Origin of the sequence: Streptomyces sp. NPDC001678, assembly GCF_042892945.1 — a bacterium.
GTDB lineage: Bacteria > Actinomycetota > Actinomycetes > Streptomycetales > Streptomycetaceae > Streptomyces.
In genome coordinates this window covers 1-57,671 of record NZ_JBIAUP010000020.1, presented here as the reverse complement: position 1 = coordinate 57,671, position 57,671 = coordinate 1, and the positions used below count along the sequence as shown (strand labels likewise).

Below are 57,671 nucleotides of genomic sequence, written 5' to 3'. Positions count from 1 at the left end.
AGAACCCGGTCAGCGCATGACCGCCATCGGCACCATCGACCGCCCCTCGACGCACGACCCCAAGAAGCAGGACCCGACGATGCACCCCACCTCCGAGCCATTCGCCCCCGGCACCAGCACCACCCATGAACGCACCGGCGCGACCGCCTCGCGTCAGAACAGGAACCACGCCATGCAACTCATCCCAGAAGCCCTGGCCAGGGCCCATATGCACGACCGGCTGAGGGAGGCCGAGTCCCAACGGAGGGCCGTGCGGCTGGCCGCCGCCCGCCGGATGCAGCGCCGCGCCGAGCGCGCCTCGCTGCGGGCCCGCCGGGCCCTGGCCATGGCCGTGATGCAGTAGTGAGCCACCGCGGGGCCGGTCCTTTCGGACCGGCCCCGCACCCCGTTCGGGTGCGCCACCCACGCCGGGCCCGCTCACAGGGATATCGTCTGGGAGTGGACCGCAAGACGCATGAATCCGCGCGGCTGGACCCCGAGGCCGACAAGCCCGTAGCGTGCGCTCGCTGTGGCGCTCCGGCACCGGACGGGACACCGCCGCCGACCTGGATCTGCTCCGTCGAGAACGGCAGCCGCCACTACTTCTGTGACGACTGCGCCCGCGCCAACCTCAGAGCCATCGAAGGGCGCCTCGACTCGTCCTGGTGGTGAGACCGGGGCCGACCGGGGCGCCCCGGCTCACCCTCAGGCGGAAGTGTCCTGACTGCGCTCGTCGGTGGTGAAACCGGGCACCCACGCCTCCATTTCGTCACGCAGCCGTACCGTGGCACCCAGCTGGCAGAGCACCCCGATGGTGCTCATCGTCACCCGGTGTATCAGCAGATAGGCCGGTGGCAGATTGAGCTGCCTGGCCAGCTGGTACGCGGGGGAGCGGGGATCGGCGATCCGGGTCGCCTGCGCCCGCAGCCAGTCCCGGGTGAAGGTGAACTCCTCCACTTGCGCCGGCTCGATGATGGGCAGGAGATAGTCGAGCACCGCCCCCGGGTCCAGCTCGATCTCCGGCTTGACGAAGCCCTCGTCGCGCAGCAGTTCGTGGACCGCGTCCGCCTCGCCGTCGAGGGTCAGCCGCAGCGCCGTGCCGATTTCGACGGGCAGCCCTCTGGGCAGCCGGTCGACCGTGCCGAAGTCCAGCACTCCCAGCCGCCACTTCTCCGGCGGGCCGTCGGGCGCGTCCCCGGTCAGCAGCCGGAAGTTGCCCGGATGCGGGTCGGCGTGGAGCAGCCCGGTGCGGGCCGCGCCCGAGAAGAGGAAGCGCGCCAGCAACTGCCCGGCCCGGTCCCGCATCTCCTGGCTGCCGTCCGCTATCACCTCGGACAGCGGCACCCCGTCCAGCCACTCCGTCACCAGTACCTGATCCCCGTGGTGGACGACGTCCGGCACCGTCACATCGGGATCCCCGGCGAACTCCCGGGCGTGCGCGCCCTGGGCCCGCGCCTCCAGCCCGTAGTCCAGCTCCTCCGACACCCGGTCCCGCAGCTCGGTGATGAGCGGCTTGAGGTCCATCCCGGGCACCAGCGGCCCCAGCAGCTTGGCGAACCGGCCCAGTTGCGTCAGATCGGAGAGCAGCGCGTCACCCGCTCCCGGATACTGCACCTTGACGGCCACCTCGCGCCCGTCGTGCCAGACGGCCCGGTGTACCTGCCCGATGGACGCGGCCGCCGCCGGCTTGTCCTCGAACTCCTCGAACAGATCGCGCCAGTCCTCACCGAGCCGCTCCGCCAGCGCAGCGTGCACCGAGGCCACCGGCATCGGGGGAGCCGCCTCCTGAAGCTTGGTGAGCGCCGCCCGGTAGGGGCCGGCGATCTGCTCCGGGAGAGCCGACTCGAAGACGGACAACGCCTGACCGAGCTTCATGGCACCCCCCTTGAGCTGCCCCAACGTCGCGAAGAGCTGCTCCGCCGTGCGCTGCTGCAGCTCGGCGGCGATCATCTCCGCCGGGCGGCCGCCGATGCGCTTTCCCAGCCCGAGCGCCGTGCGCCCCGCGAACCCCAAGGGCAGCGCGGCCAACTTGACGGTACGCGTGACCGCCTTGCGGGGTAGATCAGACATGCGCCCCTCCAACTAGCTGAACAGCCACGCCTCGGACGGCGGTTACCGGGTCATTCTCCCGTGCGCCGCCTCCGCGACCCCTGGACTTCCCGTCGCCCCGGGCCGAGGCACCGCACGGACACCGCGGATGCGGTGCGACGGGCCGGGGATGCCAGAGCTGACCCGGCAGGGCCAGCTCCAGCCGGACCCCGGCGCCCGGCGTGGGCCCACCGTCGAGAAGGGCGAGCGCCCACGCCACGGTCAGCCCCGCCACGACCGTGGCCAGTGCCATGTCGCAAGACGGTACCCCCGAGACCCGCCCGGACCTCCACTGGGCGAGCATCCGGGGCCATGCCGCGTCCCGTTCGGCCCGTTCCCGCTCGATACAGCCCGCGCACGCCGACCTTTCCGGCAGCACCAGCGGACCCACCAGCCCGGTGGCCTCCAGCACCCCCGCGTACAGATGCGGCGTCCCGGCCGCGATCAGCTCCTCGGCCGCCGCCGGGTCCGGCGCGAAGGCCGCCAGACCGTCGCGCGGCGCGAACACCACGAGCCCCAGCGGCTTCTCCTCGCCCTCCTCCGCCCGTTCCCCGCCCCCGCCCCGGGAGCCGCCCGAACGGCCCCGGGGCGGGGGCACGGGCGTGGCCCGCCGCACGGCGTGCCGCGCGGCGACGTCCCGCCGCTCCCCGGTCCGCTCGGCGCCCACACCCCCCGGCGCCACGTCCCACGGCTCCACACAGCCGCCGTCCCGGACATCGACCCGGCCCACTCCCGACGCGGACAGCAGCGCCGCGACCGTCGCCCCCACCCGCCCCGCGCCCCGCACCTGCACCCGTGCCCTCTGCCGCGCGGCCATCACCCGCAGCGCCGCGCCGGGCTCGGGATGGCGCACGGACAGCGCGGCCAGGTCCGGCCGCAGCCGCTCCAGGGCGCCGCCCCGGCCCCGCAGCGCGGCGGCCTCCGCACCACCCCCGCGCGGATCGTCCAGCAGCCCGGCCGCCGCCAGCCGCCCCACCAGCTCGTCGGCCCGCCCCTCCGGCAGCCCCATCCCCCGGGCCTCCTCGCGGAGCAGGGGCATCCCCCGCGTCCCGTCGAGCAGCCCGAGGAAGGAGCCCGTCGCCGTGTCGACCGGCCCCAACAGCACCGCGTGCGCGGGAGCCACCCCGAACTGCACCGTGTCCCGGCTGCGCCAGGCCCGGCGCAGCGCGGGCTTGAGCATCGGATGCATCGGATGCGCGGTCTCCGCCCGCCCGGTCCCGGTCGTGGTCGTCGTCGCGGACTTGATCACGTTCGTGGCTGTGGCTGTGGTCGTCTGCATGGTTCCCCCCTCGTCCGTGCCACAGCCTGCCCGCCCCGGCCGTCGGCCGCGCGGCGTTGTCCACAGGAAGGGGGCGTTAGTCGTACAAGCCGTGCGCTCCCGGGAGTGTTTCCCCGACAACCGACGGAGGGGCGGGACTTCCCGTGCCGCCAGCGGGTAACGTCGGGGCCGTGCCCGTCGACCCCCTGCACAGTGCCGCGAGACCGCCGCGCAGCGCCCCGAGCCCGCTTTCCCGAGGCCAGGAGGCCGACGCGGTCGAGGTCCGGCGGAGCACGCGCCGCAGGCGGACGGTCTCCGCGTACCGCGAGGGCGACCGCACGATCGTGCTCATCCCCGCCCGGATGTCGGACGCCGAGGAGCGGCGCTGGGTGGGCGTGATGCTCGACAAGCTCGCGGCGCAGGAGAGCCGGCGGATGCTGGGCGACACCGAGCTGGCCGACCGGGCCCGTTGCCTGTCCGAGCAGTATCTGGACGGCCGCGCCCGGCCCGCCTCCGTGCGCTGGGTCACGAATCAGAACACCCGCTGGGGCTCGTGCACCCCCGCCGAGGGCAGCATCCGTCTCTCGCACCGTCTCCAGGGCATGCCCGAGTACGTCGTCGACTACGTCCTCCTCCACGAGCTGGCGCACCTTCTCGTCCCCGGTCACGGCCCCGAGTTCTGGCGGCTCCTGGAGGCGTACCCGCGCACCGAGCGCGCCCGGGGCTACCTCGAGGGCGTGGTCGCCGCCGACCGGCTGCCCCACCTCCCGGCCGCCCGCGGCGAGTGACCGGCCCGTGAGCGGGGCCGCCCCGGCATCGGCGGCTGTCGCCGCCAGCGGTTAGCCTGGCGCAACGCATTCACCACGGGTACGGATGGGGGACGGGCGTCACGCATGTCCAGGGAATTCCAGCGCGGCCACAAGGCCAAGATCAGTGACCTGACGGCGGGGACGGATCTGTATGTGGGAGTGCAGATCGGCGGCCCCGGCCTGACCTTCGACGTCAGCTGCTTCGGCCTCGACGCCGACGAGAAGCTCTCGGACGACCGCTACTTCGTCTTCTTCAACCAGCCGAAGTCGCCGGAGGAGGCCATCCAGCAACTGGGCGCGCAGGCCGGCGACACGGAATCCTTCCGGGTCACGCTCGACCGCGTCCCGGCCCACATCCGCAAACTCAGCTTCACGGCGACGCTGGACGGCGCCGGCCAGATGTCGCAGGCGGGCTCGGGCTACCTCCGGGTCGTCGCGGGTGGCGTGGAGGTCGCGCGCTACTCCTTCACGGGCGCGGAGTTCACCACCGAGCGCGCGGTGATGCTCGGTGACATCTACCTCAAGGACGTCTGGCGGTTCGCCGCCGTCGGGCAGGGCTTCGACGGCGGCCTCGAGGCGCTGCTGACGAACTTCGGCGGCGAGGTCCTGGAGGAGGAGCCCGCTCCGGCGGAGGCCCCCGCCCCGGCCGCCGCCGTGCCCGCCTTCGCGCCCCCGGCGCAGGCCGGCGCGCCCCCCGCCTTCGCACCCCCGCCCGCACAGCAGCACCCGTCCGGGCAGCAGCCCCCTGCCGCCCAGCAGCCGCCCGTCACGCAGCAGCCCGCCGCCCAGCAGGCGCCCCAGCCCCCGGCATCCGCCCAGGGGTTCGCGCCCCCGCCGGGCAGCACCCCGCCCCCGGCCCAGGTGCACGCCGCCCCCACCCTCGCCGCGCCCATCGCCCCGCCCGGCTACTTCTCCGGCGCCGGCCACACACCCACGGGCCACGCCCACGCGCCCTCCGGCCACGCGCCCGGCAGCGGCCACACGCCCCCCGGTGGCGTCGTCCCGCCGCCCGGCCCGCCCGGTGTGCCGGGGCAGCACGCCCCGTACGGCCGGCAGGCCGCCGCGCCGGCCCACGCCTACCCCGCACAGCAGCCGTACGGCGCGCCGCCCCCGCCCCCCGGACAGCCCGGCGTCCCCGGCGCACCCGCGCAGCCCTACCCGGGCGCCCCGCAGGCCCCGTACGGCCAGCAGCCCCACGCCCCCGCCCAGCAGGGCCACCCCGGCCCGTACGCCCCGCCCGCCGTGCCAGGCGTCCAGGCGGCGCTGAACAAGTACCGCGAGGTCCCCACCGGACAGCGCTGGACGCTCCAGAACTCCAAGCTCATCCGGGTCGACCTCGGCGCCGACCCCCAGCCCGTGCTCGCCCGGCAGGGCAGCATGGTGCTCTACCAGGGCAAGGTCGACTTCGGTTACAAGGGCGCCGGCTTCATGGGCCGCATCGTCGGCGGCGCCACCGGCCAGGAGATGCAGCTGATGCGCTGCACCGGCCGCGGCCAGGTCTTCCTCGCCGAGAACTCCGCGCACGTCCACCCCATCCAGCTGGAGAACGACGCGATCTGCGTCAGCGCCGACGCGGTGCTCGCCTTCGACGAGTCGTTGCACCACGAGGTGCGCCGGATCGACGGCCACGGCATCCCCGGCGGGGCGCTGTTCACCATGCAGTTCCAGGGCACCGGCACCGTCGTCGTCAAGACCCACGGCACGCCCGTGGTGCTGCCCGTCACCCCCGCCACCTACGCCGACAGCAACGCCATCGTGGCCTGGTCGGCGGGTGCCCAGGTGATCATCTCCAGCCAGGTGCGACTGCGCCGCGCCTCGTACCCGGGCCATAGCGGAGAGGCCGTGAACCTCCAGTTCCGGGGCGCGCCCGGCAACTTCATCGTCGTCCAGCCCTACGAGGTCTGAGGGAAGCCGAAATGACCATGCATCAGATGCCGATGGGCCAGCCGCCGTTCCCGGGCCACGCCGCCCCCGTACCGTCGGGGCCGCGGATGGAGAACCACGGCAGCAGCATGCTCAAGGTCGCCATGCTGACCGGCCAGGACCTCTTCGCCCGCACGGGCTCGATGGTCGCCTACGAGGGCTACGTCCAGTACGACCCGAACCCGCCCGCCGTCCGGCAGATGGCCTCCCAGTGGCTCACCGGCGAGGGCGTCCCCCTCATGCGCTGCCACGGCGACGGCCTGCTCTACCTCGCCGACTACGGGGCGGACATCGTCTGCCTCCAGCTCAACGGCGAGTCCCTCTCCGTGAACGGCACCAACGTCCTCGCCTTCGACGCCCAGCTCCAGTGGGGCGTCGAGCGCGTCAAGGGCATGGCGAAGTTCGCCGGACAGGGCCTGTTCAACGTGGGCATCAGCGGCACCGGCTGGGTGGCGCTCACCTCCCGCGGCACACCGATCGTCGTCGACTGCGGCCGCGGCGACGACGAGACCTATGTCGACCCCGACGCGCTCGTCGCCTGGTCCAGCAACCTCCGGATGAAGGGCAAGCGCAGCTTCAAGGCGTCCTCCCTGATCGGCCGGGGCAGCGGCGAGGCCTACCAACTGGGCTTCTCCGGCGAGGGCTTCGTGGTCGTCCAGCCCAGCGAGGACAGCACCGACCGGCTCCGGGCCCGGGGCTGAGGGGGAGAACGAGAACATCATGCAGAGCCCGCTTTTCGCCTACACCGAGGCCCAGACGCAGGACCGCTACGCCCTCCAGAACGCGCAGATGCTGCGGGTCTCCCTCACCGGTCACGAGGACGTCCTCGCCCGCAAGGGCTCGATGGTCGCCTACCAGGGCATGGTCGAGTTCGACGCCGAGTACCAGACGCGCGGCCAGCAGAACTCCCGTGCCCACACCGGCGAGGGCCTGGACCTGATGCGCTGCTCCGGCCAGGGCACGGTCTACTTCGCCAACCTGGCCCAGCACGTCCACATCATGGACGTGGACCGGGACGGCCTGACCGTCGACGGCGCCTATGTCCTGGCCCTGGACTCCAGCCTCCACTGGGAGACCATCGCGGTGGACAGCCAGTACGGGATCTCCGGTACGGGCGCGTACCAGCTGAACATCTCCGGCCAGGGCAAGGTCGCGCTGATGACCTCCGGCCATCCGTTGATGCTCCAGGTCACCCCCGACCGCGTCGTCAGCGCCGACGCGGACGCGGTGGTCGCCTGGTCGGCGTCGCTGCGGGTGCAGATGCAGGCGCAGACGTCCTCGTCCAGTGTGTGGCGGCGGCGCGGCGGCACGGGCGAGGGCTGGGAGCTCAGCTTCTCCGGCCACGGCTACGCGCTGGTGCAGCCCAGCGAACTGCTGCCGCCGCAGGGCACGGAGATCGGCCAGGGCCTCATGGCCCAGTACGGCCTGGGTCAGCACGGTGCCCACGCCCAGAACCAGGGCAACATCTGGAGCAACTGAGCGCCAGGGCACATGTAAGGGGCGGTCACCATGGGTGACCGCCCCTTACGTCGTACCGTGGCGCCTACAGGCGCTCCAGCGTCCGGCGCAGCAGCTCGACGACCGACTCGTCGGCCACCGAGCCCACCTCGTCGTACGGGAACCAGCGCAGGTCCAGCGACTCGTCGCTGATCGCCTCGACGGCCCCGTCCGGGACCAGCGCCGCGTACTGCACGTCCAGGTGCCAGTTGCACGGCGCCGGGATCGGGTGCCGGTCCAGCCGCACCGGGCCGCCCGGCAGCAGCGTCAGCCCCGCGATGCCGGACTCCTCCGTGGCCTCGCGCAGCGCGGCCTCCTCGAGCGTGGCGTCACCGGGCTCGCAGTGACCGCCCATCTGGAGCCACATCCGGAGCTTGCGGTGCAGCGTGAGCAGCACCCGGCCGCGCGCGGGGTCGATCACCAGGGCGCTCGCGGTGACGTGCCCCGCCTGGCAGGGCTTCCACATGCCGTCCGGGTGGGCGGCGAGGTGGTCCAGATAGACGTCGCGCAGCTCCGGCTGGTCCGCGTACTCCTTGAGGACGAGGGCCGCGTTCTCGTGAAGGCTCACTTGCCGGACTCACCCTTTTCGTCCCCGGGCTCGCCCTTGCCGCCGTCGTCCTTGCCCTCGGCCTCGCGCTCACCGGCCGGCTTCTCACCGGTGCCCTTGGCGGCCTCGCCGAGCATCTTGTCGAGCTCGGAGAAGTCCAGGTGCTCGCGGTGGACGAAGCCGTCCGGGTCGTCCAGGTCGGCGGCGGTGGGCAGCATGTCCGGGTGCTCCCACAGGCCGTCCCGGCCCTCCAGGCCGCGCGCGTCCGTCAGCGACGCCCACAGCCGGGAGGCGTCCCGCAGCCGGCGGGGGCGCAGCTCCAGGCCGATCAGCGTGGCGAAGGTCTGCTCCGCCGGGCCGCCGGAGGCGCGCCGGCGGCGCAGCGTCTCGCGCAGCCGGTCGGCGGACGGCAGGTGCGGGGCCGCCGCAGCGTGCACGACCGCGTCCACCCAGCCCTCGACCAGCGCGAGCGCCGTCTCCAGACGGGCCAGCGCGGCCTTCTGCTCCGGGGTGTCCTCCGGCTGGAACATGCCCTGCTGGAGAGCCTCCTGCAGCTGCTCGGGGTGGCTGGGGTCGAGCTGGCCGACCACGTCCTCCAGCTTGGACGCGTCGACCTTGATGCCCCGGGCGTAGCCCTCGACGGCGCCGAACAGATGTGAGCGCAGCCACGGCACGTGCGCGAAGAGCCGCTGGTGGGCGGCCTCGCGAAGGGCCAGGTACAGCCGGACCTCCTCCTGCGGGACCTCAAGGCCCGAACCGAAGGCCTCGATGTTCACCGGGAGCAGCGCGGCCTTGCCCGCCGGGCCCAGCGGCAGGCCGATGTCGGTCGAGCCGACGACCTCGCCCGCGAGCACGCCCAGGGCCTGCCCGATCTGGGTGCCGAACATGGCGCCGCCCATGCTGCGCATCATCCCGAGCAGCGGGCCGGCCATGGCCTGCATCTCCTCGGGCAGCACACCGCCCATGGCGGCGCCGACGCGCTCGGCGACCGGGTCCACCAGGTCCTTCCACACGGGCAGGGTCGCCTCGACCCACTCCGCGCGGGACCAGGCGACGGCCGTGCCCGAGCCGGACGGCAGGGACGTCACACCGTCCAGCCACAGGTCGGCCAGGCGCACGGCCTCCTCGACCGCGGCGCGCTCGCCGTCCGTGACGCTCGCGTCCTTGGAACCGTCGGCCGTGCCGCGGGCGACGGTCTGGCGCGCGATGTCCTTGGCCATGTCCCAGTTCACCGGGCCGCCCTCGTAGGAGAGCATCTGGCCGAGCTGCTGGAAGGCGGCGCCGAGATCATTGGGGTTCATGGAGCCGAACATCGCGGCGAAGGGGTTGTCCCCGCCACCGCCGGGGAGCCCGCCGAACCCGAAGGGATTCGCGGGCCCCTGGCCGCCTCCCTGGCCACCGCCCTTCTTCTTGCCGTCGTCGCCGTTCTCCGGCTCCTCCGGCGGAAGACCGAATCCGAATGGGGTGTCACTCACGGGTTTCCTCGGCTCGTAGGGCCACCGGCACCGGACCGGCGGCGAATGCCCGACAACACCACCAAGCGTAGACACCCCCGCCGCTATCCGGGCTTGGTGCTCCGCTCGTCCGGGGCCTGCGGCAGGATGGACGTCACCTGGTACGTACGCGTCATGACAAACGTGATGGCACATACGTACTGAAGACAACCGCTGGAGACGCCCGGTGAGTTCCCCCGACCGAGAAGCCGACCGAGAAGTTCGCGCAGCGCGAAACGGTTCCGCGCGCGAGAGCGCGATCCCGCGCACCCTGGCGCCGCGCGGCATGCCCGCGCGCGGCCGCCGGCCCGTCGTCGCGGTCACCGGTGCCGCACGCGGCGTCGGAGCGCTGCTCACGCGGCGCCTCGCCGCGTCCGAGGAGATCAAGCACGTGGTGGCGATCGACGAGCGCCGCGGCGACGTCACCGAGGCGCAGTGGCACGTCCTGGACGTCCGCGACCCGGCGATCGCCGAGAAGCTGCGCGGCGCCGACGTCGTCGTCCACCTCGCGCTCGACCTCGACCTGGAGGGCGACGCCGCCGCCCGCACCGCCTACAACGTGCGGGGCACCCAGACCGTGCTGACCGCCGCGGCGGCCGCCGGGGTGCACCGGGTGGTGCTGTGCACCTCGGCCATGGTCTACGGGGCGCACCCGGACAACGACGTGCCGCTCGCCGAGGACGCGGAGCTGCGCGCCACCGCCGAGGCGACGGGCGTGGGAGACCTGCTGGAGATAGAGCGGCTGGCCAGGCGCGCGCCCCGGGCGCACCCCGGCCTGAACGTCACCGTGCTGCGGCCCGCCGTCCTGGTCGGCGGCACCGACACGGCCCTGACCCGCTATTTCGAGTCGCCCCGCCTCCTGGTGGTCGCCGGATCCCGGCCGACCTGGCAGTTCTGCCATGTGGAGGACCTGGTGAGCGCGCTGGAGTTCGCCGCCCTGGAGAAGGCGGAGGGGGAGCTGGCCGTCGGCTGCGACGGCTGGCTGGAGCAGGAGGAGGTCGAGGAGCTCACCGGCATCCGCCGCATGGAGCTGCCCTCGGCGGTCGCCCTCGGCGCGGCCTCCCGGCTGCACCGGCTGGGGCTGACCCCGTCCCCGGCGGGCGACCTCGCGTACACGATGCACCCCTGGGTGGTCAGCGGCCACCGGCTGCACGACGCGGGCTGGCGGCCGCGCTGGACCAACGAGGAGGTCCTCGCCGAGCTGCTGGAGGAGGTCGCCGGCCGCCACACCGTCGCCGGCCGCCGCCTGGGCCGCAAGGACGCCACCGCGGCGGGCGCCGCCGGCGCGACGGTGGCGCTGCTGGGCACCGCGGCCCTGGTGCGCAGGGCCCGCAAGGCCCGCCGCCGGCTGTAAACGGTTCACAGCGGCTCGCGGCGGTTCGCAGGGGGAACCCGCGGCACGGACGTACGGCGTACGGGCGTACGGGCCCAGGAGGGCCCTGCGCGGCCGGAAGGGGGCGTGGGCGACTCCCCGGCCCGGGTGGGGGCGCCGGGGGCCGGACGGGGCCGCCGGGGCCCGTAGAACCGCACAGGGCGCCTCGCGCGGGCGCTGGTGGAATCGCCGCGATCGCCGGCCGGGGGCATGCGGCACGATGGCTCCATGGCACCTCACCCGCCCTCCGGCACGCCCCGCCCCCGTACGCACCACGACCACCCCGGCGAGCTCGCCACCGGGGAGCCGATACGGCTTCTGGCGATCCGGGACACCCCGCTGTCCGTGGACGAGGTCTTCGCGGCGATCGGCGACGCCGCGGCGGGTGGCACCGCCCTCTTCGTGGGCACGGTCCGGGACCACGACGGCGGCGCGGACGTCACCGGGCTCGGCTACTCCGCGCACCCGACGGCCGAGGCCGAGCTGCGCCGGGTCGCGGAGAAGGTCGCGGCCGACTTCCCGGTGCGGGCGCTGGCCGCCGTCCACCGGGTGGGGGAGCTGGCCGTGGGGGACCTGGCGGTGGTGGTGGCGGTCTCGTGCCCGCACCGGGCGGAGGCCTTCGAGGCGTGCCGGCGGCTGATCGACGACCTCAAGCGCGAGGTGCCGATCTGGAAGCACCAGACCTTCGCGGACGGTACGGACGAATGGGTCGGCGCGTAGCGCCGTCGTCCTGGGGGCACCTCTGGGGGCACCTCCCAGCGGTAGCTGGGGGAGGTAGCTGGGGGCGGGTCGGCGCGTAGCGTGCCGACTGAGTGGCCCGGTGTCCGAAGTCGGCCACTATTGGGCCGTCCCTGGTTGCGTAACCGGCCCCCTGACGTAAGCGTTGAGACCGAAGATGATTAATCTGCTCATCGGTTCAATGGCGATTGCGTGAGGGGTCGGAGGCCGGCATGGCGGCGCTCGCTTGGTTGCTGATTCCCGCTGCGGCGGCCGTCGTGGCCGCGCTCTGGGGAAGCTGGGCGGCCAGAAACCGCAAGTCCGGGGATGTCGCGGAGCTGGCGGGTTACGCCAAGTTCCGTGAGGCGATGGAACGGGCCGAGTCCGGATCCGGTCCGGCGAGCTGACCCGAGTCGTCGGAGAGTTCCCATATCTGCCCCGGACGGACCGCCCCGAGGGTGGACTGCCGGACCGGTCCCGTACTGTCGTTCCATGCCCCGCCGCACCGCGACGATGCTCGCCTCCCTTCTGATGCTGATCGCGCTGCTCTGCGCAGGCGTGCTGATCCCCGTGCCCTACGCGGAGATGTCCCCGGGGCCGACGGTGAACACCCTGGGTGAGCACGGCGGTGAGCCGGTGCTCCAGATCTCCGGCCGCAAGACGTATCCGACGACCGGTCATCTCAATATGACGACGGTCCGTGTCACCGGCTCGCAGTACCGGATGAATCTGGTGGAGGCGGTCTGGGGCTGGCTCGCCCACGACAACCTGGTCGTCCCGCACAGCACGCTCTACCCGGACGACAAGTCCCCCGACGAGCTGAACCAGGAGACGGCGGAGGAGTTCAGCCAATCCCAGGAGAGCGCCAAGGTCGCCGCCCTGAAGCAGCTCGGCATCCCGGTGGGCTCGCGGGTCGTCGTGTCGTCCGTCGTCAAGGGCAGCCCCGCCGAGGGGACGCTGCACGCCGGAGACGTGATCAAGTCCGTCGACGGCACGGAGATCAAGCAGCCCGGCGACGTGGCCAAGCTGGTCACCCGGCACAAGCCGGGCGAGAAGGTGACGTTCCGGGTCGTTCCCGCCAAGGAGGCGGCCGCCGCGGAGAAGGAGAAGCGGGAGCCGAGGACGGAGGACACGGTCACCCTCGTCACCAACAAGGCCCCCGACGACAACAGGGCGATCGTCGGCATCCAGGCCGGTACGGACCACACCTTCCCGTTCACGATCAACATCAAGCTGGCGGACGTGGGCGGGCCCAGCGCCGGGCTGATGTTCGCACTGGGGATAGTCGACAAGCTCACGCCGGACGATCTGGCCGGCGGGAAGTTCATCGCGGGCACCGGCACGATCGACGACGACGGCAAGGTCGGCCCGATCGGCGGCGTGGAGATGAAGACGGTCGGGGCGCGCGACAAGGGCGCCCGCTACTTCCTCACGCCCAAGGACAACTGCGCGGCCGCCGCCAAGGACACCCCGTCGGGCCTGACCCTGATCAAGGTCGACACGATCAAGGACGCCCTCCAGTCGCTGGAGAAGCTCCGCAAGGGGGACACGGCCGGCCTGCCCCAGTGCAAGACGGGCTGACCGGCCCCCCCGCGGAGTCTTCCGGTGCGCTAGTCCTCGAAGGTGGCGGACAGCGCCTCGGCCAGGCCCGGCACCAGGTCGGCGCCGGTGAGGACCTCGGTCGGCGAGTCCTTCTCGCGCAGCCGGACGGCCGACTCCCGTGCGCCGTCGCGCAGCACGGCCACCGTCATCCGGACCTCCTGGCGGTCCGGGTGCTTGGCGACCCACGAGGCGAGCTGCTTGTCGTTCATGCCGTGGGGCACGGACGCCTCGGCGGACGGCGGGAGCATCAGCCGCTCCACGGTCAGGGCGCACCCCACCACGGCGTCGGGCCAGGCGATGGTGCCCAGGAACTTGTCGAGGGCGGTGCCCTTGGGCAGCTCCTCCTGCTCGATGGGGGTGAAGGAGGCGCTGGCCGACGCCTCGTCGTCGAGGCCGAGCTGGGCGGCCAGACCGGGCTCCTGGGTACGCAGCCGGGCCGTGTCGACCAGGGCGAACAGGCGCGCGGGCTGATCCCAGCCCAGGGTGGAGGCGTACTCGTCGATCTCGAGCACGGCACGGGTGAGCGGGCTGGCCGCCATGGGGACGCTGGGCTCCTGGGAGCCGGGAAGGTTCGAACCGGTATTGCTGGACATGGTCAATATCGTGCCCTGACCGAGCCCGAAAACGGGAACCGAGTAAAGCGTCGGTAAGTTGCCACTGTGGGTCCTACTATCGCGTGGGCCTGATCGACAACTCGTTCCCCAAGCTTCACAGCGGCTCGGTCGAGCTCGATCGACAAGCTTCATCGACAGCGAACTTCGAGGTGCGCACCTTGGCTTTCCAGATGCCGGACCGCGGCGGAGGCCCGTCCGGGCCACGGATCAGAGTCGGCCGACCGTCCCGGCGTGTCCGGACCCTGCTGATGACCCTGGGCGTGCTGGCGGTGCTGGCCATGCTCTTCGTCATGTTCGCCGGGTTCTGGACCGACTGGCTCTGGTACCGCTCGGTCGACTACTCCTCCGTTTTCACCACCACCCTCGGCACCAAGATCGGCTTGTTCGCCGTCTTCGGCCTGCTGATGGCCGTGGCGGTGGGAACGAACATCTGGCTGGCGCACCGGCTGCGGCCGCCGCTGAGCGCGATGTCCATGGAGCAGCAGAGCCTCGACCGCTACCGGATGAGCATCGCCCCCTACAAGCGGTGGGTGCTGCTGGCGGTCACGTCGCTGGTGGGCCTGGTCGCGGGCGCGTCCGCCGCCGGCCAGTGGCGCACCTGGCTCCAGTGGGTCAACGGCGTGTCCTTCGGACAGCGGGACCCGCAGTTCCACAAGGACATCTCCTTCTACACCTTCGACCTGCCCTGGTACCGCTTCCTGCTGAGCTTCGGCTTCGCGGCGGCGGTCCTGTCGCTGATCGCCGCCGCCCTGGTGCACTACCTCTACGGCGGGCTGCGGCTCACCAGCCCGGGCGGCCGGGCCACGGCGGCGGCCACGGGGCACCTGTCCGTGCTGCTCGGCGTCTTCGTGACGCTGAAGGCCGTCGCCTACTGGCTGGACCGCTACGGGCTCGCCGTGAAGTCCAGCGGCCTGAAGTCCACCGAGGGCTGGACCGGGCTGCGCTATGTGGACGCGAACGCCTATCTGCCGGCCAAGACGATCCTGTTCATCATCGCGCTGATCTGCGCCGTGCTGTTCTTCGCGACGCTCTGGCGGCGCACCTGGCAGCTGCCGGTGATCGGCTTCGGCCTGATGGTGCTCTCGGCGGTGCTGATCGGCGGGCTCTACCCGGCGATCGTGCAGAAGTTCCAGGTCCAGCCGAACGAGCAGGCCAAGGAAGCGCCCTACATCAAGAAGAACATCACCGCGACCCGTGAGGCCTACGGCATCGACGGGTCCGAGGTGACGGACTACGTGGGCAAGAGCGATCTGAAGGGCAAGAGCCAGCAGGACAAGGAGCGGCTGCGCGCCGCGGCGGACTCCACCGCCAGCATCCGCCTGCTCGACCCGAACATCGTCTCGCCCACCTTCCAGCAGCTCCAGCAGGTGAAGGGCTACTACCAGTTCCCCTCCACGCTGGACGTCGACCGCTACAAGGTCGACGGCAAGGAGCAGGACACGGTCATCGGTCTGCGCGAGCTGAACATCAACGGCATCCCCGAGCGCAACTGGATCAACGACCACTTCAAGTACACCCACGGCTACGGCGCCATCACGGCCAAGGGCACCACCGCCGTCGGCGAGGGCGACCCCGCCTTCACCGAGCGGGACCTGCCCACCAAGGGCGCGCTCGGCAAGTACGAGCAGCGGGTGTACTACGGCGAGAAGACCACCCAGTACTCCATCGTGGGCGGCCCGCAGAAGGAGCTCGACTACTCCGGCGACAGCGGCGAGAAGAGCTACAGCTACGAGGGCAAGAGCGGCGTCAGCCTCGCCAATCCGGTCAACCGGGCCGCCTACGCGGTGGCGTTCGGCGAGCCGCAGATCCTCTATTCGGGCGCCATCGGCGACGGCTCGCGGATTCTGTACAACCGCACGCCGAAGGAGCGCGTCGAATCCGTCGCCCCGTGGCTGACGATCGACGGCGACGCCTATCCGGCGGTGGTCGACGGGCGCATTCAGTGGATCGTCGACGCGTACACCACGACCAACGGCTATCCCTACGCCTCGCGCACCACGCTCGGCGATTCCACGGCCGATTCGCTGACCACCGGTCAGCGCGCGGTGGTGGCCCAGCAGAATCAGGTCAACTACATCCGCAACTCCGTCAAGGCGACCGTGGACGCCTACGACGGCACGGTGAAGCTGTACCAGTGGGACACCAAGGACCCGGTGCTCAAGACCTGGATGAAGGCCTTCCCGGGCACGGTGAAGGCGAAGAGCGAGATCAGCGCCGGTCTGCTGGACCACCTGCGCTACCCGCAGGACCTCTTCAAGGTGCAGCGCGAACTGCTGACCCGCTATCACGTCACCAACCCCGGCACGTTCTACACCGGCAGCGAGCGCTGGCAGGTCCCGGACGACCCGACCAACAAGTCGGGCAACGCGGTCCCGCCGTACTACCTGAGCATGCGGATGCCGGGCCAGCCGGCGTCGGCGTTCTCGCTGACGACGACGTTCACGCCGAAGAGCCGGGAGAACCTGGGCGCCTTCATGGCCGTCGACGCCGATGCCAAGAGCTCCGGTTACGGAAAGATCAGAATTCTGAAGCTGCCGTCGGAGACCACGACCTCGGGTCCCCAGCAGGTCCAGAGCAAGTTCAACGGCGACCCCGAGATCGCCAATAAGATCAATATTCTGAAGCGCGGCGATTCCGAGATCGAGTACGGAAACCTGCTGACCGTGCCGCTGGACGACGGCCTCCTGTATGTGGAGCCGGTCTATGTGCGCGGCGCGGGCTCCAACTTCCCGCGTCTGAAGAAGGTGTTGGTCACCTACGGTGACAAGACCGCCTTCGAGGACGACCTCGGCAAGGCCCTCGACGCCGTGTTCGAGGTGAAGAGCCCCGCGCCCGGCACCAAGCCGCCCACCGAGGGCACCACGCCCCCGGCCAGTGAGAACCCGACGGTCAAGCAGGCCGTGAAGGATGCTCAGGACGCCTTCGACGCAGGGCAGAAGGCGCTGGAGAGCAAGGACTGGGCCGCCTACGGCAAGGCCCAGCAGGATCTGAAGGCCGCTCTCGACCGGATCGCCAAGGCCGAGGCCGCGGCGCCCGGCGGCGGCACCAAGCCCGGCAGCTGACCGCCCCGCCCCCCGCGTCGTCGTGGTACGGTTGTGCCACAACGACGCGGGGTGGAGCAGCTCGGTAGCTCGCTGGGCTCATAACCCAGAGGTCGCAGGTTCAAATCCTGTCCCCGCTACTCAAAGACAAGGCCCGGAGTTATCGGACTCCGGGCCTTGTTCGTGTACCGGGCCGCCGGACGGCCGCCCGAGTGCCGTGTGCGAGGCCGCTGTCGGCTGTCCGGGTGGTCTGTGCGGGTTGTGTGCGGGGCTTTTGATTAGAGTTTGGGGCACCGCCGTGTCGGGAAGTCGGGAAGTCGACAAAACGCTGAAGTGACCTCACTGACTGCGGTATTCGTGGTGTACGCAGGTTGCGGGAGTGCGACGATGGGACTTATGGGGGACAAGGCGAGGCTGTTGGAAACACGTCGGCTTGTAGCGGCTCCCGGGGACGGGAGCCACCGGGACGATCAGGACCCGTCGTCGTCCGGCCCGGGGGGGCCGGTGGGGACCACCGAGACGCGCGAGGGATCCGAGCCCTCCTGCGCCACCGAGGCGGCCGACCTTGAGCTGGAGACGGCCCGCCGCCGCGCCGCCGAGTCCGGGGACCCCGCATCCCTGAGCAGGCTCGGCGCCCTGCTGCTGCGCCGCGGCGACCTGGACGGCGCGGAGCGCCATCTGCGCGCCGCCACCGCCGAGGGCGACCGCTCCGCCGCCAACAACCTGGGCGTCCTGCTGCACCAGCGCGGCTACGCCGACGAGGCCGCCAGCTGGTGGCGCGTCGCCGCCGTCGCGGGCTCCGCCGCGGCCGCCCACGCCCTGGGCCGCTACCACCGCGAGCGCGGCGACGAGCCCGCCGCCGAGTACTGGCTGCGGCAGTCCGCCGAGTCCGGGCACGCGCTGGGCGCCTACGCCCTCGCGGACCTGCTGGAGCACCGCGGCGACGTGGGCGCGGAGCGCTGGTTCCGCTCCGCCGCCGAGCGCGGCCACCGCGAGGCCGCGTACCGGCTGGCGCGGATACTCGACGGCCGGGCGCCACGAGCCGCCCAGGACGCCGCCAACGGCCTTGCCGCGGGCCTCGGCCCGCCCACCGGCGGCCGCCATGTGAACGTCGGCGGAGGCGACACCTCCGTGCGCGAGCTGCGCGCCGCGGCCGCGGGCGGCCGCCGCCAGGACGGCCCCGCGGGCGAGGCCGAACAGTGGTACCGGCAGGCCGCCGCCCGTGGCCACCGCCGTGCCGCCCTCCACCTGGGCACCCTGCTGGAGGGGCGCGGCGAGACCCAGGAGGCCGCGCGCTGGTACCTCACCTCCGCCAAGGACGGCGAGCCGCGCGCCGCCTGCGCCCTGGGCTTCCTGCTGCGCGACGCCGGGGACGGCGACAGCGCCGCCGTGTGGTGGCGCCGAGCGGCCCAGGAGGGCGACGGCAACGCCGCCAACGCCCTGGGCGCCCTCCACGCCGACCGCGGCGAGTCCCAGCAGGCCGAGCGCTGGTACCGCGCGGCGCTGGACGCGGGCGACATCAACGGCGCGTACAACCTCGGCCTGCTCTGCGCCGAGCAGGGCCGCACGGCCCAGGCCGAGCAGTGGTACCGCCGCGCCGCCTACGCCGGGCACAAGGAGGCCGCCAACGCGCTGGCCGTCCTGCTGCTCCAGCACGGCGACTCCGCCGGGGCCGAGCCGTGGTTCTCCAAGGCCGCCGAGGCCGGCAGCGTGGACGCCGCCTTCAACCTGGGCATCCTCTACACCGGCCGCGACGAGGAGGACCTGGCCTTCCAGTGGTACGAGCGCGCCGCGGCCGCCGGGCACACGGACGCGGCGCTCCAGGTCGCCATGGCCCTGCTGCGGGACGGCGGCGCGGAGGACACCTACGAGGCGGAGCGCCATCTGCGGATCGCCGTCAGGGGCGGCAACGCCGAGGCGGCCTTCCGGCTGGGCGCCCTGCTCGACCGCGACGACGAGACCCGCGGCGAGTGCGAGGAGTGGTACGAACGCGCCGCCCGGCAGGGCCACCGGCGGGCCCAGGTGCGCCTGGGCATGCTGGTCGCCCAGCGTGGCGACGCGGGCGCCGCCGCCCACTGGTACCGGGAGGCCGCCCAGGCCGGCAGCCGCAACGGCGCCTTCAACCTCGGGCTGCTGCTGGCCCGTGAGGGCAGGGAGCAGGAGGCCGCGCTGTGGTGGGCCCGGGCCGCCGAGGCCGGGCACGGCCGGGCCGCGCTGCGGCTCGCCCTGCTCGCGGCGCGGCGCGGCGACCTCGCCGAGGGGCGGCTGTGGTGCGCGCAGGCGGTCGAGCTCGGCCCGGCGGAGGTCGCCGAACGGGCGGCCCGGCTGCGGGACGCGCTTCAGCAGGAGCTCAGCGCGTAGGCCGCGCCCGGTGGCCGCCGGCCGTACCGCGATGTAAGCGGGCTCGTAAGGGCGTTTGCATCAGCGGTCACGGACGGGTTAGAGTAAGCGCATCGACGCGGGGTGGAGCAGCTCGGTAGCTCGCTGGGCTCATAACCCAGAGGTCGCAGGTTCAAATCCTGTCCCCGCTACTGATACGAAAGGCCCGGATCCATGGGATCCGGGCCTTTCGTCATGCCGCGGAGCAGTTCGGGCAGATGCCGCGGTAGGTCACCTCGACGGCGGAGACCTGGAAGCCGAAGCGCTCCTCGGCCGGGAGGTCGCCCAGCAGGTCGCCGGAGGGGTGGACGTCGCGGATCGTGCCGCACCGGGAGCACACCAGGTGCTGATGGGCGTGGTGCGCGTTGGGGTCGTAGCGCTTGGCGCGGCCGTCCGTGCTCACCTCGAGGACCTCGCCCAGGGAGACCAGCTCGCCGAGCGTGTTGTACACCGTGGCGCGCGAGATCTCCGGCAGGAGACCGGCGGCCTTGGCGTGCACCTCGTCGGCGGTGTAGTGCACATGGTCTCCGTCGAGCACTTCGGCGACGACGCGTCGCTGCGCGGTCAGCCGCCAGCCGCGGCCCCGGAGCCGTTCCAGCAGGTCACTCATGCCATTCACCTATCAGTCAGATAGGACCAGCGTAGCAGCGGGACTTGTCCACCACTGGATCCCATATTTGTGTCGTCGGCATCTTGACTTAGACAAAGTCCAATGTAGGATCGATCTCGGCTCAGGCCAAGAGGCAGACGATCTGACGACGGAGGCGTACGTGTCGACGAACGGCGAGGCGGCAACGGTGACGGGACCGCTGACCACGGAGTCCGGTGCTCCGGTCGCGGACAACCAGAACAGCGAGAGCGCGGGCTTCGGCGGGCCCATGCTGATCCAGGACCAGCTGCTGCTGGAGAAGCTCGCCCACTTCAACCGCGAGCGGATCCCGGAGCGCGTCGTGCATGCCCGTGGCGCCGGTGCCTACGGCACCTTCACCGTCACCGCCGACGTCACCCGCTGGACCCGGGCGAAGTTCCTCTCCCGGGTGGGCAAGGAGACCGAGACCTTCCTGCGGTTCTCGACGGTCGCCGGCAACCTCGGCGCGGCGGACGCGGTCCGTGACCCCCGCGGCTTCGCGCTGAAGTTCTACACCGAAGAGGGCAACTACGACCTCGTCGGCAACAACACCCCGGTGTTCTTCATCAAGGACGCCATCAAGTTCCCCGACTTCATCCACACCCAGAAGCGCGACCCGTACACCGGCTCGCAGGAGGCGGACAACGTCTGGGACTTCTGGGGCCTGTCGCCCGAGTCCACCCACCAGGTGACCTGGCTCTTCGGCGACCGGGGCATCCCCGCCTCGTACCGCCACATGAACGGCTACGGCTCGCACACCTACCAGTGGAACAACGAGGCCGGCGAGGTCTTCTGGGTCAAGTACCACTTCAAGACCGACCAGGGCATCAAGAACCTCCCCCAGGACGAGGCCAACAAGCTCGCGGGCGAGGACCCCGACAGCCACCAGCGCGATCTGCGCGAGGCCATCGAGCGCGGCGACTTCCCGACCTGGACCGTCCAGGTGCAGATCATGCCGGCGGACGAGGCGGCGAACTACCGCTTCAACCCGTTCGACCTGACCAAGGTCTGGCCGCACGAGGACTACCCGCCGATCGAGATCGGCAAGCTGGAGCTCAACCGCAACCCCGAGAACATCTTCGCCGAGGTCGAGCAGTCGATCTTCTCGCCGGCGCACTTCGTGCCGGGCATCGGCCCGTCCCCCGACAAGATGCTCCAGGGCCGGCTCTTCGCCTATGGTGACGCCCACCGCTACCGCGTCGGTATCAACGCCGACCACCTGCCGGTGAACCGCCCCCACGCCACCGAGGCGCGCACCCACTCCCGTGACGGCTCCCTCTACGACGGCCGCCACAAGGGCGCGAAGAACTACGAGCCGAACAGCTTCGGCGGCCCCTTCCAGACGGACCGGCCGCTGTGGCAGCCGGTGCCCGTCACCGGGGTCACCGGCAACCACGTCGCTCCCTCGCACGCCGAGGACAACGACTTCGTCCAGGCGGGCAACCTCTACCGCCTGATGTCGGAGGCGGAGAAGGAGCGCCTGATCGCCAACCTCGCCGGCTTCATCGCCAAGGTGTCGCGCGACGACATCGCCGAGCGCGCGATCAACAACTTCCGCCAGGCGGACCCCGACTACGGCAAGCGGTTGGAGGCCGCCGTCCAGGCCCTGCGCGGCTGACGACCCTGGACGCTTGCCGTACAAACCGAAGAGGCCGGACGCCAAGGGGCTCCGGCCTCTTCGGCCTGCTCCCGGCATCCTCCGCGCCGGCTCCGGCTCACGCACCTCCGCTCATACGCCTCCGCTCACGCGGAGACCGTCGCCGGCTGCGCGCGCCGGCGCGCGGGCAGCCAGCAGCGGATGATGTCGCGCACCGAGACCACCCCCACCGCCTCGCTGCGGTCGAGGACGATCAGATGCCGGAACTCGCCGCGCGACATCGCGGCCGCCGCCTCCTCCAGCGTCCACTCGGGGGTCGCGAAGACGACGTCGGTGGTGGTGTGGCCGTGGGCGGTCTCGCGGTCGGGATCCTGGCCCGCCCCGACCGCGTCGAGTATGTCGCGCTCGGTGAGGATCCCGAGCCCATAGGTGTCGGGGTCGAGGACGACCGCCGCGCCCACCCTGCGGGCGGACATCAGCCGGGCGGCCTGGCGGAGGGTGTGCGCGGGGCCGATGGTGAGGACCACCGTGCTCATGGCGTCGCGGACGAGCATGGCCGTAGCCACCTCCTTGGTGGACTGCGATGCGATCCCGGAACGTTCCCGGAACCGTGAACTCCAGCAGGAAACGCCGGACTTCACAAGTTCACAAACCGGGGAGGCTGTCATCGTCACACACCGTCAAGAGCGCGAACAAGGCCTGAACAGGGGTGATTTTTGCCAGATTTTTACGACGCCTTGTGGGTTTAGGACGCTCCGGAGTGCTTACCGCCGCAGGTAGTTCAGCATCTCGTCGTGGAGCAGCCCGTTCGACGCCGCCGCGTTGCCGCTGTGCGGCCCCGGACGCCCGTCCAGCCCCGTGAAGCGGCCGCCCGCCTCCTCGACGATGACGACGTTCGCCGCCATGTCCCACAGCGACAGCTCCGGCTCGGCGCAGATGTCCACCGACCCCTCGGCGACCATCATGTACGGCCAGAAGTCGCCGTAGCCCCGCGTCCGCCAGCAGGCGCGCGTCAGCTCCAGGAAGCCCGGCAGCATCCCGCGCTCCTCCCAGCCGCTCAGCGAGGAGTAGGCGAACGACGCGTCCGCCATCCGGCCCACCCGGGAGACCTGGAGCCGGTTGGCCGATGTCAGGCTGCGCCCGGTGTAGGCGCCCGACCCCTTCGCCGCCCACCAGCGCCGGCCCAGCGCCGGCGCCGACACCAGGCCCACCACCGGCTCGTAACCGATCTCACCCTGATACTCCGTCTGCACCATCAGGGAGATCAGCGTCGCCCAGACCGGCACTCCGCGCACATAGTTCTTGGTGCCGTCGATCGGGTCGATCACCCAGCGGCGCGGGCCCGAGCCCTCGCTGCCGAACTCCTCGCCCATCACCGCGTCACGCGGCCGGGCGCGATGGAGCTGGCCCCGGATCAGCTCCTCGGCGGCCTTGTCCGCCTCGCTCACCGGGGTCATGTCCGGTTTGGTCTCGACCTTGAGGTCGAGGGCCTTGAACCGGTCCATGGTGGCCGCGTCGGCGGCGTCCGCCAGGACATGGGCCAGACGCAGATCATCGTGGTAATCGGACATGCCACGCACACTACCCGGGGCCACGGCCGGGGCGTGCGCGGCGCGACTTGTGAAGGCTCTTGACACCGTCCGGCGGCGCGTCAATTCTGTGCCCTGGCCAACCACTGTCGTGCGGCCGTACGGCCGGGGAGGCGACGATGCCCGCGGCACGAGAGCTCTTGCTGGACGCGGCCTTCACGGCGCTCGCCACCCGGCCCTGGCACGGGGTCCGGATGGTCGACGTCGCGGCGGCCGCCGGGGTCTCCCGGCAGACCCTCTACAACGAGTTCGGCAGCAAGGACGGCCTCGCGCGCGCCCTGGTGCGCCGGGAGGCCGAGGCGTTCCTCGCCGGGGTGGAGCACTCCCTCGCCGCCGTGCCGGAGACCGCCGACGCCGGGGACCGCTGCGCCGCCGCGGCCCTGTGGACGCTCCGGACGGCACGGGCGAACCCCTTCGTCCGCGCCGCGCTCACCGGCTGCCGCGGCGACCGGCTGCCGCCCGCCGCCGCGCCGTCCGTACCGGCGCCCCGCGCCGGGCGCGAGGGACGCCCGCCCCGGGGCGCGCTCGCACCGGGCGCCCTGGTCGAACGGATCCGCGACAGCGTGGCCGGCGCCGTGGGCGCCGACGCGCCCGGCCTGCCCTCCGACGCCGTGCCGCGCGCCTGCGAGGCGGCGGTCCGGCTGACCCTCTCGTACGTCATCGCCCCGGCCGCCCCGGACGAGGAGGTGGCGGCGGAGGTCGCCGGGCTGGTCCGGGCGCTGCTGGCCGAGCGATGAGGGCGGGCCCGGACCGGGCTCGGTGCCCGGTGCTCAGTGCGAGGAGCCGGACAGCTGGAGCCCGATCACCCCGACGATCACCAGGGAGATGGAGACGATCTTGAGGGTGGAGACCAGGTCGTCCAGGAAGACCATGCCGTAGATCGCCGTCCCGGCCGCGCCGATGCCCGTCCACACGGCGTAGGCCGGCCCGACGTCCAGCTTCTTCAGCGAGAGCGTCAGCAGGCCGAAGCTGCCGAGGGCGAAGGACGCGAACGCGATCGTGGGCCACAGCCGGGTGAAACCGTGGGAGAGCTTGAGACAGACGGCGAAGCCGGTCTCCAGGATTCCGGCGACGACGACCAGCAGCCACGCCATCAGATTGCCTCCCGTTCCGCGGACCGCCCCGTGCGCACCGGTGCTCTGCGCGTCCTTGCATGCCCTTGCCGCTGGAGGTCGCTCGCAAACGTGGGCGATCGTGAACGGGGACGATCGTGACGCGGGCGTCAGTCGCCCTCGCGGCGCTCCCGGGTCGCCAGCAGCCGCCGCAGGGAGTACAGCCGCTGGGGGTCGGCGTGGCCGTCGGCCACCCACTGGTCCAGCGCGCAGTCCTGCTCGTCGTGGCTGCAGGCGCGGGGGCAGCCCTCGGTGCCGGGCTCCAGGTCGGGGAAGGCGTGGATGACCCGCGCCGGGTCCACGTGGTGCAGCCCGAAGGACCGTACGCCCGGGGTGTCGATCACCCAGCCGGAACCGTCGGGCAGCGGCAGGGCCAGCGCCGAAGTGGTGGTGTGCCGGCCCCGGCCGGTGACCCGGTTGACATGGCCGGTGGCCCGCTGCCGGTCCGGAACGAGCGCGTTGACCAGCGTCGTCTTCCCGACGCCGGAGTGCCCGACGAACGCGGTGACGCGCCCCGCGAGCCGTTCGCGGACCTGGTCGGCGGCGTCCCCGTTCGCCAGCTCCTCGCGGTTGGTCACCACATAGGGCACGCCCAGCGAGCCGTAGGACTCCATCAGCGACTCGGCGGGCGCCAGGTCCGACTTGGTGAGCACCAGCAGCGGCTCCAGCCCGGCGTCGTACGCCGCCACCAGACAGCGGTCGATCAGCCGCGGGCGCGGCTCGGGGTCGGCCAGGGCGGTGACGATCGCCAGCTGGTCGGCGTTGGCGACGACCACTCGCTCGTACGGGTCGTCGTCGTCGGCCGTCCGGCGCAGCACGGAGCTGCGCTCCTCGACGCGCACGATCCGGGCGAGGGTGTCCTTGGCGCCGCTGAGGTCGCCGACGACGGCGACCCGGTCCCCGACGACGGCGCTCTTGCGGCCCAGCTCGCGGGCCTTCATCGCGGTGATCGTCCGGTCCTCGACCAGGACGGTCAGCCGGCCGCGGTCGACGGTGAGCACGAGGCCCTCGGCGGCGTCCTCGTGCTTGGGCCGGATGCTGGTGCGGGGGCGGTTGCCCTTGCGGTTGGGGCGGACGCGGACGTCGTCCTCGTCGGTGTGCTTGCCGTAGCGGCGCATGGTGCTTCCAGGTCTCTCAGCTTCTCGGCGCCGTCGTCGCCCCCGCGACGGAGCCGAGCATCCCGGTCCACAGCTCCGGGAAGTCGGGCAGGGTCTTGGCGGTGGTGGCCACGTTCTCCACCTGGACGCCCTCGACGGCGAGGCCGATGACGGCGGCGGCGGTGGCCAGCCGGTGGTCCTCGTAGGTGTGGAAGACGCCGCCGTGCAGCGGGCGCGGGCGGATGCGCAGGCCGTCCTCGGTCTCGGTGACGTCGCCGCCGAGCTCGTTGATCTCCTTGGCCAGGGCGGCGAGACGGTCGGTCTCGTGCAGCCGGAGGTGGGCGATGCCCCGCAGGACGGACTCGGAGTCGGCCAGCGCGGCGACCGCCGCGATCACCGGTGAAAGCTCACCGACGTCGTGGAGGTCGACGTCGATGCCGGTGATCCGGCCGGTGCCGGTGAAGGTCAGGCCGGCGTCGGTGAGCTCGCAGCGGCCGCCCATGGCGGTGAAGATCTCCCGGAGGGAGTCGCCGGGCTGGGTGGTGCGCTCGGGCCAGTCCGGGATGGTGACCCGGCCACCGGTGATCAGGGCGGCGGCCAGGAACGGCGCGGCGTTGGACAGGTCCGGCTCGACGACCAGGTCACGGCCGAGGAGAGCGCTGGGGGAGACCCGCCAGACGTTCGGCTCGCCACCGGACTCCGGGGTGTCGACCTGGGCGCCGGCCGCGCGCAGCATGTCCACGGTCATCCGGATGTGCGGCAGGGACGGCAGGGACGCGCCCATGTGCCGGACCTCGACGCCCTGGTTGAAGCGCGGGCCCGACAGCAGCAGCGCGCTGACGAACTGCGAGGACGAGGAGGCGTCGATCTCCACCGGGCCGCCGTCCAGGGCGCCGGCGCCGTGCACGGTCAGCGGCAGGGCGCCGCGGTCGTTGTCGTCGATGCGGGCGCCCAGCGCGCGCAGTGCGTCGATCACGCCGTGGAGGGGGCGCTCGTAGCTGCGGGGGTCGCCGTCGAAGCGGATGGGGCCGTCGGCGAGGGCCGCGACGGGCGGCAGGAAGCGCATGACGGTGCCGGCGTTGCCCACCAGGACCTCGGCCGGGCCGTGCAGCCGGGCGGGGATCACCCGCCAGGCCTCGCCGGTGTTGTCAGGGCCCCCCGCGACGGAGGAGCTGGACGACACTGTCTCCTCGATGCCGACGCCCATGGCGCGCAGCGCGTCGGCCATGAGGACGGTGTCGCGCGAGCGCAGCGGGCGGCGCACCCAGCCGGGCTCGGCGGCGAGCGCGGCCAGCACCAGGGCACGGTTGGTGACCGACTTCGATCCGGGCACGGTGACGGTCGCGTCGACGGCCCCGTTCGCGACGGGGGCGGGCCAGAGGTCGGTGTGCACGGGGCTCTCGGTCATGCCCTCACCTTAGTGGTTCGCCGCCGGTCACCGTCCGAGCAGCCAGCGGCCTCCCCCGGTCAGGGCGCACAGGGACACGACGTGGAAGAGGCCCAGCCACACCACCGGGGGGACGTTCGTCAGCCGTGCCAGCTGGTCCGCGTCCGAGTCGGGGGCGCCGCCGTGCCGCCGCTTGCGCTGGAGCTCGAAGGCCGGCCGGACGCCGCCCAGCAGCAGGAACCACACCACCCCGTAGGCGAACGCCGCCTGCACCTGCGGCCCGGCCAGCCAGGACACCAGGACGAACGCCGCCCCCGAGAGCACCACGGTCAGCGCCCCGTAGGCGTTGCGGATCATCACCAGCATCGCGGCGAGCAGCGCCGCCGCGCCCCACAGCAGCGCGGTGGTGTGCCCGGCCGCCAGCAGGGCGGCCCCGGCCAGGCCCAGCAGGGAGGGGGCCGGATAGCCGGCCGCCGCGGTCAGGATCATGCCGAGCCCGGTCGGCCGGCCCCGGGAGACGGTCAGCCCCGAGGTGTCGGAGTGCAGCCGGATGCCGTCCAGCCGGCGCCCGCTGAGGAGGGCGACGAGCGCGTGGCCGCCCTCGTGGGCGATGGTGATCGCGTTGCGGGTGACGCGCCAGACGCCGTAAGGGGCGACGGCGGCGAGGGCTATGACGCCGGTGGCGAGAACCAGCCAGAGCGAGGGGTGGGGCTGGGTGCCGACTACGCGGTTCCACAGGTCGGTGGCGGTGGTGCTGCTGTCCATCTGTGAGCCGCTCCTAGCGTCTTCGTGGCAGTGTGGCACCCATGTGCGGGCGATATGCGGCGAGTCGGCGGCCGGAGGACCTGGCCGGGCTCTTCGAGGTGGAGAAGTGGGTACCGGAGGAGACGCTGGCTCCGGACTGGAACGTGGCGCCGACGAAGAGCGTGTACGCGGTGCTCGAACGTCCTCTGAAAGACGCAGCGGACCGCCGTCCGGTTCGCCAGCTCCGGGCGCTGCGGTGGGGGCTGGTGCCGTCGTGGGCGAAGACGCCCGAGGGCGCGGCGAAGTTGATCAACGCCCGGGCGGAGACGGTCCACGAGAAGCCGTCCTTCCGGCGGGCCTTCGAGTCCCGGCGCTGTCTGCTCCCGGCGGACGGCTACTACGAGTGGGTCACCGGCGCGCAGGAGCGCGAGCTGGAGGAGAAGGGGCGCCGCAAGCGCGCCCGGAAGCAGCCGTACTTCGTCACGCCCGTCGACGGCTCGGTGATGGCGATGGCCGGGGTGTACGAGTTCTGGCGCGACCCGACGCTGCCGCCGGACCATCCGCGGGCCTGGTGGGCGACCTGCTCGGTGATAACCACCGAGGCGGAAACGGAGCCGTTCGCCATGGCGGCACCCTCCGTTTCAGCCGAGCCGGGCCCCAGCTCATTGGCGGAGATCCATCCGCGGATGCCGCTGCTGCTCACCCCCGACCGGTGGGACGCCTGGCTGGACCCCGCCCGTACGGACCCGGAGGAGCTGCGGGCGCTGCTGGCGCCCCCGCCTCCCGGGCTCGTCCGGGCGTACCCGGTCGCCACGGCGGTCAGCGACGTCCGCAACAACGGCCCCGAGCTGCTGACCGAGCTGGCGGCGCCGGAGGAGTCGACGCTGTTCTGAAGGCGCTGTTTTGAAGGGGCCGGGCGGCAGGATGGACCCGTGACGACAAAGATCGCTGAGACCGCGCAGGACGTGCCGACCCCCGCCGGAAACGCCCGTATCCACTGGTACCTCGCGCCGGACGCCCGCCTCGTGCTCGCCCTGGGGCATGGCGCGGGCGGGGGAGTGGAGGCCCGCGACCTCCGGGCGCTCGCCGCCGCCCTGCCCCTGGAGGGGGTCACCGTGGCCCTCGTCGAGCAGCCGTGGCGGGTGGCCGGCAAGAAGGTCGCCCCCGCCCCCAAGGCGCTGGACGAGGCGTGGCGGGCGCTGTGGCCCGCGCTCACCGCCCCCGGGCTGCCCGTCGTGGCGGGCGGCCGCAGCGCGGGGGCCCGGGTGGCGTGCCGGACGGCCGCGGAGCTGGGCGCGGCGGCCGTGCTCGCGCTGAGCTTCCCGCTGCACCCGCCGGGCAGGCCGGAGAAGTCCCGGGCCGACGAGCTGACCGGCGCGGGCCTGCCCACGCTCGTGGTGCAGGGCGCCCGCGACCCCTTCGGCCGTCCGGAGGAGTTCCCGCCGGGCGCCGAGCCGGTGGCGGTGCCGGCCGGGGACCACGGCTTCGCGGTGCCCAAAAAGGCGGACATCACCGAGACGGAGGCCCTGGCCGTGATCACCGAGGCCGTGGGGATGTGGCTCAAGGCGATCTGAGGGCCGTCCGGTCCGAGGGTCTCCCGAGGAACTTGACGATCTTCCGGAGAAGTTTCCTACCGCCGGGAATGATCCACGGGGGTGGGCTGTTGTGCGGTCTGTAGTCAGGTACGGCACAGACGAAGGAATGGGAGCTCCCCGCATGGGTTCGATCGCATGCCCGTCCCGCCCGCACACGGCCGACCCGGGATGGGCGGTCATGAGCATGGTGGATCCGGCCGTGGCTGGAGCGGCGGGCGGACCGGATCGTCGTCTATTCTCCGATTCGAGCGGGTCCGGCAAGGGCGCCGCCATGGTGTTGGAGGAGGTGGGTCCGGTAACTGGGACCGACGCGGAGAACACCGCGAGCGGGCGGAATGCCGAGACCGCGGCGGAGCGCAACGCCCGCTTCGAGCGCGACGCGCTGACCTTCCTCGACCAGATGTACTCGGCCGCGCTGCGCATGACGCGCAACGCCGCCGACGCCGAGGACCTGGTACAGGAGACGTACGCCAAGGCCTACGCGTCCTTCCACCAGTTCCGTGATGGCACCAACCTCAAGGCCTGGCTGTACCGCATCCTGACCAACACGTTCATCAACTCCTACCGCAAGAAGCAGCGCGAGCCGCTGCGCAGCGCGTCGGAGGAGATCGAGGACTGGCAGCTCGCGCGTGCCGAGTCGCACATGTCGACGGGACTGCGCTCCGCCGAGTCCCAGGCGCTCGACCACCTCCCCGACTCCGATGTCAAGGAGGCCCTCCAGGCCATTCCGGAGGAGTTCCGCATCGCGGTCTACCTGGCGGACGTCGAGGGCTTTGCGTACAAGGAGATCGCGGACATCATGGGTACCCCCATCGGCACGGTGATGTCCCGGCTGCACCGCGGCCGTCGTCAGCTGCGCGGCATGCTGGAGGACTACGCCCGCGAGCGCGGACTGGTCCCGGCCGGTGCCGCCCCCGCGCCGAACGGGGCCGACGCGTCGCACAACCGGAAAGGGTCGGACTCATGAGCTGCGGAGACCCGCACGAGACGGACTGCTCTGAAGTCCTCGACCATCTCTACGAGTTCCTCGATCACGAGATGCCCGACGGCAAGTGCGCCGAGTTCGAGGTGCACATCGACGAGTGCTCGCCCTGCCTGGAGAAGTACGGGCTGGAACAGGCCGTGAAGAAGCTCGTCAAGCGCTGCTGCGGCCACGACGACGTGCCGGCCGACCTCCGATCCAAGGTCATGGGCCGGATCGAGCTGATCCGTGCCGGGGAGGCCGTGCCGGAGCAGGACGTGGTCGCCGAGGCACGGGCTGCCGAGGCCGCGGAGGCCGCCGGGCGGCAGGACTGACCACCGGTCCGGCGTCGGCAGTAGGCCGACGTCGTTGATCCAAACCACCGCACCCGGGAACGTCACCCGAACGGACGGCGCAATACCAACGGGGCGGTTTTCCCGGCTCGGCTGAGCCTATTCTCCCCATCCAGACGCCAGGTCCAAGGGTCGGGGAGGACGCGCCATGGGGGCACTTCCGGCGGCGGCTCGCGTGTACATCGCGGGGGCCGTGCTCGCCGCCGCGCTGTGCGCCGTACCCGCCGTGCGGGACGCCTCGGCCGTGCCCTGGGGCGCGGTAGCGCTCCTCGCGGGCCTCTGCGTCGTCTCCGAGCGCCTGCCGCGCTGCCCGCTGACCGTGCCCGTGCTGCTCGCCGGGGCCTTTCTGCTGCCGCCCGGGGCCGCCGGGCTGGTGGCCGTGCCCGGCGCGCTCCTGGGGCGGGTCGGCCGGCGGCCCGTGTGGGTGCGGCGGCTGTGGCACGCGGCGCAGTTCTCCCTCGCCGCGAGCGCCGCCTCCTTCGTCCACGGGCTGGGCGGCCCGGCGTCCGCCCTGCCCTACGCCCTGCTGCCCGCGCTCGCCGCGGCGCTGACACTCGCCCTCGTCGTCACCGCGCTCGACGGCGGCGTCCTGGTCGCCGCCGAGGGCCGCTCCCCGCGCGCGGCCTGGGGTGCGTCGCTGCCGGGGGCGCTGGTGCCGCCGCTGCTCCACGGGCCGACGGGCCTGATGACGGCGCTCCTGTGGCACAGCGCGTACGGGCCCGTGGCGGCCCTGCTGGTGCTGCTCCCCATGTCCGTCTCCTCCTGGGTCCTGGACCGCTGCCGCCGTGAGCGCGCCGCGCACCAGGCGACGGTCCGGGCGCTGGTCCAGGCCGTCGACCTCAAGGACCGCTACACGCGCGGCCACAGCGAGCGCGTCGGCCGCGCGTCCGTGCTGATCGCCCGGGAGCTGGGCATCGCCGGCGACCGCCTGGAGGCCGTCCGCTTCGCCGGCACCCTCCACGATGTCGGCAAGCTCGGCGTCCCCACCCGGCTGCTCCGCAAGGACGGCCCGCTCACCGCGGAGGAGCGCCGCGTCATCGAGCTCCACCCCGAGTACGGGCACGAGATGGTGCGCGGCATCGGCTTCCTCGACGAGGCGCGCGACGCGATCCTCCACCACCACGAACGCTTGGACGGCGGGGGCTACCCCTATGGCCTGATGGGGCATCAGATCCCCGAGGTCGCCCGGGTGGTGGCCGTGGCGGACGCCTTCGACGCGATGACCTCCACCCGCAGCTACAGCCGCGCCCGCCCCGTCCCGGTGGCCCTGGCCGAGCTCCACCGCTGCTCGGGCTCCCACTTCGACCCCCGCATGGTCGCCGCCCTCTCCCGTGCACTCGACCGCCACGGCTGGTGCCCCGCGAGCCCTCGGGAACGCTGCCCGGAAGACGTCATTCCGCTCAGCCGAAACGTCCCTGTTGATCACCGTTCGCCTGCGGCGGGCTACGCGCACCCGGGCGGCCCGTCATGACGGCGGGCCGCCCCCCGTCCCGGCACCCGCGCCCGGGCGCTGCCGCGGAGTCCGCCGTACCGGGGGCACGGCGGCCGCCGGAGGCCACGCCCGCGGGCGAGTCGCCCAGGCCGGGCGCCGGGCCCGTCGCCCGGCCTGGGCGTCCAGCGTGTGGCCCCCCAGTGGCAGCCCAGGAGCCGGGGCCCGTACGGCCTGTACCTGGCGACGGGCCCCCGCCCGGCGACCGGGCGGGAGCCCCGGCGAGCGACCCGCCGGGGGCACCCACCGCGACGAGCCGCCCGCCGGGCGGGGGTGCCGCGCCCCCTGCGGTGGCCCCGGGCCGGCCCGGGGCGGCGACGCCGCAGGGCGCGTGGTGGCCGCTGGGCGCCGTGCCCGGGGTCGCGGCGGCACCCCGCGACCCCGTGCCGGACCTGCTTGGCACCCCGCTCCCGCAGGGCCCCGCGCCCGGCAGCGCGAACGCCCCCGGCGGCCGGGACACGCACCCCGCGCGGGCGCTGCCACGTGCGCGGCAGGCGGCGGGCGACGCCTCCGGAGGCGCGTCGGCACCCCCTGGCGCGAGCCGCCCGCCGGGCGCGAGCCTGGCGTACGGAGGCGCATCGGCACTTCCCGGCGCAAGCAGCCCGCCGGATGCGGACGTGGCGCATGCTCGTGCGTCGGCACCCTGCGGCCCGGGCGGCGGGCACCCCGTACGTTCCGCGCCGGGCGCCGTGCCCCCGGCCGGCTCTCGGGGCTCCGCGACGCCTCCCGGTCGTCCGGGGCGCCGGGAGCGGCGGGCGCCCGGTGTGCCGCTCGTGCGTGGCGTGCACGCGCTCGCCGGGGTCGCCGCGCTCGGGGCGCTCGTGTGGACCGCGTGGTGCGGGGTCGCGCAGCCGCAGGTGGCTCTCGCCTATGGGGTGCTCATCGCGTTGGGCGAGGCCGTGCGGCGGCGGCCGGCCGGGGCCGGCGGGGTGCGCGAGACCGCGCCCGTCGGATCGGCCGGAACCCTCGCGTACGCGCTGCTCGGCGAGATCGGCGGCGAACCCGCCTCGCACGGCGCGGCACAGGTCGTGGCCGTCGTGCTGGGCGCGACCCTCGCCGGAGCCGTCGGCCGGCCCCCCGCGCTGGACCGGATCGCCCGCCGCGTCCTGGGCGCCGGGTTCGCCGCCCTCTGCTTCCAGCCCCTCCACGCCTCCGGCGCCCTCGGCCCCCGGCTCGCCCACAGCCCGTGCTACCCCCTGTTCCTGCTGCTCCTCCTCGCCCTCACCGCCCTGTGCGACGCCGTCCTGGCGGCCGCCCTGACCCGCGCCCGCACCGGCGGCCCCTACGGCCCGGCGCTCCGCGAGGAGCTGCGCGCCCTGCCCGGCATCGGCTCGGCGATCGGCGCCACCGGCGTCGTACTGGCGCTGGCCGTGGCCGTCGCCGGCCTCTGGGCGCTGCCCGTGTTCTGCCTGCCGCTGCTGGTCACCCAGCTGTCCGTGCACCGCTACGAGGCCGTACGGGCCACCCGCCGGCAGACCGTCGCCTCCCTCGCCCGCGCCACCGAGATCGCTGGCTACACCCCCGCCGGGCACGCCCGCCGCGTGGCGGCGCTCGGCCGGGCCGTCGGCCGGGAACTGGGCCTGTCCGTCGCGGACCTCGCCGTCGTCGAGGAGGCGGCGCTGATGCACGACATCGGCCAGCTCTCCCTCCTCGAACCCGTGCCCGCCGGGGCCACCGAGCCGCTGCCCGCCGAGGAGCGCCGCCGGATCGCCCTGCTGGGCGGCGCCGTGGTGCGGCAGACCGGCGTACCGCCAGAAGTCGCACTGGTGGTCGAGCGCCAGGCGGATCCCTACCGGGACCAGCCGCTCACCGCCCGTATCGTCCGGACGGTCAACGCCTACGACGACCTCGCGGGCGACCCGGCGTGCGGCCCGTTGCGCGCGCTGGAGCGGCTGCGCCTGGCCACCGCGCACGACCACGAGCCCCGGGTGGTGGAGGCGCTCGCGAGGGTGCTCGCGCGGGGCGGCCCGCACCACCGCACTCGCGGGAGTGCGGGCGAACCGGGACTAGTCCGCCGAACCCACGGGTAATGAGCGGGCGTCCGGAGGGGCATGGTTGGATGCGAAGAAGACAAAGAGAATGGCGAGAACGCGGAAATCGGGGGGTGTCATGCGCGTCGTCGTCGGCAAGGAGACGGTGAGGGCGGCAGCGTTCCCCGGAACCCATGGGGTGGGGCGGGCAGTCGTCAGGGAGGACGGCGGCCGCCACCCGGTCCATCCGGCGTGGTCGCACGCGGAACACGCAGAAACCGGCAGGCGGGAATCGTGAGGATCTTCGGCAGGGTACGGCACCGGCCTTCCGCCTCGTGGCGGCAGGCCACCGACCGTGCCTTCACGCTCATCGGCGACGGCCGGTACGAGGACGCGGGCGCGCTGCTGACGCGGGCCGCCGACATGGAGCCCTGGCTCTCCGAGTCGTGGTTCAACCTCGCCCTGCTGCACAAATTCCGGCACGACTGGGAGCAGGCCCGCGCCGCCGGCCTGCGCGCGGTGGCCCTGCTCGACCGCGAGGCCGGCGCTCCCGACTGGTGGAACGTGGGCATCGCCGCCACCGCCCTCCAGGACTGGCCGCTGGCCCGCCGCGCCTGGCAGGCCTACGGGCTCAAGGTGCCCGGCGACGGCGGCCCGGCCGGTGAGCCGGCCGGCATGGAGCTGGGCAGCGCGGCCGTGCGGCTCTCCCCGGAGGGCGAGGCCGAGGTCGTCTGGGGCCGCCGGCTCGACCCGGCGCGCATAGAGGTGCTCTCCATCCCGCTGCCGTCCTCCGGCCGCCGCTGGGGCGAGGTCGTCCTCCACGACGGCGTCCCGCACGGCGAGCGCGTCACCGCCGCCGGGCCCGCCTACCCGGTCTTCGACGAGATCGAGCTGTGGGCCCCCTCGCCCGTCCCCACCTGGGTCGTGCTGCTGGAGGCCGCCACCGAGGCCGACCGGGACGCCCTGGAGCGGCTCGCGGCCGACGCGGGCTTCGCCGCCGAGGACTGGTCCTCCTCCGTACGCCTGCTGTGCCGTACGTGCTCGGAGAGCCGGATGCCCAGCGACGAGGGCGACGGCGAGCACCTCGACCCCCACGACCACAGCGAGCCCGGCCACCCCGGCCCGCTCGGCCACCGCACGGCAGGCTCCGGCTCCGGATCCCTGTGGGTGCCCGAGCGCGAGTGCGGCATCGCGGCCCCGCCCGGCCTGGTGCGCGGCCTGCTGGACGGCTGGGTCGCCGACAGCCCCGACACCCGTGAGTGGCGGGATCTCGAAGAGGTCTGCTGAGCTCGCGCCCCGGCCCCCGTACCCTGTATGGGGCCCGGTGGATTCAGGGCACGATATTGCTTTCGGGTTGTGAGAGAGGCGTACGGCGGAGATGTCGCAGCAAGACACTGAGCAGTCGGTGAACGACGAGCCGAAGAGCGAGTTCATCGTGGACACCGAGGACTGCGAGGAGCGCGAGAGCGCCCACCGCGAGCGGGGCACCTCCCGTCCGATCACCGTCGTCGGCAACCCGGTCCTCCACAAGGAGTGCCAGGACGTCACCGAGTTCGACGAGAAGCTCGCGCAGCTGATCGACGACATGTTCGCCAGCCAGCGCACCGCCGAGGGCGTCGGCCTCGCCGCCAACCAGATCGGCGTCGACCTCAAGGTCTTCGTCTACGACTGCCCCGACGACGAGGGCGTCCGCCACGTCGGCCACGTGATCAACCCCGTCCTGGACGAGCTGCCGGCCGAGCGCCGCGTCCTGGACGACTCCAACGAGGGCTGCCTGTCCGTGCCGACGGCCTACGCCGCCCTCGCCCGCCCCGACTACGCCGTCGTGCGCGGTCAGGACATGCACGGCAACCCGATCGCCGTCGAGGGCACGGGCTACTTCGCCCGCTGCCTCCAGCACGAGACGGACCACCTGTACGGCTACCTGTACATCGACCGCCTGTCGAAGCGGGACCGCAAGGACGCGCTTCGGCAGATGGCGGAGGGTACGCCGCGGTACGCGGTCGTTTCCAACGACTGACGTCGTGACGTGACGAAGGGCCCGTACGGAACGTGTTCCGTACGGGCCCTTCGTTGTCCTGCCACCGCGGGCCGGTGGGGGCTGGTCGCGCAGCTCCCCGCGCCCCTTACGGGGCGCGGTTCACCGTCCTAGAACTCGTCGTCGAAGGAGACCGAACCCTCGACCGCCACCTGGTACGCGGACGCGCGGCGCTCGAAGAAGTTGGTCAGCTCCTGGACGTTCTGGAGCTCCATGAAGGAGAAAGGGTTCTCCGAGCCGAACACCGGGGCGATGCCCAGGCGCTGGAGGCGCTGGTCGGCGACGGTCTGGAGGTACTCGCGCATGGAGTCGGTGTTCATGCCCGGCAGGCCGTCACCGCACAGGTCGCGGGCGAACTGCAGCTCGCACTCGACGGCCTCCTTGAGCATGTCGGTGACCTGCTGCTGGAGCTCGTCGTCGAAGAGGTCCGGCTCCTCCTCGCGGACGGTGTCCACGACGGAGAACGCGAAGTCCATGTGCATGGACTCGTCGCGGAACACCCAGTTGGTGCCGGTCGCCAGGCCGTGCAGCAGACCGCGGCTGCGGAACCAGTACACGTAGGCGAAGGCGCCGTAGAAGAACAGGCCCTCGATGCACGCGGCGAAGCAGATCAGGTTGAGCAGGAAGCGACGGCGGTCGGCCTTCGTCTCCAGGCGCTCCAGCTTCTCGACCTCGTTGATCCACTTGAAGCAGAACTGGGCCTTCTCGCGGATGGAGGGGATGTTCTCCACCGCGTCGAACGCCGCGGCGCGGTCGTCCGGGTCGGGCAGGTAGGTGTCGAGCAGCGTCAGATAGAACTGGACGTGCACGGCCTCCTCGAACAGCTGCCGCGACAGGTACAGGCGCGCCTCGGGCGAGTTGATGTGCTTGTACAGCGTCAGCACGAGGTTGTTCGCCACGATCGAGTCGCCGGTCGCGAAGAACGCGACCAGACGGCCGATCATGTGCTGCTCACCCGGGGACAGCTTGGCGAGGTCGGCGACGTCCGAGTGGAGGTCGACCTCCTCGACGGTCCAGGTGTTCTTGATCGCGTCGCGGTACCGGTCGTAGAAGTCCGGGTAGCGCATGGGGCGCAGGGTCAGCTCGAAGCCCGGGTCGAGCAGGTTCTTGGCGCGTTCGGTCGACATTACTGGCAGGCCTCGCAGGACTCGGGGTTCTCAAGGGAGCAGGCGATGGCGTCCGCGTCGGGCGCGGCCTGCTGCACCGGGATGGTGGTCGCGGCGGCCGAGGAGGACGCGGCGCGGGCGATCCGGGTCGCCGGGCGGGAGCGCAGGTAGTACGTCGTCTTGATGCCCTGCTTCCAGGCGTACGCGTACATCGAGCTGAGCTTGCCGATGGTCGGCGAGGCCATGAACAGGTTCAGCGACTGGCTCTGGTCCAGGTACGGCGTACGGGCCGCGGCCATGTCGATCAGGGCGCGCTGCGGGATCTCCCAGGCCGTGCGGTACAGGTCGCGGACGTCCTGCGGGATCCACTTCATGTCCTGGACGGAGCCGTTGGCCTCGGTCATGGCCTCGCGGGTGGCGCGGTCCCACACGCCGAGCTTCTTGAGGTCCTCCACCAGGTAGGTGTTGACCTGGAGGAACTCACCCGAGAGCGTCTCGCGCTTGAACAGGTTGGAGACCTGCGGCTCGATGCACTCGTAGACGCCGGCGATGGAGGCGATGGTCGCCGTCGGGGCGATGGCGAGCAGCAGCGAGTTGCGCATGCCGACCTGGCCGATGCGGGCGCGCAGCGCCTCCCAGCGGTCCTCCCACGCGGCGACGGCGTTGGGGTAGTGGTCCGGGTGGAGCACACCGCGGGCGGTGCGGGTCGCGGCCCAGGCCGGGTGGGGGCCGTGGCGCTCGGCGAGGTCCGCGGAGGCCTCGTACGCCGCGAGCATGATCCGCTCGGAGATCTTGGTGGACAGGGCCTTCGCCTCGGGGGAGTCGAAGGGCATGCGCAGGCGGAAGAAGACGTCCTGCAGACCCATCAGGCCCAGGCCCACCGGGCGCCAGCGGCTGTTGGAGCTGCCGGCCTGCTCGGTCGGGTAGAAGTTGATGTCCACGACGCGGTCGAGGAAGGTGACGGCCGTACGGACCGTACGGTCGAGCTTCTCCCAGTCCATCTCGCCGTCGGCGCCGAGGTGCTGCGCGAGGTTGACCGAGCCCAGGTTGCAGACCGCGGTCTCGCCGTCGTTGGTGACCTCGAGGATCTCGGTGCAGAGGTTCGAGGAGTGGACGACCGCGCCCTTCTCGGCCGTCTGGTTGGCCGTGCGGTTGGCGGCGTCCTTGAAGGTCATCCAGCCGTTGCCGGTCTGCGCGAGGGTGCGCATCATCCGGGCGTAGAGCACCCGCGCCGGGATGGTCTTGACGGCCTTGCCCGCGGCCTCGTAGGCGCGGTAGGCGGCGTCGAACTCGTCGCCGTAGAGGTCGACCAGGTCCGGGGTGTCGGCGGGGGAGAAGAGCGACCAGTCCGCGTCCGTCTCGACGCGGCGCATGAACTCGTCCGGGATCCAGTGCGCGATGTTGAGGTTGTGGGTGCGGCGGGCCTCCTCACCGGTGTTGTCGCGGAGCTCCAGGAACTCCTCGATGTCGGCGTGCCAGGTCTCCAGGTAGACACAGGCCGCGCCCTTGCGCCGGCCGCCCTGGTTGACGGCGGCGACGGAGGCGTCGAGGGTGCGCAGGAACGGCACGATGCCGTTGGAGTGACCGTTGGTGCCCCGGATCAGCGAGCCGCGCGAGCGGATGCGCGAGTACGACAGGCCGATGCCGCCCGCGTGCTTCGACAGGCGCGCCACCTGGTGGTAGCGGTCGTAGATGGAGTCCAGCTCGTCCAGCGGGGAGTCCAGCAGGTAGCAGGACGACATCTGCGGGTGGCGGGTGCCGGAGTTGAACAGCGTCGGGGAGGACGGCAGGTACGAGAGGGTGCTCGTCAGCCGGTACAGCTCCGCGACGTCCTCCAGGGCCCGCTCCGAGTGGTCCTCGGCGAGGCCGCAGGCGACGCGCAGCAGGAAGTGCTGCGGGGTCTCGATCACGTCGCGGTGGATCGGGTGGCGCAGCAGGTAGCGGCTGTGCAGGGTGCGCAGGCCGAAGTAGCCGAAGCGGTCGTCCGCGCCGTCCGTGAGGGCGGTCTCGACGAGGGCGTCCAGGCGTGCGGCGTGGGTGCGCACGAAGGCGGCCGTGTCGTCGGCGATGAGCCCCTCGCGGTGCCCGACCTCGACGGAGGCGGAGAAGGAGGTGGCGCCCTGGCCGGCCGCCTCGTCGGCGATGGCCAGGGTGAGCAGGCGCGCGGCGAGCTTGGAGTACTCCGGCTCCTCGGCGATGAGGCCGGCGGCGGCCTCGGTGGCGAGGGAGCGCAACTCGGCGTCGTCCGCGGCGGCGCTGCGGCCGCGCAGCGCGGCGGCGGCGACCTTGCCCGGGTCGGTGGCCGGAAGGTCGGCGGTGAGGTCGGTCAGGGTGCGCAGGAGCGCGGTCCCGGGGCCGCCGGTCGCTTCCGCATTCGCTGAGACCGGAGCTGAAACCGGATCTGCGGGCGCGATGGTCACTGAGGCTCTCCCTCGCTCGGCTGGGTGGGCCGGGCGGGAGAGCGAGGGGCGCGCACGCGCATGCCACTTGCACCAGGGCATGCCTCGTAGGCGTCCATCGACCCAACCCGCGGGGCCCGGACGAATTCAACGCCCATGGCCGAGCCGGGGCAGGCTCGGTGGTGGGCGCGCTGTCGGCAGGTCGTCGGACTTCAGGTGCGCTGGGTATATGCGCACACATACACCGTTGCGGGACAGTTCCGGATTTCCACCGGATTCCCCTGCGACGACAGCGGAGACGAGCATACATCTAGTGCCGGGTCTCGCACGCGCCCCCACATGTTGTGTCGTCGCGTCATGAAGCGGTCGCGGAATGTGCTAACGGGCGTCCCTGGCAGGGCAAGAGAAGAGGACCGCCACGCCCCCTGGACGGGGATGTGGCGGCCCTCCGGAGGACCCCTGGGAGATGGTTCCGGGGGCGGCGGGTCAGTGCCCGCCGGGGGCTCCTGCGGTGGCCGGCGGGAGGTCCGCGCGGACGCCCGGGTCACCGGCGTCGGCCGTGTAGTCCGAGGGCCGGGTCCGGTCCTCGCCGTCGGGCACCTTCAGCGCCTTGAGGGCGACGGTGGCGACGATGACGACGATCACGTTGAGAAGGAAGGCGGTGAGCCCGATATATCCCTTTTCTCCGATGAGGGGGATGAGGTTGGTGTTCCCGAAGTGATCCTGGGTGGCGCTCGGCGTGGCGTAGGCCCGCCAGGTCCCGTACGCCATGCCGGCCGCCCAGCCCGCGAGCAGCGCCCAGCGGTGGGGCCAGCGGGTGAAGAGCCCGCCGACGAGCGCGGGCACGGTCTGGAGGATCCAGATGCCGCCCAGCAGCTGGAAATTGATGGCGACCGTTTTGTCCATGGTGAGGACGAAAACGAGCGCGCCGACCTTGACCAGCAGGGAAGCGAGCTTGGACACCTTCGCCTCGTGTTCGGGGGAGGCGTCCGGTTTGAGGAAGTCCTTGTAGATGTTGCGGGTGAAGAGATTTGCGGCGGCGATCGACATGATGGCCGCCGGGACGAGCGCGCCGATGCCGATCGCGGCGAAGGCCACCCCGGTGAACCAGTCCGGGAACATGTCCTCGAAGAGCTGGGGGATCGCCAGCTGGCCGTTCTTCACCTTCACCCCGGCGGCGATGGCCATGAAGCCGAGCATCGCCAGCAGGCCCAGCATCAGGGAGTAGAGGGGAAGGATGGTGGTGTTCCGGCGGATGACATTGCGGCTCCTGCTGGAGAGGACCGCCGTCACCGAGTGCGGGTAGAGGAAGAGCGCCATCGCCGAGCCGAGCGCCAGCGTCGCGTACGCCCACTGCGTCTCCGCGCCCGGTATCAGCGAACCCCGGGGTTTCCCGGTCGCGGGATTCTCGGTCGCGAACGCTTCGCCGGCCTTGCTGAAGATGTGCTCGAAGCCGCCCAGTTTGATCGGTATGTAGATGATCGCCACGATGATCACGATGTAGATCAGCGCGTCCTTGACGAAGGCGATCAGCGCGGGGGCGCGCAGCCCGGAGGAGTAGGTGTACGCCGCGAGCACGCCGAAGGCGATGAGGAGCGGCAGGTCCTTGACGAACCAGTTGGCGTTCTCGCCGCCGCCGACGCCCATGACGTCGAGCACCGCCTGGATGCCGACCAGTTGCAGCGCGATGTACGGCATCGTGGCCAGGATCCCCGTCACCGCGAGGGCGAGGGAGAGGCCCCGGGAGCCGAACCGGCCCCGGACGAAGTCCGACGACGTCACATAGCCGTGCCGGTGCGCCACCGACCACAGGCGGGGCAGGAAGGTGAAGACCAGCGGGTAGGTGATGATCGTGTACGGCACGGCGAAGAAGCCGGCCGCGCCCGCCGCGTAGATCGCCGCCGGTACCGCCACGAACGTATAGGCGGTGTAGAGGTCCCCGCCCAGCAGGAACCAGGTGACCCAGGTGCCGAAGGACCGGCCGCCCAGGCCCCATTCGTCGAGGTTGTCGGCATTCTCGGCCTTTCGCCAACGGGCGGCGAGGAAGCCCATGACCGTGACGACGACGAAGAAGAAGAGGAAGACGGCGAGTGCCACGCCGTTCACACCGTCCTTCACCCTTTCTCACCTCCTGTGTGCCGCTCCCGCCGGGCCGTCTCCTCACGCCGACGCACGATGACGTAGGCGATGACGGTGAGGAGGGTGGACACCAGCACCCAGAGCATCTGGTACCAGTAGAAGAAGGGGATGCCGATGAGGGCCGGGGTGAGCCTGGCGTAGGAGTCCACCCAGAGCATCGCCACGAAGGGGATGGCGAGGCATACTCCCGCGACGATCAGCGGGACGGTCAAGACCGGGTTGCGTACGGTCAAGAGTGGTTTATGGCCGTCCTCGGCGGCTTGTGCGGCCGCGCGGCCGGGTGGATGCTCGGGTGGTTCCGACATGCGGTGACTCCGTCCCCTGTGCGATCACTTGCCGTAATGCGCTGGAAATCTAGGTGAGGGCGCCTCCGGGCGTCACCCCCTTTCCGGATATCGGAATGGCAACACCAGCTGGGGCGCGGGCGGAATCCCATCGTCCGGACGGTGGTTGGTGGCGGGCCGCGTACATGTGGCGTCAAGTCGCCTTGTGCGGGCCCGGGTTGTCCAGTATTTGACGAAACTTCAGTCTGTCATCGACGGGTAATGCGCAGGTAAAGTGTTTGTCGCGGCGGCCGGGCAGAATCGAGCCCCGGCAGCCGGTGCGCCCCGAAGCAGTGGCCCCGGCACGCCGCATCCGGACACCGGGTCCCCCGGTGTCCGTCGCTCTTGATCCGACCCGACCACACCGTGCCCGGCGCGTCCCCACACGCGTCACGGGCGCAGGAGGCAGGCCCATCATGAAGTCGCTCATAGCCCACGCCCGTTCCTTCGCGGCCCACGTCGCGGACTCCGAACGCGCCGAGAGCTTCCGTGCCCTCCAAGCCGGCCAGTCGCCGGAAGCGCTGTTCATCACCTGCTCCGACTCGCGCGTCGTCCCCTCGCTCATCACCGGCGCCCGCCCCGGGGAACTCTTCGAACTCCGCACCGCCGGCAACATCGTTCCCGAGTACGCCGACGGCCGCCCCATGGGCGAGACCGCCACCATCGAGTACGCGGTGCGCGTGCTCGGCGTCCGCGACATCGTCGTCTGCGGCCACTCCCACTGCGGCGCGATCAGCGCCCTCGTCCAGGGCGACGACCTCTCCGCCGCCCCCGCGGTCCGCGACTGGCTCGCGACCCAGGCGGCCGGTTCGTCCTTCGGCGCCGACCTCGCCGACCTCGCCGAAGCGGTCCAGCGCCACGCCGTGGCCCAGCTCGACCGGCTGCGCACCTACCCGTGCGTCCGCGAACGCATCGAGGAAGGGCTGCTCTCCCTCCACGCCTGGTACTACGAGGTCCACACGGGTGCGGTCCGTGCGCACCGGCCGGGCGGCGGCAGCCGTACGTTCGGGCCCCTCTGAGGCGGGCGGGCGCTCCTACGACGCAAGGCAAGCGGACCTTTTTCGCGCCGCGGGAGCCTCTCCCGCTCCCGCGGCGCGAGCGACACCCCAAGGAACCCCCACCTCCATGCTCTCCACCCTCAAATCCCTTACGGGCGACCGGGGCGCGTTGCGCCAGGACGCCCTCGCCTCCCTGGTCGTCTTCCTGGTGGCCCTCCCGCTGTGCGTCGGCGTGGCCGTCGCCTCGGGCGTCCCCGCCGAACTCGGCCTGATCACCGGCATCGTCGGCGGCCTGGTCGTCGGCGCCCTGCCGGGCAGTACCTTCCAGGTCAGCGGCCCCGCCGCCGGGCTGACCGTCCTCGTCTTCGAGGCGGTGAAGGAGTTCGGCCTGGGCGCTCTGGGCGCCATCGTGCTGGCGACGGGCGTGCTCCAACTGACCCTGGGCGCCCTGCGCTTCGGACGCTGGTTCCGCGCGATATCCGTCGCGGTCGTCCAGGGCATGCTCGCGGGCATCGGGCTGGTGCTCGTCCTCGGCCAGCTCTACACGATGGCCGGCGTCCGGCAGCCGGGCTCGGGCCTCGCGAAGATCATGGGCCTGCCGGGTCTGGTGACGGACGCCGTGACCGGCCGCGACTCCGTCATCGCGTGGGCGGTGGGCGCGGGCACCGTCGCCGTCCTCGTCCTGTGGAAGAATCTCCCCGGGAAGGCCCGGCTCGTCCCCGCCCCGCTGGTGGCCGTCACCCTGGCCACGGCGGTCACCGCGGCCGCCGGCCCGGACATCGCCCGCGTCGAGGTCAAGGGCCTCGCCGACGCCATCCGGCCACCGGGCCTGAACGACCTCACCTCCCTCGGCAGCGTCGCCGCCCTCGGCACGGTCCTGGCCTTCACCCTCATCGCCTCGGCGGAGTCCCTCTTCAGCGCCGCCGCGGTCGACCGGATGCACCAGGGCCCGCGCACCCACTACGACAAGGAGCTCCTGGCCCAGGGCGTGGGCAACACGGTCTGCGGCGTCCTGGGCGCCCTCCCCATGACCGCCGTCATCGTCCGCAGTGCCGCCAACGTCCAAGCGGGCGCCAAGACATCGCTCTCCCGAATCCTGCACGGCCTGTGGCTGCTGGTCTTCGCTGTCGCGCTGCCCGCCGCGATCGGCGTCATCCCCCTGGCCGCGCTGGCGGGCGTCCTCGTCCACGCGGGCTGCAAGCTCGTCCCGGTCCGGGAACTGCCGCCGCTGTGGCGGGAGCACCGGGGCGAGGCGCTGGTGCTGGCGGCCACGGCCGTCGCGATCGTGACGACCAGCATGTTCGAGGGCGTGGTGCTGGGGCTGCTGCTGGCGGTGGTCAAGACGGCGTGGGAGGTCTCCCACGTCCACGTCGAGACCCGCGAACTCACCGGCGGCCGCCTGGTCGTGACGATCACGGGCCACGCCACCTTCCTGCGCCTCCCGCGCCTGCTGGAGACCCTGGAGGCCCTCCCGCAGGACCGCCCGGTCGAGCTCGACCTGTCAGCGGTCCGCCATCTGGACCACGCGTGCCGCACGGCCCTGGAGGGATGGGCGGAACGCCACAACGCGGAGGGGACGGAGGCGGTCCGGGTACGGCGGTAACGGATAAGGGGGGAGGGGCGGTGCTCCGCTCCTCCCCCCTTCCTCTGGGGCTCTGTACCTTGCCGTCAGTTCGCGGCGCGGCGACGCCGTGCCGTCACGACCATGCCCGCACCGGCGGCGAGGGCGACGGCACTGCCGCCCACGGCCCAGGGGAGCGAGGAGTCGGCACCGGTGGCGGCCATCTGACCACCGGCGGAAGCGGTGCCGGAGCCGGCGGAGTCCTTCTTCTCCGAGGCAGGCTTCACGACGGCACCGGAGCCGCCGTTCTCCTGCTTCTTCGTGTCATCGGTGGACGGCTTGGCGTCCTTGCCGTCGCCGGCCTCGGAACCGCCCTTGTCCTTGTCCTTCTTCTCTTCCTTCTCTTCCTTCTCCTTGGCCTCCTTGGCGGCCTTCTCGGCGGCCTCGTCCTTGGCGCGGGCCTCGAACTGCCCGACCTCAAGGAAATGGCGAACGTCCTCGGGCGTCCCCTTGAGCGCCTTCTTGGCGGCTTCCTGCACGGCGGGCCCGCCGACGCTCAGAATCTGAACGGTACGGACGCGGTCATCCGCGGTCCGAGCCGCCTTATAGCCGCTCTCCAGGAACTTCACCCGGTCATCGGGCGTACCGTTGAGCGCCTTGTTCGCGGCTTCCGTGACGCCCGGACCGACGTCCTTGCCCGTCCCGAGAATCTTCAGGATCGCGAAGCGGTTGTCCTCGTCGCGGGCCTTGTACTGACCGGTGGTAAGGAAAGCGCGCATGCCCTCGGGAGTGCCGTTGAGGGCCTTTTCCGCCTCTCGCTTGAGACCGCGGCCGATGTTCTCCTCGCCGAGGATCTTCAGAATCGCGGCCTTGTCCTCCTCGGCCTGCTTCTTGTCGGCGCCTTCCTCCGGCTTCGCCTCAGCGGCCTTGTCCGGGACAGAGGCAGCGGTCTCCTCGACGCCGTCTGCGGCGAACGCCGGGGAGGAGAAGAAAACGGCCGGGGCCAGTGCGGCGGCGACGACGGCAGCGGATATACGGGTCAACTTCACGTGTGTACCTACTTTTCTGGGCGAGGCCAAAAGAATGCCTTGCGCGGAATATGTTGAGGGTTTCATCGAGTGGGGGTGTCCCATGTGGACAGACAAGGCGAGGCGGGAGCTGTAAACCGGCTCCCACCTCGCTTCTTTGCGTCAGTCAGCTGCTATCTCGCGGGAGGAATCTCTTGAAAATTCCGCCCTGGGGAGAGACCGATCACGCGATCAGGATTCTCCTCGTACTCCCAGGTTGTGTGGTCTTCTAGGAGCCGTTCCAGATCCGGTCCTGTGATCAGCTCGCCGCCGTCGAAGGCGGGCCACTCGGGCCCCACGTGCACTGCGATGTATCCCTTCCGAGACCATCGAGAAATAATCTCGGTGAAGACGGGGATGTGTTGACGCCACTCCTCTTCGTCCTCGCTTTTCGACCAGTCGGCCAGAAGTGACCACAGTGGTGAATACTCGCGCGCGTTGAAGCGGACGTACTCTTCTTCGTGGGTGATCGATTCCATGGAATAGACCCTCTGTGTAAAGACGTGCCTTATGGATTTCATCGACTGCTCCACGTCGGTGTCTCCCGTCGTGCTTACAGCCTTACCCGCCCAAAGAGGGGTTCCCTTCCAGGGGTATCCTTACGGGCTTCTTGCCCATCTGGTATTTCAAATACGGGCCCTTATGGAGCAGATCGCGGGACTTTACCGGGTCGCCGTATTCGAGAATGATTGTCGGGTTCCCCTTCTTGAGCATTATCCCGCCTCCTGTTGCGAAAGGCGCGTCTTGCCTCATCCAGCCGTCGCCCTTCGTCAGGTCCATGACCTCATCGATGGAAGCGCCTTGCATGGACTTCGGGTCCATCATGTCCCGCGGCACCGTGGCGCTCTTGTGGCTACCCTCCGACCGCTCGGACTTCTTGGCGGCCTTGCCCGCGTCCTCTCCGCTTTCAGCTGCTTTCTCAAGCCGTTTGGCCTGCTTCCCGGCCTTCAGCAAGTCGCCGCCGGGAATGATCGCGGCAAAGACTCCGATCCAGACGCCCGCAGTGTCGCCTTCGTCATAGGAGCGCTTGACGTCGTAGGCGTCACATACGACGGGGATAAGCCAGCTGCACCCCGTAATGGCGACTTCCTTGAGGAAGTTCAGCTGGCCGCCGCCGGGACCACTGATGTGAGGCAGAGGCTTGGGCCTCATCTTTGGCGTACCGCACTGGGAGTTGGCGCACGGCCGGATCCCCATGCTTCCGCCACCGTGGTAGGAGGACCTGCTGCTGTAGCCGGAACCGCCGCTGTAGGTCGACTTGTACCCCCGGCTCCACGAGCTGGAGGGGCGTGTGATGACCTCCTCCATCTCGTCGATGGCATCCATGACGGCGCCGATCGCACCCATGCCGGGGAGGAGCCCGATGATGGAGCCCCAGCCACCGAAGAGCTTGCCGCTGGGGTCACTGTGGATCAGCGGGTTGTTGTTGCCGTAGCTGTAGCCGTGGAGCTGCTGCGGATCGCTGAGATCCATGATCGGGTCCACGCTGATGAACCGGGCCAGTGCGGGGTCGTACTCACGGGCGCCGAGGTGGGTCAGGCCGGTGGCCTTGTCCTTGGTGCCGCCGACGAATCCGCGCTCGCCGGGCCAACTGGCCGGCTGCTCTCCACGAGGCGCGCCGAAGATGTCCGTTCTACGAGTGGTGACCATCTGGCTCGTCGCGTCGACGGCGGTCGTGGCGGTTCCGTGGTGGTCGGAGAGCAGATAGGTGAGCTTGCCTTCACTGCGCACGGCGACTGTTTTGTCTCCGTGGCTGTAGTAGCGAGTGCCGACCTTGGTCTTCCCGTCCGGCTTCAGCAGGAGCTCATTGCCTCCCGGCAGATAGAGCGTGGTGCCTTCGGCATCACGGCGGATAATCCGGTTGCCGTCGGTGTCGTAAGAGAAGCTGGTGGTCTTGTTGCCCTCGACGACCCTGGTCAGGTGCCCCTCCGCGTCCCAGCTCAGCTGCTGATCCTTGTCGGCGACACGGCGCCGGGTCGTGTTGCCGGCCGGGTCGTACGTGAACGTGTCCGGTCCGGTGGCAATGTCCTTGCCACCGACCTTGGTCGTGACCGAAGCCAGAGCCCGGGGCTGCGGCTTGCCCTTTTCGGGATAGGTGTAGGTGCGCTTGATGTCCTTGCCAGAGTCTCCGCCCGCATCGTGCCGGGTCTCCGTGGCCCTGCTGCCCACGGCGTCGTAGGTGTACGAGTGCCAGTAGGCGTTCGGGCCACCGATCTGCGGTCTGGCTTCGGAGTCCGGCTTGGCCGCGCAGCCGTCCGTCGTGGTCCAGGCGTTGCTGATCCGCTGCAGTGCGTCAGTGGTGAAGCACTGGGTATCGGTGACGGCGGCGCCGTCCTGCCCATCGGTGGTGGTCAGCTGGGTGATGTTGCCGGCCGGGTCGTAGGCGTAGCGGGTGTCGTCGATGCGCTGAGGTGCGGTCTCCCTGTCGTTGACGACCCGGGTCAGTCGCCCGGTCTGCTCGTCGAATTCGGACATGGTGTACAGCCGCTTGCCGGAAGGCCCGTACTGGTCGCGGATCGAGCGTCCGAAGGCGTCGTAGGTGGTGTCCGACACCAGCAGTTGACCGCCGACCGAGGTCTCCTTGGGTAGGTCGGTGCTGGTGTGACGAGTGGTGACCCGCTCGGCCGGAAGACCACCGAGAGCGGGCTGGGTGGTGGATTCCAGCAGGCCGCTCTTGGCGTTGTGGAGGTAGGACCACCTGTAGGTGCCGGCCAGAGCTCCCTCGGTGTCCGGCACGGTGACCTGAGACGCCTTGGGGTTGTAGGAGTCGTCGTAGGCGGTCGTCTCCGTGACGTAGGGCTTGCCGCTGATGTATCGCTTGGCTGCGGTCGGCCATCCCTTGGCCACACTGTCGTACGTCCACTCCGACAGGAGGGTGTCGCCCTGCTTGACCGCGGTCTTGCGGCCCAGCGCGTCGTACCCGGTCGTCAGTGTCCGCTTGTTCTCGTCAGTCGCTGTGACGGGACGGTCGAGGTCGTCGTATGCGAGGGCGGACGCACCCTTATCCGGATCATCGACCCGGATCTTGCGACCGCGGAAGTCGTAGCCGTATTTCCATTCGGTCCCCTCCGGGTCGGTGACCTTGGCGAGGCGTCCGTGCTTGTCGTATGCGTAGTGGGTGGACTGCGAAGTGGTGCGGTCCGCGTTGGTGTACTGGATCAGTTCACTGGTCCGCCCCAGGGCGTCGCTGACCGTGGTGGTGGCCGTACCGCCCTTCGGCGGGACGACGGTGGTGCGGTCACCCTCGTAGGTGGTGGTGGACCGCAAGGTCTCGTCACCGTACTTGCGACCGATCGACGCCGTGGCGCGTCCCGCACCGTCGTAGACGGTCTCGGTGATGTTGGGGACCTTGGTGTCGTCCGCCTTCACGAGAGTGGCGGAAGGATCACCGTCGGCGTAGTAGCCGCCGTATGCCTTCCGGACCAGCCCACGGCTGTCGTAGTGCGACTCGGTGATCACCCGCCCCTTACCGCTGGAGGCCGGGGCTTGCGACTGCCGCACTCGCAGCAGCCCGTCCAGCAGGGTGTACGAGGTGGCGAAGGTGCCATCGCCGTGCAGAACAGTGGTTTTCACCGCGACCGGCGAGGTCTTGGAGTAGACGTAGGCGTGCGCGATGTTCGGCGAATCCGGGTAGGTGCCCTTGTCCCGTCCGGGCTGCCAGACCTTGGCCAGACGGCCGAAGGCGTCATATTCGGAATCGGTGCGCTTGCCGTTGGCGTCGACGATCGCCGTGGCCTGGCCTCGGCGGGCATCGAGCTCGGTGGTCGTGGTGTGACCGAGAGCGTTGGTGACCACCGTCTTGGCCGGGGCTTCGCCCGCCGCCGGAGTGAAAGCCGTGGTGGTCTTGTTCCGCAACGCGTCCACCGATGTCACCTGGCGCCCATAGGCGTCGTAGGCGCTGGTCTCCGTGGTGATGAAGCCGGTGCCCTTGCCGTCGTTCTCGTCGGTGCGGGTGACCCGGCCCGCGCCCTTCTCAGGCAGTTCGCCGAATGCGGTGGAGTCGTCGTAGTAGGAACGCTTCTCCGAGATGAGGTCGCCGGGCAGATCCGGGGTACTGCCACAGACTGTGGCGAGCTTCTTCTGGGATGCGACGGCGTTGAGAATGTTGTTCTTGGGATTGCGGGCGTATGTGGTAACGGTGCAGGTCTCGTCCCCGGACTTGGCGGTGTCACCAAGGTCGGACTCGGTGGCGACCATGCCGTAGTCGTCGAAGGTCCGCTCCGCCTTGGTGCGGCGCCAGCCGTCACCGACAGCCGTGCGCGCGTTCTCCGCCTTCATGCCGAGGACGTGGGACTCCAGCGAGGGCAGCCCGGGCCTGGCGCGTGATGCGGTGGGCCCCTTACGCCACGGTTCGTAGGCTACGGCGGAAAGCAGCTTGCCGCCGTCGCCCTCGTACGTGGCCTGCTCGCGGGGCATTCCGGCGAAGCTCTCGTGGTCGTCGACCTTGTTTCCTTCGCCGTCGGCCACCTGGGATCCGGCCATACCACGGAAGAACCGGTGCTCGGTCAGCGTGCGCTTGTCGTCACCGGTGCCGGTGTGGGTCCGCACTCGCTCGTAGCCCCGGAACACGCTGTTCGTACGGTGCTCCGGCTTGTCCAGCTCGTCCTGGCTCTTGGCCCAGGCGGTACCGCCGAGGTACTCGTAGTCGGTCTGCTTGGCCGGGGCGCCGCCGGTGTTGTCGTTCTCCAGGATCTGGGTCACCACATAGGTGTGGAACCAGTCCTTGATCTCCTTGTTGTCCGCGCCCGGAGAGTCCTTGGAGGACCAGTACACCGGGTAGCAGCGGCGCGAGTTGGAGGACTCATTGGGCAGATCGCCCGCCTTGCACTCAGGCTTGGAGTACGTGATCCCGATGGTGCCGCCGGACTCGGTGTCGATGCCGTAAACGCGGTAGCGGACCAGCGGCGGGATCGGGTCCGTCCCCTGCTCCACGCGGTTGGCCATCTGCACGCCCGAGAACGTGATGGGTGGCAGGGACTCCGTCTTGCCGGCGGTGTGACCGGTACGGGTCAGGGAAGCCAGCCACAGCGCGGGGGCCGAACCGTCACCAGTGGATGGGAACTGGTGCTCCAGCTCCCATGAGTCGACGGGCTGGTACTTGCCGCCGGTGAGTATCTCGGTGCTCGCCTTCTGCAGGCGCTTGCGCGTCCAGAACGTGGGGGAGAACTGGTCCTTACACTCCTTGTCGCCCGGCTTGCAGTACTGGTCGAACGGCACGTCGGGCCACTGTTTGGCGTTGTCCTTGGTGAATTTGTCCTCCGCGCAGTTGAAGTCGGAGGAGACCAGGCAGCGCTCGGCCTCAGTGAAGTTCACCTTTGCTGCCGCGGCATTGGAACCGTAGACGTTGTCGGCGCGCAGACCGTACTCGATGCGCTTGAGGTAGCCCCCGCGCGCGTACTCGGTGGGAGTGCCCTTGCCCGTGGTCAGGCTGACGTTGCGGGCGTAGCGATTGGTCTCGGCCGCGTAGTAGAACGCCATGGCGTTGTCGTTTGGGTCGACGACGTAGTCGAGATTCCAGCGCCAGGCCTGATTGCAGTAAGAATCGGCGAAGGAGTCCTTGTAACAGGGTTCACCCTTGTGGTTGCCGTAGACCGGGACGTTCCAGGTGGAGTTGGTTTCGGTCTTGCCAGAGGACCACCCGGGGAGTCGGTTGTAGCCGAAGTAGTACTGGGTGCCATCCGGGGTAGTGACACGCCAGTACTCGCCGTCGTTGTCGCCGTTGCCGCGGGCGGTGTCCGTCAGCCTGACGATCTTGGTGCCGTCATCACGCTTGAGTTTCCATGTGCCGGTCTTGTCATCCTTGACCAGCTCGTTGGCCTTGCCGTTCAGGGAGATGGTGGCGTTGTCGGGGCCCCAGCACAGGTCACCGTTCTTGGCCTTGTTGTTGCCGTCCTTCATGTCGTCGAGGCACGACTTGTACTTGCGCTCGATGAAGTTGTCGGCCAGTGACCAGCCGTCGCCGACCCAGTTCGCCTGATTGTTGGTCGCGGCGGTCCTGCCGTCGACGGACTGGGAGGAGTAGCCGAGGTTGAGCTGGGGCTGAAGTCCGCCGGGTACGGCGGGCACGTTCATCGGATACGACCACGAGAAGCCGCCCGATGAGCCACCCGCCTCCCATACCCCGGAGGGGGACAGTGAGGTGGCCTTGAAGTCACCAGAGGCACCGGACAGGCCTGCTGTCGCCGCCAGGAGCATGGGCGCCGCCATGGCCGAGCGCTTCTGCCGGGCGCCCGTGACACCTGTCCCCGTGACGGGGAGAGCCACCTTCGCCTTGAGCTTGCCGTCCTTGACGTCGTTGCGGACGTCCTGCAGGGGCTTTCCCGTCTTGCAGGACGCCTTGTCCGGATCGGTCAGCGCGCACGAGGGAAGCTGGACGAGGGTGAGGCGGGAGGCCCAGTCACCGCCGTAGGCGAACTGAAAGCCGGAGTAGTCGAGCTCGATGTCGACGGCGCTGCCCGAAGCGAGCTGGTCACCCGCACCGACCTTGAGGAGCACACCCTCGACCCCGGCCTTCTTGGCGGCCGAGCGGTCCAGGGTTTCCACGGTGACCTTGCTCAACGCACCCGGCTTCCGAGCGGAATTCGCGGGTGCGGGGGTCACGGCAAGCGGCAGTGTTCCGGCACGCAGTTTGCGCGGTGCGGGCTTACGCGAGGAGTCCGTGGGGGTCACGAGCTCGGCGGTGGCCTTGCCGGGCTTCGGCCATGCCACGACCGGCGCCTTCTTCAAGGCGTTCTTGCCAGCCTGGTCGCTCTTGGTCGCTCGTCCGCCCTTGACTTTGCTTACCGGGACAGGCTTGACCCGGTTCAGCCCGGGTTGAGGTTTCTTGTCAGATGCAAATGATGCTGCCGACTCAGTGGACAGCATTCCGCCGGTGATGGCAAGGGTGACGGAGGCAGCTGCTATCCGCCTCCAAACCCTCTGCCGTGGTCTTTGTGAAGACAAATGAACCGCGGCCTCGCCGCGGTTGAAGGAACGCAGCACGCCGCCCCCGTATCGAAGAACTTATCGACGGAACATTAACTTCTCCTTACCTTTTCTTGACGGGGCGAAGGTCCTAAAACGGACGGGTCGAAGGTCCTCAAGATCACGGAAATGATCTTGAAATGCCCTGCTATGCCTGCCTGTTGGCGGTCGGTTTAAACTCCCTTTCTGCATTACCCTCGCTTGGCGTACGCTTTGCACTTCTCGCTCCGGCGTCGCATCCAACTCATTTCCTCCTGAATCTAAGGACGGTCATGCCTGCACCGCCGCCGCGCCGCAGAGGACGCGCACGCTGGCGTTCTCTCTTTACTTGTGCTCTCGCCGGGGGCCTAGCTGCAGCCGCCGTACCGCCACTTGCGGCGGCTGCTCCGATTTCCAGCAGCGAACGTGTCGATTCCCGGCAGTCCGACGCCCAGCGCGCCGCCGCGCAAGCCGCCGAGTCCGGTGAGCCGGTCGAGGTGATATCGCGGCGAACCGAGTCGTCCTCGGTGTTCGCCAATCCCTCAGGCACGTTCACCGAGGAGCGCTACGCAGTTCCGCAGCGGGTTCGCAAGGACCGAAAGCTGGTGGACATCGATGCCACGCTTCGCAGTGTCAAGGGCGGCAAGCTGTCCCCGAAGGCGACTGCGGTCGGCGTCGAGTTCTCAGGTGGCGGCCCGGGGCCGCTGGCGACCATTACTCGTGGCGGGCGGAGCATCGCCCTGTCATGGCCGAAGCCTCTCCCGAAGCCGACGGTGGACGGCGACACGGCGACCTATCCGGATGTCCTGCCCGACGTGGACCTGAAGCTGCGTGCCGGGTCGGACGGTTTCGCCCAGCTGCTCGTGGTCAAGTCGCCCCAGGCTGCGGCTAACCCGGAGCTGAAGACCATCAAGTTCGGTATGTCCGCCGATGGCGTGAAGGTCTCCACGGACGAGCACGGGAACCTGAGCGCGGTGAACCCCGCCGGGCAGGAGGTCTTCCAGGCCCCCACTCCGCGCATGTGGGACAGCTCAACACGGCAGGCAGCCCCTACTCGCGCGGTTCGTTCCGTCGCCGCGGTCACCCCCGTTGCCGAGCCGACGAAAAACGAATTCGAGCCCGGCGCTGGAGCCAAGGAATCGGCGATGCCGATCGAGGCGAGCAAGGACCAGCTCGCTCTGACGCCTGACCAGTCCTTGCTCAACGGCAAGGACACCCGGTACCCGGTCTACATTGACCCCTATGTCTCCGGTGGTCGGCAGGCGTGGGCGCTGGCCTACAAGAAGTATCCCAACAGTGCCTTCTTCAACGGATCGGGCTGGGGCGGTTCGGGCAAGTCCACCAATGACGCCCGGATCGGCTACGAGAACGAGACGGATGGCCTGGGGCGCTCGTTCTTCCAGATGGACACCAAGAACCTCTGGGACAGCAGCAAGCAGATCGTAAAGTCCACGTTCCGCATCAAGAACACCTGGTCCTGGTCGTGCCAGGCACGAGAGGTACAGATCTGGGACACCGGGACGATCCATTCGAAGACATCCTGGAACGACCAGCCGAAGTGGATCAACAAAATTGACTCGGTTAAGGACGCCAAGGGCTGGGGCAGCTCCTGCCCGGGCGGCAACCTGGCATTCGACGTGACTGCGGCCACCAAGCAGGCGCAGGAGAAGAAGTGGCCGAACTGGACGCTGGGACTGCGTGCCGGTGACGAGTCCGACACCTTCGGTTGGAAGAAGTTCGACGCCAAGTCGGCGACGCTGTCGACTGAGTACGAGTCTCCGCCCAACACCCCAACCGATGTCGGCACCAACCCGTCCGTGGCCTGCCATGCCAACCCCCGGGTGACCATCGGTGACACGGACATCCAGCTTTACGCGAAGATCAGTGACCCGGACGGCGGAACCGTCAAGGCGCGTTTCAACATGTGGCACACCGACGGAACGCCCTCGATCTTCAGCCAGATCGTCTCCGTCACCAACGGTACCGTTGCCCGGGTCACCGTGCCCAGGTCGGTACTCAAGGACGGCGCCCTCCATTCCTGGCAGGTCCGCGCCGACGACGGACGCTCCGTGTCCTCCTGGGCTCCCGGCGAACCCTGCCGATTCACCGTGGACAAGTCACGTCCGAGCAACCCGCCGGCCGTGGCCTCGGCCGAGTACCCGGACGGCAGCAGCGGATGGCCCGCCAACACTGGCACCGTCCGTACCCCTGGGACCTTCACCTTCAGCGCCGGTGGGGTGAAGGACGTCGAGAAGTACGAGTACTGGACGGACTGGAACTCCGCCGTCAACATCGCCAAGCCCGACGTGCCGGGCGGTTCGGCCTCGGTCAAGATCACGCCGATGGCCGCCGGCCCGCACAAGGTCTACGTCCGAAGCCTGGACGGCGCGGGTAACCGCTCGGACGAAGCCGCCTACCTCTTCTACACCGAGGGCCTGAAGAAGACCGATGAGCCGGGAGACCTCAACGGTGACGGCAACCCCGACATGTACGGTGTCCGCACCAACGGGGATCTGCGGATCTACGCCGGACTGGGTGACGGGAGCGTCGGGCCGGGCGTTCTGGCCACGAACCAGAACTTCAAGGATTCTTTGATCACTCATCGCGGCGACTGGACCGACGATGGCTATGAGGACCTCATCGAGCGCCGCTTCGATACGGTCGACAAGGTCAACAAGCTCTACGTGCGGCCCAACAACGGGCGCGGCGAGCTCACTGACACTCCGCCTCGTGAACTCCGTCTCTACGACGAGCAGAACAACCACTGGCAGAAGGCCAGTCAGATCCTGGCCATAGGCGACGTGGACGGTCCGCTCGATATCGACGGGGACGGAGTCATCGGTGAAGCTGATCGGCCCGGCTACCCGGACCTCCTGGTCAAGGAAGGCGACCAGTTGTGGCTGTACTTCGGCTCACCCAGCGGCTATCTGGACGAGAACCTCGACCAGCCTCCGCTTCTGATCGGTGACGGTGGCTGGAGCAACTACGACATCCTCGCCCCCGGCGATGTCAGCGGCAACAAGCGCTCCGACATGATCGCCCGGGAGAGGACCACCGGAGCCCTCTACCTCTACCAGGGGATCGGGACCGCAGGCGAAGGGCTGGGCGACCGAAGCACCCGTATCCAGATCGGCCGCAGCTGGTGGCCCACAACGAGGCCGTTGATTACCTCGGGCGGCGATGCCGACAACGACGGTGTTCCCGACCTGTGGTCCACGACCGACAACGACAGTGCCGGTCTGCTGTTCTATCCCAAGCTCGCGGCCACCGGGCACGGGGACCCGAGGCCCATCGGCACCGGCGGCTGGTCTTTGTTCCAGTCCTTGAGCTGACCCTGTGCCTCAGCACTCTCGGGGACAGGCGCCCGTAAGCGCTTGTCCCCGAGGGAAACAGGTCGGCACAGACCATGGGGGCGTCGGCCCCGATATCCGATTCCGTAACACGTCGAGGACAGCAGCACCCCCATGAAGCTCACACCGGTGAAGCTCGCCCCCATCCGCCTCGCCGGTCGTACCCGTCGCGGGTTGTGCGGCGCCGCCTTGGCGGTCTCCCTCTCCACCGCCGCCGCGGCCGGTCCGCTCACTGCTCAGGCGAACCCCGCCGCGCCCGGGCCGGACAGTGCACAGGGCGCGCAGCCCAGGGGCGTACCCAATCTCGTCCTCCCCGATCTACGGAAGCCCGCGCAGCCGAGCCCGTCGGCCAACGGGGAAGCCGGGATTCCGGCCACTGCCCTGGACGCCTACAAGAAGGCCGCGCAGGCGCTGGCCACGAGCCAGCCGGGGTGCCGGATCCCATGGGAGCTGGTCGCCGGCATCGGGCGGGTGGAGTCCGTGCATGCCTCCGGGTACGGGCTGCGCACCGACGGTTCCACCGAGCGACCCATCCGGGGGCCGCGGCTGGACGGGAAGCAGTTCGCGCTCATCCGCGACACCGACGGTGGACGCTGGGACGGGGACACCGAGTACGACCGTGCCGTCGGCCCCACCCAGTTCATCCCCTCCACCTGGGTCACCTGGGGTGCCGACGGCAACGGTGACGGGGTCAAGGACCCCAACAACATCTACGACGCCGCCCTCGGTACCGCCCGCTATCTCTGCGCCGGCGACCGGAACCTCACGGATCCCGCCGATCTCGACAAAGCGATCCTGAGCTACAACAACTCACGTGAATACGTGAACGCCGTCCTGGAGTGGATGCGGACGTACCAGGGTGGCAAGGTCACCGCCGTCCCCAATGACGCCCCGGCCGTCCCCCATCACCCGGATCCGGCCGACGGGCGGTCCGGCACTCCCGCGCATGCGGTCGTGCGTACGTCGGCGTCCGGCTCATCGGTCGTCAAGCCAGAGCCCAAGCCCCTGCCGCAGCCCGCACCCGAACCCACGCCCGATCCCATCCCCGAGCCCCGGCCCAAGCCCGACCCTCGAACCGTGACCCGTCTCGCCCCCCTCGCGGAGCGGAGCCGCGACGCCGAGACCGGACAGGAGCTTGACCAGGTCGCGCGGGTCCGGGCGAGCAACGCCTATGGCGATCCCGTTTCCGGAGCGGACGTCACCTTCGAGATCGTCGGCGCCGCCACCGATGCCCGTTTCCCCGGGTACGGGGACGCCACGACCGTCACCGTCAGCACCGACGCACAGGGCCTCGCCGTCGCTCCACGGCTGCGCGTCGGTGACAGGCCGGGCGGCTTCGTCGTCATGGCGAGCAGTGCCGGCAAGGACGTGACGTACCGTGTGAACGCACGGCTCTCCGCTACAGCCACAGCCGACACGCTGATGTGCGTCGGCGAACAGCCTCTGACCGCATCGGAAAACGGCACCTTCGCCGACAGACTCCGGATCAAGGCCACCCGCTACGGGCAGCCCGCCTTCGGCACCGTACTCACCGCGACTTTCGTCACGAGCAAGGAGAGCCCCGCCGAGAACAGCCTCGGCCCGTACTTCCCGGGCGACGCCTCCGGCAAGGCCGTTCGCACCCTCGTCCTGCCCCCGCCCGGCGCCGACGGTGTGATTACCCTCCCGCCGATCCAGGCCGACGGGCACCCCGGTACGTACGTCCTCCGGCTCACCACCGCCGACGGCATCACCCTGTACGTCGAGCTGACTGTCGCCGCTGAGCCCGCTGTCACCCAGTGACCGTTTCAGGCACGGCGATTCCGCTGGTAGTGAACCTCTTTCATCCTGAATAGCCGCAGGTCAAAAGGGTGTGGACGGCCTGCACGATGCGGCTGATGCGGTTGGTGGAGCATCGGGCCCGGCGG

Annotated in this window: 46 protein-coding genes, 2 tRNA genes, 1 pseudogene and 1 riboswitch (1 of these 50 running past the window's edge); of the genes and pseudogenes, 29 read left to right on the top strand and 20 right to left on the bottom strand. The window is 70.7% G+C overall.

The genetic code is table 11. The features are described from left to right. The 3 genes from ACFYZR_RS29910 to ACFYZR_RS29900 all read left to right on the top strand — a co-directional run. Positions 1 to 20: the 3' portion of a WhiB family transcriptional regulator gene (locus ACFYZR_RS29910; RefSeq protein ID WP_311614403.1), read on the top strand. The gene continues 343 nt to the left of window position 1, outside the view; the window shows 20 of its 363 coding nt (coding positions 344-363); its start codon lies off the left edge, out of view; its stop codon occupies positions 18 to 20. Then, complete coding sequence (locus ACFYZR_RS29905) at positions 17 to 343, top strand: hypothetical protein (RefSeq protein WP_391915936.1); 327 nt, start codon at positions 17 to 19, stop codon at positions 341 to 343. The genes ACFYZR_RS29910 and ACFYZR_RS29905 overlap by 4 nt, the downstream gene beginning before the upstream one ends. A 95-nt stretch (positions 344 to 438) precedes the next feature. Further along, entirely contained in the window at positions 439 to 651 is a 213-nt protein-coding gene (locus ACFYZR_RS29900; protein WP_391915934.1) for a hypothetical protein, read from the top strand. Between the two features lie 33 nt (positions 652 to 684). Here ACFYZR_RS29900 and ACFYZR_RS29895 read toward each other — a convergent pair whose 3' ends face one another. Together ACFYZR_RS29895 and ACFYZR_RS29890 are read right to left on the bottom strand one after the other, a co-directional pair. Beyond that, positions 685 to 2,049 carry an ABC1 kinase family protein gene (locus ACFYZR_RS29895; RefSeq protein ID WP_391915932.1) on the bottom strand — a complete coding sequence of 455 codons (1,365 nt, stop codon included), beginning with the start codon at positions 2,047 to 2,049 and terminating at the stop codon, positions 685 to 687. Then, on the bottom strand, positions 2,042 to 3,256 hold the full coding sequence (locus ACFYZR_RS29890) for a ThiF family adenylyltransferase (protein ID WP_391916058.1): 1,215 nt from the start codon (positions 3,254 to 3,256) through the stop codon (positions 2,042 to 2,044). The genes ACFYZR_RS29895 and ACFYZR_RS29890 overlap by 8 nt, the downstream gene beginning before the upstream one ends. A 260-nt stretch (positions 3,257 to 3,516) precedes the next feature. Between ACFYZR_RS29890 and ACFYZR_RS29885 the strand changes: the two genes are divergently transcribed. From ACFYZR_RS29885 to ACFYZR_RS29870, 4 genes are all read left to right on the top strand, one after another. Then, on the top strand, positions 3,517 to 4,113 hold the full coding sequence (locus ACFYZR_RS29885; RefSeq protein ID WP_391915930.1) for a M48 family metallopeptidase: 597 nt from the start codon (positions 3,517 to 3,519) through the stop codon (positions 4,111 to 4,113). Between the two features lie 105 nt (positions 4,114 to 4,218). Continuing rightward, positions 4,219 to 6,039, top strand: coding sequence for a TerD family protein (locus ACFYZR_RS29880; RefSeq protein ID WP_391915927.1), 1,821 nt, complete (start codon positions 4,219 to 4,221; stop codon positions 6,037 to 6,039). 17 nt (positions 6,040 to 6,056) lie between these two features. Continuing rightward, a complete protein-coding gene (locus ACFYZR_RS29875; RefSeq protein WP_391916056.1) occupies positions 6,057 to 6,758 on the top strand; it encodes an AIM24 family protein in 702 nt (233 codons plus the stop codon). Between the two features lie 19 nt (positions 6,759 to 6,777). Continuing rightward, positions 6,778 to 7,536, top strand: coding sequence for an AIM24 family protein (locus ACFYZR_RS29870; RefSeq protein WP_391915924.1), 759 nt, complete (start codon positions 6,778 to 6,780; stop codon positions 7,534 to 7,536). 64 nt (positions 7,537 to 7,600) lie between these two features. Here the strand turns inward: ACFYZR_RS29870 and ACFYZR_RS29865 are convergent, their stop codons facing one another. Beyond that, a complete protein-coding gene (locus tag ACFYZR_RS29865; protein ID WP_391915922.1) occupies positions 7,601 to 8,122 on the bottom strand; it encodes an NUDIX hydrolase in 522 nt (173 codons plus the stop codon). Then, positions 8,119 to 9,576, bottom strand: a complete 1,458-nt coding sequence (locus tag ACFYZR_RS29860; protein ID WP_391915919.1) for a zinc-dependent metalloprotease — start codon at positions 9,574 to 9,576, stop codon at positions 8,119 to 8,121. The genes ACFYZR_RS29865 and ACFYZR_RS29860 overlap by 4 nt, the downstream gene beginning before the upstream one ends. Before the next feature lie 205 nt (positions 9,577 to 9,781). Here ACFYZR_RS29860 and ACFYZR_RS29855 point away from each other — a divergent pair, with 205 nt between their 5' ends. The 4 genes from ACFYZR_RS29855 to ACFYZR_RS29840 all read left to right on the top strand — a co-directional run bounded on the left by ACFYZR_RS29855 (position 9,782) and on the right by ACFYZR_RS29840 (position 13,264). After that, positions 9,782 to 10,948 (top strand): SDR family oxidoreductase, encoded by a 1,167-nt coding sequence (locus ACFYZR_RS29855; RefSeq protein WP_391915917.1) that lies wholly within the window; start codon positions 9,782 to 9,784, stop codon positions 10,946 to 10,948. A gap of 246 nt (positions 10,949 to 11,194) precedes the next feature. Further along, a complete protein-coding gene (locus tag ACFYZR_RS29850) occupies positions 11,195 to 11,686 on the top strand; it encodes a molybdenum cofactor biosynthesis protein MoaE (protein ID WP_391915914.1) in 492 nt (163 codons plus the stop codon). A 230-nt stretch (positions 11,687 to 11,916) separates the two neighbouring features. Further along, the gene (locus ACFYZR_RS29845) at positions 11,917 to 12,090 is read left to right on the top strand and encodes a hypothetical protein (RefSeq protein WP_164737834.1); all 174 of its coding nucleotides are present in this window, start codon (positions 11,917 to 11,919) and stop codon (positions 12,088 to 12,090) included. An 85-nt stretch (positions 12,091 to 12,175) separates the two neighbouring features. Continuing rightward, positions 12,176 to 13,264, top strand: coding sequence for a PDZ domain-containing protein (locus ACFYZR_RS29840; protein ID WP_391915911.1), 1,089 nt, complete (start codon positions 12,176 to 12,178; stop codon positions 13,262 to 13,264). A gap of 29 nt (positions 13,265 to 13,293) precedes the next feature. Here ACFYZR_RS29840 and ACFYZR_RS29835 read toward each other — a convergent pair whose 3' ends face one another. After that, positions 13,294 to 13,878 carry a PPA1309 family protein gene (locus ACFYZR_RS29835; RefSeq protein WP_391915908.1) on the bottom strand — a complete coding sequence of 195 codons (585 nt, stop codon included), beginning with the start codon at positions 13,876 to 13,878 and terminating at the stop codon, positions 13,294 to 13,296. 191 nt (positions 13,879 to 14,069) lie between these two features. Here ACFYZR_RS29835 and ACFYZR_RS29830 point away from each other — a divergent pair, with 191 nt between their 5' ends. The 4 genes from ACFYZR_RS29830 (at position 14,070) to ACFYZR_RS29815 (ending at position 19,471) form a co-directional block, all read left to right on the top strand. Further along, positions 14,070 to 16,961 (top strand): UPF0182 family protein, encoded by a 2,892-nt coding sequence (locus tag ACFYZR_RS29830; protein ID WP_391916054.1) that lies wholly within the window; start codon positions 14,070 to 14,072, stop codon positions 16,959 to 16,961. A gap of 45 nt (positions 16,962 to 17,006) precedes the next feature. Next, positions 17,007 to 17,080, top strand: a tRNA-Met gene (locus tag ACFYZR_RS29825). Positions 17,081 to 17,327: 247 nt separating this feature from the next. Further along, the gene (locus tag ACFYZR_RS29820; protein WP_391915906.1) at positions 17,328 to 19,301 is read left to right on the top strand and encodes a tetratricopeptide repeat protein; all 1,974 of its coding nucleotides are present in this window, start codon (positions 17,328 to 17,330) and stop codon (positions 19,299 to 19,301) included. A gap of 96 nt (positions 19,302 to 19,397) precedes the next feature. Continuing rightward, positions 19,398 to 19,471: transfer RNA gene (locus ACFYZR_RS29815), tRNA-Met, on the top strand. Between the two features lie 41 nt (positions 19,472 to 19,512). Here the strand turns inward: ACFYZR_RS29815 and ACFYZR_RS29810 are convergent. Further along, complete coding sequence (locus ACFYZR_RS29810; protein ID WP_391915904.1) at positions 19,513 to 19,929, bottom strand: Fur family transcriptional regulator; 417 nt, start codon at positions 19,927 to 19,929, stop codon at positions 19,513 to 19,515. A 160-nt stretch (positions 19,930 to 20,089) separates the two neighbouring features. Between ACFYZR_RS29810 and ACFYZR_RS29805 the strand changes: the two genes are divergently transcribed. Then, the gene (locus ACFYZR_RS29805) at positions 20,090 to 21,565 is read left to right on the top strand and encodes a catalase (RefSeq protein WP_391915902.1); all 1,476 of its coding nucleotides are present in this window, start codon (positions 20,090 to 20,092) and stop codon (positions 21,563 to 21,565) included. Positions 21,566 to 21,690: 125 nt separating this feature from the next. Here the strand turns inward: ACFYZR_RS29805 and ACFYZR_RS29800 are convergent, their stop codons facing one another. Beyond that, positions 21,691 to 22,098, bottom strand: coding sequence for a cyclic nucleotide-binding/CBS domain-containing protein (locus ACFYZR_RS29800; RefSeq protein WP_391915899.1), 408 nt, complete (start codon positions 22,096 to 22,098; stop codon positions 21,691 to 21,693). Between the two features lie 210 nt (positions 22,099 to 22,308). After that, entirely contained in the window at positions 22,309 to 23,115 is an 807-nt protein-coding gene (gene hisN / locus ACFYZR_RS29795) for a histidinol-phosphatase (protein WP_391915897.1), read from the bottom strand. 137 nt (positions 23,116 to 23,252) lie between these two features. Between hisN and ACFYZR_RS29790 the strand changes: the two genes are divergently transcribed. Beyond that, a complete protein-coding gene (locus ACFYZR_RS29790) occupies positions 23,253 to 23,870 on the top strand; it encodes a TetR family transcriptional regulator (RefSeq protein ID WP_391915894.1) in 618 nt (205 codons plus the stop codon). 33 nt (positions 23,871 to 23,903) lie between these two features. Here ACFYZR_RS29790 and ACFYZR_RS29785 read toward each other — a convergent pair whose 3' ends face one another. The 4 genes from ACFYZR_RS29785 to ACFYZR_RS29770 form a co-directional block, all read right to left on the bottom strand. Continuing rightward, positions 23,904 to 24,227, bottom strand: a complete 324-nt coding sequence (locus tag ACFYZR_RS29785; protein ID WP_126915949.1) for a multidrug efflux SMR transporter — start codon at positions 24,225 to 24,227, stop codon at positions 23,904 to 23,906. Positions 24,228 to 24,355: 128 nt separating this feature from the next. Next, complete coding sequence (gene rsgA, locus ACFYZR_RS29780; RefSeq protein WP_391915890.1) at positions 24,356 to 25,363, bottom strand: ribosome small subunit-dependent GTPase A; 1,008 nt, start codon at positions 25,361 to 25,363, stop codon at positions 24,356 to 24,358. A 16-nt stretch (positions 25,364 to 25,379) separates the two neighbouring features. Beyond that, positions 25,380 to 26,750, bottom strand: coding sequence for a 3-phosphoshikimate 1-carboxyvinyltransferase (gene aroA / locus ACFYZR_RS29775; RefSeq protein ID WP_391915888.1), 1,371 nt, complete (start codon positions 26,748 to 26,750; stop codon positions 25,380 to 25,382). A gap of 27 nt (positions 26,751 to 26,777) precedes the next feature. After that, positions 26,778 to 27,494, bottom strand: a complete 717-nt coding sequence (locus ACFYZR_RS29770) for a M50 family metallopeptidase (protein ID WP_391915886.1) — start codon at positions 27,492 to 27,494, stop codon at positions 26,778 to 26,780. Positions 27,495 to 27,535: 41 nt separating this feature from the next. Here ACFYZR_RS29770 and ACFYZR_RS29765 point away from each other — a divergent pair, with 41 nt between their 5' ends. From ACFYZR_RS29765 to def, 8 genes are all read left to right on the top strand, one after another. Then, entirely contained in the window at positions 27,536 to 28,366 is an 831-nt protein-coding gene (locus tag ACFYZR_RS29765) for an SOS response-associated peptidase (protein ID WP_391915883.1), read from the top strand. 39 nt (positions 28,367 to 28,405) lie between these two features. Continuing rightward, complete coding sequence (locus ACFYZR_RS29760) at positions 28,406 to 29,047, top strand: alpha/beta family hydrolase (protein ID WP_391915880.1); 642 nt, start codon at positions 28,406 to 28,408, stop codon at positions 29,045 to 29,047. A gap of 307 nt (positions 29,048 to 29,354) precedes the next feature. Continuing rightward, the gene (locus ACFYZR_RS29755) at positions 29,355 to 30,035 is read left to right on the top strand and encodes a sigma-70 family RNA polymerase sigma factor (protein ID WP_391916051.1); all 681 of its coding nucleotides are present in this window, start codon (positions 29,355 to 29,357) and stop codon (positions 30,033 to 30,035) included. After that, positions 30,032 to 30,364, top strand: coding sequence for a mycothiol system anti-sigma-R factor (gene rsrA / locus ACFYZR_RS29750; protein WP_361704671.1), 333 nt, complete (start codon positions 30,032 to 30,034; stop codon positions 30,362 to 30,364). Before ACFYZR_RS29755 ends, rsrA begins: the two co-directional genes overlap by 4 nt. 166 nt (positions 30,365 to 30,530) lie before the next feature. After that, a complete protein-coding gene (locus ACFYZR_RS29745) occupies positions 30,531 to 31,853 on the top strand; it encodes an HD-GYP domain-containing protein (protein ID WP_391915877.1) in 1,323 nt (440 codons plus the stop codon). A gap of 782 nt (positions 31,854 to 32,635) precedes the next feature. Then, on the top strand, positions 32,636 to 33,901 hold the full coding sequence (locus tag ACFYZR_RS29740) for an HD-GYP domain-containing protein (protein WP_391915874.1): 1,266 nt from the start codon (positions 32,636 to 32,638) through the stop codon (positions 33,899 to 33,901). A gap of 234 nt (positions 33,902 to 34,135) precedes the next feature. Further along, the gene (locus ACFYZR_RS29735) at positions 34,136 to 35,128 is read left to right on the top strand and encodes a tetratricopeptide repeat protein (protein ID WP_391915872.1); all 993 of its coding nucleotides are present in this window, start codon (positions 34,136 to 34,138) and stop codon (positions 35,126 to 35,128) included. A 91-nt stretch (positions 35,129 to 35,219) separates the two neighbouring features. Continuing rightward, the gene (def, locus tag ACFYZR_RS29730; RefSeq protein WP_391915870.1) at positions 35,220 to 35,861 is read left to right on the top strand and encodes a peptide deformylase; all 642 of its coding nucleotides are present in this window, start codon (positions 35,220 to 35,222) and stop codon (positions 35,859 to 35,861) included. A 128-nt stretch (positions 35,862 to 35,989) separates the two neighbouring features. Here the strand turns inward: def and ACFYZR_RS29725 are convergent, their stop codons facing one another. The 4 genes from ACFYZR_RS29725 to ACFYZR_RS29710 form a co-directional block, all read right to left on the bottom strand. Continuing rightward, complete coding sequence (locus ACFYZR_RS29725) at positions 35,990 to 37,006, bottom strand: ribonucleotide-diphosphate reductase subunit beta (protein WP_391915867.1); 1,017 nt, start codon at positions 37,004 to 37,006, stop codon at positions 35,990 to 35,992. After that, positions 37,006 to 39,405 (bottom strand): ribonucleoside-diphosphate reductase subunit alpha, encoded by a 2,400-nt coding sequence (locus ACFYZR_RS29720; RefSeq protein ID WP_391915865.1) that lies wholly within the window; start codon positions 39,403 to 39,405, stop codon positions 37,006 to 37,008. Before ACFYZR_RS29720 ends, ACFYZR_RS29725 begins: the two co-directional genes overlap by 1 nt. A 157-nt stretch (positions 39,406 to 39,562) precedes the next feature. Beyond that, a riboswitch (cobalamin riboswitch) is annotated at positions 39,563 to 39,707 on the bottom strand. A 163-nt stretch (positions 39,708 to 39,870) separates the two neighbouring features. Beyond that, complete coding sequence (gene mctP / locus ACFYZR_RS29715) at positions 39,871 to 41,502, bottom strand: monocarboxylate uptake permease MctP (protein ID WP_391915862.1); 1,632 nt, start codon at positions 41,500 to 41,502, stop codon at positions 39,871 to 39,873. Then, positions 41,499 to 41,756, bottom strand: coding sequence for a DUF3311 domain-containing protein (locus ACFYZR_RS29710; protein WP_391915860.1), 258 nt, complete (start codon positions 41,754 to 41,756; stop codon positions 41,499 to 41,501). Before ACFYZR_RS29710 ends, mctP begins: the two co-directional genes overlap by 4 nt. Positions 41,757 to 42,262: 506 nt before the next feature. Here ACFYZR_RS29710 and ACFYZR_RS29705 point away from each other — a divergent pair. Then, a complete protein-coding gene (locus ACFYZR_RS29705) occupies positions 42,263 to 42,865 on the top strand; it encodes a carbonic anhydrase (RefSeq protein WP_391915858.1) in 603 nt (200 codons plus the stop codon). A gap of 106 nt (positions 42,866 to 42,971) precedes the next feature. Continuing rightward, on the top strand, positions 42,972 to 44,447 hold the full coding sequence (locus ACFYZR_RS29700; RefSeq protein ID WP_391915855.1) for a SulP family inorganic anion transporter: 1,476 nt from the start codon (positions 42,972 to 42,974) through the stop codon (positions 44,445 to 44,447). Positions 44,448 to 44,512: 65 nt separating this feature from the next. On the opposite strand, the gene ACFYZR_RS29695 is transcribed toward ACFYZR_RS29700, so the two are convergent. The 3 genes from ACFYZR_RS29695 to ACFYZR_RS29685 form a co-directional block, all read right to left on the bottom strand. Beyond that, positions 44,513 to 45,448 carry an LAETG motif-containing sortase-dependent surface protein gene (locus tag ACFYZR_RS29695; RefSeq protein ID WP_391915852.1) on the bottom strand — a complete coding sequence of 312 codons (936 nt, stop codon included), beginning with the start codon at positions 45,446 to 45,448 and terminating at the stop codon, positions 44,513 to 44,515. Positions 45,449 to 45,606: 158 nt separating this feature from the next. Then, complete coding sequence (locus ACFYZR_RS29690) at positions 45,607 to 46,005, bottom strand: hypothetical protein (protein ID WP_391915850.1); 399 nt, start codon at positions 46,003 to 46,005, stop codon at positions 45,607 to 45,609. A 28-nt stretch (positions 46,006 to 46,033) separates the two neighbouring features. After that, positions 46,034 to 52,336 carry an RHS repeat domain-containing protein gene (locus ACFYZR_RS29685; protein WP_391915848.1) on the bottom strand — a complete coding sequence of 2,101 codons (6,303 nt, stop codon included), beginning with the start codon at positions 52,334 to 52,336 and terminating at the stop codon, positions 46,034 to 46,036. Positions 52,337 to 52,707: 371 nt separating this feature from the next. On the opposite strand from ACFYZR_RS29685, the gene ACFYZR_RS29680 reads away from it, so the two are divergent. Beyond that, positions 52,708 to 55,746: an FG-GAP repeat domain-containing protein gene (locus tag ACFYZR_RS29680; protein WP_391915845.1), complete on the top strand. Its 3,039-nt coding sequence runs from the start codon at positions 52,708 to 52,710 to the stop codon at positions 55,744 to 55,746. Between the two features lie 132 nt (positions 55,747 to 55,878). After that, a complete protein-coding gene (locus ACFYZR_RS29675) occupies positions 55,879 to 57,546 on the top strand; it encodes a lytic murein transglycosylase (protein ID WP_391915843.1) in 1,668 nt (555 codons plus the stop codon). A gap of 40 nt (positions 57,547 to 57,586) precedes the next feature. Here ACFYZR_RS29675 and ACFYZR_RS29670 read toward each other — a convergent pair. After that, positions 57,587 to 57,671 (bottom strand): annotated as a pseudogene (locus tag ACFYZR_RS29670) (IS5/IS1182 family transposase); the annotation flags it as partial.

Coding starts and splice junctions, on each gene's coding strand:
- ACFYZR_RS29905 (WP_391915936.1), top strand. CDS start 17: ATGACCGCCATCGGCACCATCGACCGCCCCTCGACGCACGACCCCAAG.
- ACFYZR_RS29895 (WP_391915932.1), bottom strand. CDS start 2,049: ATGTCTGATCTACCCCGCAAGGCGGTCACGCGTACCGTCAAGTTGGCC.
- ACFYZR_RS29890 (WP_391916058.1), bottom strand. CDS start 3,256: ATGCATCCGATGCTCAAGCCCGCGCTGCGCCGGGCCTGGCGCAGCCGG.
- ACFYZR_RS29880 (WP_391915927.1), top strand. CDS start 4,219: ATGTCCAGGGAATTCCAGCGCGGCCACAAGGCCAAGATCAGTGACCTG.
- ACFYZR_RS29875 (WP_391916056.1), top strand. CDS start 6,057: ATGCATCAGATGCCGATGGGCCAGCCGCCGTTCCCGGGCCACGCCGCC.
- ACFYZR_RS29870 (WP_391915924.1), top strand. CDS start 6,778: ATGCAGAGCCCGCTTTTCGCCTACACCGAGGCCCAGACGCAGGACCGC.
- ACFYZR_RS29850 (WP_391915914.1), top strand. CDS start 11,195: ATGGCACCTCACCCGCCCTCCGGCACGCCCCGCCCCCGTACGCACCAC.
- ACFYZR_RS29845 (WP_164737834.1), top strand. CDS start 11,917: ATGGCGGCGCTCGCTTGGTTGCTGATTCCCGCTGCGGCGGCCGTCGTG.
- ACFYZR_RS29840 (WP_391915911.1), top strand. CDS start 12,176: ATGCCCCGCCGCACCGCGACGATGCTCGCCTCCCTTCTGATGCTGATC.
- ACFYZR_RS29835 (WP_391915908.1), bottom strand. CDS start 13,878: ATGTCCAGCAATACCGGTTCGAACCTTCCCGGCTCCCAGGAGCCCAGC.
- ACFYZR_RS29830 (WP_391916054.1), top strand. CDS start 14,070: ATGCCGGACCGCGGCGGAGGCCCGTCCGGGCCACGGATCAGAGTCGGC.
- ACFYZR_RS29820 (WP_391915906.1), top strand. CDS start 17,328: ATGGGACTTATGGGGGACAAGGCGAGGCTGTTGGAAACACGTCGGCTT.
- ACFYZR_RS29810 (WP_391915904.1), bottom strand. CDS start 19,929: ATGAGTGACCTGCTGGAACGGCTCCGGGGCCGCGGCTGGCGGCTGACC.
- ACFYZR_RS29800 (WP_391915899.1), bottom strand. CDS start 22,098: ATGCTCGTCCGCGACGCCATGAGCACGGTGGTCCTCACCATCGGCCCC.
- hisN (WP_391915897.1), bottom strand. CDS start 23,115: ATGTCCGATTACCACGATGATCTGCGTCTGGCCCATGTCCTGGCGGAC.
- ACFYZR_RS29790 (WP_391915894.1), top strand. CDS start 23,253: ATGCCCGCGGCACGAGAGCTCTTGCTGGACGCGGCCTTCACGGCGCTC.
- ACFYZR_RS29785 (WP_126915949.1), bottom strand. CDS start 24,227: ATGGCGTGGCTGCTGGTCGTCGTCGCCGGAATCCTGGAGACCGGCTTC.
- rsgA (WP_391915890.1), bottom strand. CDS start 25,363: ATGCGCCGCTACGGCAAGCACACCGACGAGGACGACGTCCGCGTCCGC.
- aroA (WP_391915888.1), bottom strand. CDS start 26,750: ATGACCGAGAGCCCCGTGCACACCGACCTCTGGCCCGCCCCCGTCGCG.
- ACFYZR_RS29770 (WP_391915886.1), bottom strand. CDS start 27,494: ATGGACAGCAGCACCACCGCCACCGACCTGTGGAACCGCGTAGTCGGC.
- ACFYZR_RS29765 (WP_391915883.1), top strand. CDS start 27,536: ATGTGCGGGCGATATGCGGCGAGTCGGCGGCCGGAGGACCTGGCCGGG.
- rsrA (WP_361704671.1), top strand. CDS start 30,032: ATGAGCTGCGGAGACCCGCACGAGACGGACTGCTCTGAAGTCCTCGAC.
- ACFYZR_RS29745 (WP_391915877.1), top strand. CDS start 30,531: ATGGGGGCACTTCCGGCGGCGGCTCGCGTGTACATCGCGGGGGCCGTG.
- def (WP_391915870.1), top strand. CDS start 35,220: ATGTCGCAGCAAGACACTGAGCAGTCGGTGAACGACGAGCCGAAGAGC.
- ACFYZR_RS29725 (WP_391915867.1), bottom strand. CDS start 37,006: ATGTCGACCGAACGCGCCAAGAACCTGCTCGACCCGGGCTTCGAGCTG.
- ACFYZR_RS29705 (WP_391915858.1), top strand. CDS start 42,263: ATGAAGTCGCTCATAGCCCACGCCCGTTCCTTCGCGGCCCACGTCGCG.
- ACFYZR_RS29700 (WP_391915855.1), top strand. CDS start 42,972: ATGCTCTCCACCCTCAAATCCCTTACGGGCGACCGGGGCGCGTTGCGC.
- ACFYZR_RS29685 (WP_391915848.1), bottom strand. CDS start 52,336: ATGCTGTCCACTGAGTCGGCAGCATCATTTGCATCTGACAAGAAACCT.
- ACFYZR_RS29680 (WP_391915845.1), top strand. CDS start 52,708: ATGCCTGCACCGCCGCCGCGCCGCAGAGGACGCGCACGCTGGCGTTCT.
- ACFYZR_RS29675 (WP_391915843.1), top strand. CDS start 55,879: ATGAAGCTCACACCGGTGAAGCTCGCCCCCATCCGCCTCGCCGGTCGT.